The sequence below is a fragment of the Bacillus sp. XB1 genome (genome assembly GCF_053557995.1).
This window is the reverse complement of record NZ_JBNRIL010000001.1, coordinates 649-58319: the sequence shown is the minus strand read 5'-3', so window position 1 is coordinate 58319 and position 57671 is coordinate 649. Positions and strand designations below refer to the sequence as shown.

At 35.6% G+C, this 57671-nt stretch carries 66 protein-coding genes (1 of these 66 running past the window's edge); 16 read left to right on the top strand and 50 right to left on the bottom strand.

The genetic code is table 11. The annotated features are described in order from the left end of the window. From ACK1U5_RS00335 to hutP, 6 genes are all read right to left on the bottom strand, one after another. Positions 1-420, bottom strand: the 5' portion of a protein-coding gene (locus ACK1U5_RS00335) for a CarD family transcriptional regulator (protein ID WP_189644830.1). 42 nt of this gene lie to the left of the window's left edge; 420 of the gene's 462 nt are visible here — the first part of the coding sequence; its start codon is at positions 418-420; its stop codon lies off the left edge, out of view. A gap of 256 nt (positions 421-676) precedes the next feature. Beyond that, a complete protein-coding gene (hutG, locus tag ACK1U5_RS00330) occupies positions 677-1648 on the bottom strand; it encodes a formimidoylglutamase (protein WP_087875647.1) in 972 nt (323 codons plus the stop codon). Continuing rightward, positions 1627-2898, bottom strand: coding sequence for an imidazolonepropionase (gene hutI / locus ACK1U5_RS00325; protein ID WP_000887540.1), 1272 nt, complete (start codon positions 2896-2898; stop codon positions 1627-1629). The genes hutG and hutI overlap by 22 nt, the downstream gene beginning before the upstream one ends. Positions 2899-2910: 12 nt before the next feature. Further along, positions 2911-4569, bottom strand: coding sequence for a urocanate hydratase (hutU, locus tag ACK1U5_RS00320; protein ID WP_000416946.1), 1659 nt, complete (start codon positions 4567-4569; stop codon positions 2911-2913). Positions 4570-4592: 23 nt separating this feature from the next. After that, the gene (gene hutH, locus ACK1U5_RS00315) at positions 4593-6110 is read right to left on the bottom strand and encodes a histidine ammonia-lyase (protein ID WP_048568335.1); all 1518 of its coding nucleotides are present in this window, start codon (positions 6108-6110) and stop codon (positions 4593-4595) included. 103 nt (positions 6111-6213) lie between these two features. Next, the gene (hutP, locus tag ACK1U5_RS00310; protein ID WP_000926516.1) at positions 6214-6654 is read right to left on the bottom strand and encodes a hut operon transcriptional regulator HutP; all 441 of its coding nucleotides are present in this window, start codon (positions 6652-6654) and stop codon (positions 6214-6216) included. Between the two features lie 195 nt (positions 6655-6849). Here hutP and ACK1U5_RS00305 point away from each other — a divergent pair, with 195 nt between their 5' ends. Beyond that, the gene (locus tag ACK1U5_RS00305; RefSeq protein ID WP_048568336.1) at positions 6850-7797 is read left to right on the top strand and encodes a class I SAM-dependent methyltransferase; all 948 of its coding nucleotides are present in this window, start codon (positions 6850-6852) and stop codon (positions 7795-7797) included. Between the two features lie 13 nt (positions 7798-7810). Here ACK1U5_RS00305 and ACK1U5_RS00300 read toward each other — a convergent pair whose 3' ends face one another. Both ACK1U5_RS00300 and ACK1U5_RS00295 read right to left on the bottom strand, forming a co-directional pair. Further along, positions 7811-8383: a DJ-1/PfpI family protein gene (locus tag ACK1U5_RS00300; protein ID WP_000722232.1), complete on the bottom strand. Its 573-nt coding sequence runs from the start codon at positions 8381-8383 to the stop codon at positions 7811-7813. Further along, on the bottom strand, positions 8380-8967 hold the full coding sequence (locus tag ACK1U5_RS00295) for an AAA family ATPase (RefSeq protein ID WP_100240301.1): 588 nt from the start codon (positions 8965-8967) through the stop codon (positions 8380-8382). The genes ACK1U5_RS00300 and ACK1U5_RS00295 overlap by 4 nt, the downstream gene beginning before the upstream one ends. A 245-nt stretch (positions 8968-9212) precedes the next feature. Here ACK1U5_RS00295 and ACK1U5_RS00290 point away from each other — a divergent pair, with 245 nt between their 5' ends. Together ACK1U5_RS00290 and ACK1U5_RS00285 are read left to right on the top strand one after the other, a co-directional pair. Continuing rightward, positions 9213-9509, top strand: coding sequence for a hypothetical protein (locus ACK1U5_RS00290; protein WP_000262400.1), 297 nt, complete (start codon positions 9213-9215; stop codon positions 9507-9509). A gap of 103 nt (positions 9510-9612) precedes the next feature. Further along, complete coding sequence (locus ACK1U5_RS00285; protein WP_000889387.1) at positions 9613-10044, top strand: DUF2621 domain-containing protein; 432 nt, start codon at positions 9613-9615, stop codon at positions 10042-10044. A gap of 70 nt (positions 10045-10114) precedes the next feature. On the opposite strand, the gene ACK1U5_RS00280 is transcribed toward ACK1U5_RS00285, so the two are convergent. From ACK1U5_RS00280 to ACK1U5_RS00270, 3 genes are all read right to left on the bottom strand, one after another. Beyond that, the gene (locus ACK1U5_RS00280; protein WP_001028440.1) at positions 10115-10621 is read right to left on the bottom strand and encodes a CcdC family protein; all 507 of its coding nucleotides are present in this window, start codon (positions 10619-10621) and stop codon (positions 10115-10117) included. A 90-nt stretch (positions 10622-10711) separates the two neighbouring features. After that, positions 10712-11419: a cytochrome c-type biogenesis protein CcdA gene (gene ccdA, locus ACK1U5_RS00275; protein WP_001152676.1), complete on the bottom strand. Its 708-nt coding sequence runs from the start codon at positions 11417-11419 to the stop codon at positions 10712-10714. Positions 11420-11435: 16 nt separating this feature from the next. After that, the gene (locus ACK1U5_RS00270; protein ID WP_071686460.1) at positions 11436-11585 is read right to left on the bottom strand and encodes a peptidase T; all 150 of its coding nucleotides are present in this window, start codon (positions 11583-11585) and stop codon (positions 11436-11438) included. Between the two features lie 322 nt (positions 11586-11907). On the opposite strand from ACK1U5_RS00270, the gene ACK1U5_RS00265 reads away from it, so the two are divergent. Both ACK1U5_RS00265 and ACK1U5_RS00260 read left to right on the top strand, forming a co-directional pair. Then, on the top strand, positions 11908-12816 hold the full coding sequence (locus ACK1U5_RS00265; protein WP_000947046.1) for an EamA family transporter: 909 nt from the start codon (positions 11908-11910) through the stop codon (positions 12814-12816). Between the two features lie 132 nt (positions 12817-12948). Further along, positions 12949-14094, top strand: a complete 1146-nt coding sequence (locus tag ACK1U5_RS00260) for a M20 peptidase aminoacylase family protein (protein WP_000253676.1) — start codon at positions 12949-12951, stop codon at positions 14092-14094. 47 nt (positions 14095-14141) lie between these two features. Here ACK1U5_RS00260 and ACK1U5_RS00255 read toward each other — a convergent pair whose 3' ends face one another. The 3 genes from ACK1U5_RS00255 to ACK1U5_RS00245 all read right to left on the bottom strand — a co-directional run bounded on the left by ACK1U5_RS00255 (position 14142) and on the right by ACK1U5_RS00245 (position 16656). Next, complete coding sequence (locus ACK1U5_RS00255) at positions 14142-15086, bottom strand: ABC transporter permease (protein WP_000482759.1); 945 nt, start codon at positions 15084-15086, stop codon at positions 14142-14144. Continuing rightward, complete coding sequence (locus ACK1U5_RS00250; RefSeq protein ID WP_000180622.1) at positions 15079-15990, bottom strand: ABC transporter ATP-binding protein; 912 nt, start codon at positions 15988-15990, stop codon at positions 15079-15081. The genes ACK1U5_RS00255 and ACK1U5_RS00250 overlap by 8 nt, the downstream gene beginning before the upstream one ends. A gap of 90 nt (positions 15991-16080) precedes the next feature. Then, positions 16081-16656, bottom strand: a complete 576-nt coding sequence (locus ACK1U5_RS00245; protein WP_042891235.1) for an FtsX-like permease family protein — start codon at positions 16654-16656, stop codon at positions 16081-16083. A gap of 170 nt (positions 16657-16826) precedes the next feature. Here ACK1U5_RS00245 and ACK1U5_RS00240 point away from each other — a divergent pair, with 170 nt between their 5' ends. Next, on the top strand, positions 16827-17426 hold the full coding sequence (locus tag ACK1U5_RS00240; RefSeq protein WP_016111180.1) for a hypothetical protein: 600 nt from the start codon (positions 16827-16829) through the stop codon (positions 17424-17426). Between the two features lie 93 nt (positions 17427-17519). On the opposite strand, the gene alsR is transcribed toward ACK1U5_RS00240, so the two are convergent. Then, positions 17520-18419, bottom strand: a complete 900-nt coding sequence (gene alsR / locus ACK1U5_RS00235) for an acetoin biosynthesis transcriptional regulator AlsR (RefSeq protein WP_016111181.1) — start codon at positions 18417-18419, stop codon at positions 17520-17522. 153 nt (positions 18420-18572) lie between these two features. Here alsR and ACK1U5_RS00230 point away from each other — a divergent pair, with 153 nt between their 5' ends. Beyond that, positions 18573-18938, top strand: coding sequence for a CidA/LrgA family holin-like protein (locus ACK1U5_RS00230; RefSeq protein ID WP_000872365.1), 366 nt, complete (start codon positions 18573-18575; stop codon positions 18936-18938). Then, positions 18935-19612 carry an LrgB family protein gene (locus tag ACK1U5_RS00225; RefSeq protein ID WP_000578954.1) on the top strand — a complete coding sequence of 226 codons (678 nt, stop codon included), beginning with the start codon at positions 18935-18937 and terminating at the stop codon, positions 19610-19612. Before ACK1U5_RS00230 ends, ACK1U5_RS00225 begins: the two co-directional genes overlap by 4 nt. A 12-nt stretch (positions 19613-19624) precedes the next feature. Here the strand turns inward: ACK1U5_RS00225 and ACK1U5_RS00220 are convergent, their stop codons facing one another. Beyond that, entirely contained in the window at positions 19625-20038 is a 414-nt protein-coding gene (locus ACK1U5_RS00220; RefSeq protein WP_000442977.1) for an NUDIX hydrolase, read from the bottom strand. Between the two features lie 142 nt (positions 20039-20180). Between ACK1U5_RS00220 and ACK1U5_RS00215 the strand changes: the two genes are divergently transcribed. Then, positions 20181-20381 (top strand): DUF3903 domain-containing protein, encoded by a 201-nt coding sequence (locus ACK1U5_RS00215; protein WP_000625225.1) that lies wholly within the window; start codon positions 20181-20183, stop codon positions 20379-20381. A 367-nt stretch (positions 20382-20748) separates the two neighbouring features. On the opposite strand, the gene ACK1U5_RS00210 is transcribed toward ACK1U5_RS00215, so the two are convergent. From ACK1U5_RS00210 to ACK1U5_RS00145, 14 genes are all read right to left on the bottom strand, one after another. Continuing rightward, positions 20749-21504, bottom strand: a complete 756-nt coding sequence (locus tag ACK1U5_RS00210; protein ID WP_048567465.1) for a sulfite exporter TauE/SafE family protein — start codon at positions 21502-21504, stop codon at positions 20749-20751. Between the two features lie 98 nt (positions 21505-21602). Next, on the bottom strand, positions 21603-21749 hold the full coding sequence (locus ACK1U5_RS00205) for a BC1881 family protein (protein WP_000644411.1): 147 nt from the start codon (positions 21747-21749) through the stop codon (positions 21603-21605). Positions 21750-21988: 239 nt separating this feature from the next. After that, positions 21989-22537 (bottom strand): hypothetical protein, encoded by a 549-nt coding sequence (locus ACK1U5_RS00200; protein WP_113710632.1) that lies wholly within the window; start codon positions 22535-22537, stop codon positions 21989-21991. Between the two features lie 23 nt (positions 22538-22560). Continuing rightward, complete coding sequence (locus tag ACK1U5_RS00195; protein ID WP_025966567.1) at positions 22561-23580, bottom strand: NERD domain-containing protein; 1020 nt, start codon at positions 23578-23580, stop codon at positions 22561-22563. A 140-nt stretch (positions 23581-23720) separates the two neighbouring features. Further along, positions 23721-24767: a GH25 family lysozyme gene (locus ACK1U5_RS00190; protein ID WP_044584774.1), complete on the bottom strand. Its 1047-nt coding sequence runs from the start codon at positions 24765-24767 to the stop codon at positions 23721-23723. Between the two features lie 131 nt (positions 24768-24898). Then, entirely contained in the window at positions 24899-26662 is a 1764-nt protein-coding gene (locus ACK1U5_RS00185; RefSeq protein ID WP_000229522.1) for an ABC transporter ATP-binding protein, read from the bottom strand. Beyond that, positions 26662-28413: an ABC transporter ATP-binding protein gene (locus ACK1U5_RS00180; protein WP_048567463.1), complete on the bottom strand. Its 1752-nt coding sequence runs from the start codon at positions 28411-28413 to the stop codon at positions 26662-26664. The genes ACK1U5_RS00185 and ACK1U5_RS00180 overlap by 1 nt, the downstream gene beginning before the upstream one ends. A 122-nt stretch (positions 28414-28535) precedes the next feature. Then, positions 28536-28757 (bottom strand): YneF family protein, encoded by a 222-nt coding sequence (locus ACK1U5_RS00175; protein WP_001123317.1) that lies wholly within the window; start codon positions 28755-28757, stop codon positions 28536-28538. A 78-nt stretch (positions 28758-28835) separates the two neighbouring features. Then, positions 28836-29276 (bottom strand): sporulation inhibitor of replication protein SirA, encoded by a 441-nt coding sequence (gene sirA / locus ACK1U5_RS00170; protein WP_000860645.1) that lies wholly within the window; start codon positions 29274-29276, stop codon positions 28836-28838. Between the two features lie 156 nt (positions 29277-29432). Beyond that, positions 29433-31433 carry a transketolase gene (gene tkt / locus ACK1U5_RS00165; RefSeq protein ID WP_113710630.1) on the bottom strand — a complete coding sequence of 667 codons (2001 nt, stop codon included), beginning with the start codon at positions 31431-31433 and terminating at the stop codon, positions 29433-29435. A 295-nt stretch (positions 31434-31728) separates the two neighbouring features. Next, positions 31729-32532 carry a phosphonate ABC transporter, permease protein PhnE gene (gene phnE / locus ACK1U5_RS00160; RefSeq protein WP_001082389.1) on the bottom strand — a complete coding sequence of 268 codons (804 nt, stop codon included), beginning with the start codon at positions 32530-32532 and terminating at the stop codon, positions 31729-31731. Then, on the bottom strand, positions 32532-33326 hold the full coding sequence (gene phnE / locus ACK1U5_RS00155) for a phosphonate ABC transporter, permease protein PhnE (RefSeq protein ID WP_001286373.1): 795 nt from the start codon (positions 33324-33326) through the stop codon (positions 32532-32534). Before phnE (ACK1U5_RS00155) ends, phnE (ACK1U5_RS00160) begins: the two co-directional genes overlap by 1 nt. Next, positions 33323-34096 carry a phosphonate ABC transporter ATP-binding protein gene (gene phnC / locus ACK1U5_RS00150; RefSeq protein WP_000569246.1) on the bottom strand — a complete coding sequence of 258 codons (774 nt, stop codon included), beginning with the start codon at positions 34094-34096 and terminating at the stop codon, positions 33323-33325. Before phnC ends, phnE (ACK1U5_RS00155) begins: the two co-directional genes overlap by 4 nt. Before the next feature lie 83 nt (positions 34097-34179). After that, entirely contained in the window at positions 34180-35118 is a 939-nt protein-coding gene (locus tag ACK1U5_RS00145) for a phosphate/phosphite/phosphonate ABC transporter substrate-binding protein (protein ID WP_000915051.1), read from the bottom strand. A 185-nt stretch (positions 35119-35303) separates the two neighbouring features. Between ACK1U5_RS00145 and ACK1U5_RS00140 the strand changes: the two genes are divergently transcribed. Continuing rightward, entirely contained in the window at positions 35304-36887 is a 1584-nt protein-coding gene (locus ACK1U5_RS00140; protein WP_087875652.1) for a bifunctional metallophosphatase/5'-nucleotidase, read from the top strand. A gap of 39 nt (positions 36888-36926) precedes the next feature. On the opposite strand, the gene ACK1U5_RS00135 is transcribed toward ACK1U5_RS00140, so the two are convergent. Together ACK1U5_RS00135 and ACK1U5_RS00130 are read right to left on the bottom strand one after the other, a co-directional pair. Further along, on the bottom strand, positions 36927-37166 hold the full coding sequence (locus tag ACK1U5_RS00135; protein ID WP_000607015.1) for a DUF896 domain-containing protein: 240 nt from the start codon (positions 37164-37166) through the stop codon (positions 36927-36929). 45 nt (positions 37167-37211) lie between these two features. After that, complete coding sequence (locus ACK1U5_RS00130; protein WP_000991472.1) at positions 37212-37868, bottom strand: YneB family resolvase-like protein; 657 nt, start codon at positions 37866-37868, stop codon at positions 37212-37214. A 141-nt stretch (positions 37869-38009) separates the two neighbouring features. Here ACK1U5_RS00130 and lexA point away from each other — a divergent pair, with 141 nt between their 5' ends. After that, positions 38010-38630, top strand: a complete 621-nt coding sequence (gene lexA, locus ACK1U5_RS00125; protein ID WP_000413738.1) for a transcriptional repressor LexA — start codon at positions 38010-38012, stop codon at positions 38628-38630. Between the two features lie 92 nt (positions 38631-38722). On the opposite strand, the gene ACK1U5_RS00120 is transcribed toward lexA, so the two are convergent. The 13 genes from ACK1U5_RS00120 to ACK1U5_RS00060 all read right to left on the bottom strand — a co-directional run bounded on the left by ACK1U5_RS00120 (position 38723) and on the right by ACK1U5_RS00060 (position 47701). Further along, on the bottom strand, positions 38723-39526 hold the full coding sequence (locus ACK1U5_RS00120; protein ID WP_000976240.1) for a DUF4097 family beta strand repeat-containing protein: 804 nt from the start codon (positions 39524-39526) through the stop codon (positions 38723-38725). After that, entirely contained in the window at positions 39527-40069 is a 543-nt protein-coding gene (locus ACK1U5_RS00115) for a DUF1700 domain-containing protein (RefSeq protein WP_048567461.1), read from the bottom strand. Next, positions 40062-40385 carry a PadR family transcriptional regulator gene (locus ACK1U5_RS00110; protein WP_001102627.1) on the bottom strand — a complete coding sequence of 108 codons (324 nt, stop codon included), beginning with the start codon at positions 40383-40385 and terminating at the stop codon, positions 40062-40064. Before ACK1U5_RS00110 ends, ACK1U5_RS00115 begins: the two co-directional genes overlap by 8 nt. Before the next feature lie 372 nt (positions 40386-40757). Beyond that, a complete protein-coding gene (locus ACK1U5_RS00105) occupies positions 40758-40988 on the bottom strand; it encodes a BhlA/UviB family holin-like peptide (RefSeq protein WP_030027264.1) in 231 nt (76 codons plus the stop codon). A gap of 173 nt (positions 40989-41161) precedes the next feature. Further along, on the bottom strand, positions 41162-42157 hold the full coding sequence (locus ACK1U5_RS00100) for a GH25 family lysozyme (protein WP_030027266.1): 996 nt from the start codon (positions 42155-42157) through the stop codon (positions 41162-41164). Positions 42158-42225: 68 nt separating this feature from the next. After that, positions 42226-43047 (bottom strand): M23 family metallopeptidase, encoded by an 822-nt coding sequence (locus ACK1U5_RS00095; protein WP_030027267.1) that lies wholly within the window; start codon positions 43045-43047, stop codon positions 42226-42228. A gap of 247 nt (positions 43048-43294) precedes the next feature. Beyond that, positions 43295-44263, bottom strand: a complete 969-nt coding sequence (locus ACK1U5_RS00090) for a lysozyme family protein (RefSeq protein ID WP_030027273.1) — start codon at positions 44261-44263, stop codon at positions 43295-43297. Positions 44264-44501: 238 nt separating this feature from the next. After that, positions 44502-44888 carry a DUF1492 domain-containing protein gene (locus ACK1U5_RS00085; RefSeq protein ID WP_000464424.1) on the bottom strand — a complete coding sequence of 129 codons (387 nt, stop codon included), beginning with the start codon at positions 44886-44888 and terminating at the stop codon, positions 44502-44504. Then, complete coding sequence (locus ACK1U5_RS00080; RefSeq protein ID WP_000900735.1) at positions 44863-45027, bottom strand: hypothetical protein; 165 nt, start codon at positions 45025-45027, stop codon at positions 44863-44865. The genes ACK1U5_RS00085 and ACK1U5_RS00080 overlap by 26 nt, the downstream gene beginning before the upstream one ends. 269 nt (positions 45028-45296) lie before the next feature. Then, positions 45297-46169 carry a DnaD domain protein gene (locus ACK1U5_RS00075; RefSeq protein ID WP_069605450.1) on the bottom strand — a complete coding sequence of 291 codons (873 nt, stop codon included), beginning with the start codon at positions 46167-46169 and terminating at the stop codon, positions 45297-45299. Positions 46170-46321: 152 nt separating this feature from the next. Next, on the bottom strand, positions 46322-46516 hold the full coding sequence (locus tag ACK1U5_RS00070) for a hypothetical protein (protein WP_001189064.1): 195 nt from the start codon (positions 46514-46516) through the stop codon (positions 46322-46324). A gap of 11 nt (positions 46517-46527) precedes the next feature. After that, a complete protein-coding gene (locus ACK1U5_RS00065) occupies positions 46528-47286 on the bottom strand; it encodes an ORF6C domain-containing protein (protein WP_069605451.1) in 759 nt (252 codons plus the stop codon). Positions 47287-47488: 202 nt separating this feature from the next. Beyond that, a complete protein-coding gene (locus ACK1U5_RS00060; RefSeq protein ID WP_048567457.1) occupies positions 47489-47701 on the bottom strand; it encodes a hypothetical protein in 213 nt (70 codons plus the stop codon). Positions 47702-47905: 204 nt separating this feature from the next. Here ACK1U5_RS00060 and ACK1U5_RS00055 point away from each other — a divergent pair, with 204 nt between their 5' ends. Next, positions 47906-48565, top strand: coding sequence for a LexA family protein (locus tag ACK1U5_RS00055; protein ID WP_033683142.1), 660 nt, complete (start codon positions 47906-47908; stop codon positions 48563-48565). A gap of 336 nt (positions 48566-48901) precedes the next feature. Here ACK1U5_RS00055 and glnA read toward each other — a convergent pair whose 3' ends face one another. The 4 genes from glnA to hflX form a co-directional block, all read right to left on the bottom strand. After that, positions 48902-50236 carry a type I glutamate--ammonia ligase gene (gene glnA, locus ACK1U5_RS00050; RefSeq protein WP_000092763.1) on the bottom strand — a complete coding sequence of 445 codons (1335 nt, stop codon included), beginning with the start codon at positions 50234-50236 and terminating at the stop codon, positions 48902-48904. A 48-nt stretch (positions 50237-50284) separates the two neighbouring features. After that, positions 50285-50674, bottom strand: a complete 390-nt coding sequence (gene glnR / locus ACK1U5_RS00045) for a transcriptional repressor GlnR (RefSeq protein WP_000656783.1) — start codon at positions 50672-50674, stop codon at positions 50285-50287. A gap of 184 nt (positions 50675-50858) precedes the next feature. After that, positions 50859-52130: a methionine gamma-lyase family protein gene (locus ACK1U5_RS00040; RefSeq protein WP_000460289.1), complete on the bottom strand. Its 1272-nt coding sequence runs from the start codon at positions 52128-52130 to the stop codon at positions 50859-50861. Continuing rightward, on the bottom strand, positions 52123-53397 hold the full coding sequence (gene hflX, locus ACK1U5_RS00035) for a GTPase HflX (RefSeq protein WP_000391395.1): 1275 nt from the start codon (positions 53395-53397) through the stop codon (positions 52123-52125). Before hflX ends, ACK1U5_RS00040 begins: the two co-directional genes overlap by 8 nt. Before the next feature lie 92 nt (positions 53398-53489). Between hflX and ACK1U5_RS00030 the strand changes: the two genes are divergently transcribed. Both ACK1U5_RS00030 and ACK1U5_RS00025 read left to right on the top strand, forming a co-directional pair. Further along, positions 53490-54113 (top strand): trimeric intracellular cation channel family protein, encoded by a 624-nt coding sequence (locus tag ACK1U5_RS00030; RefSeq protein WP_000312267.1) that lies wholly within the window; start codon positions 53490-53492, stop codon positions 54111-54113. Positions 54114-54212: 99 nt separating this feature from the next. Beyond that, on the top strand, positions 54213-54350 hold the full coding sequence (locus ACK1U5_RS00025; protein ID WP_000181501.1) for a hypothetical protein: 138 nt from the start codon (positions 54213-54215) through the stop codon (positions 54348-54350). A 31-nt stretch (positions 54351-54381) separates the two neighbouring features. Here ACK1U5_RS00025 and spoVK read toward each other — a convergent pair whose 3' ends face one another. Then, positions 54382-55338 carry a stage V sporulation protein K gene (spoVK, locus tag ACK1U5_RS00020; RefSeq protein ID WP_000438175.1) on the bottom strand — a complete coding sequence of 319 codons (957 nt, stop codon included), beginning with the start codon at positions 55336-55338 and terminating at the stop codon, positions 54382-54384. A gap of 113 nt (positions 55339-55451) precedes the next feature. Here spoVK and ACK1U5_RS00015 point away from each other — a divergent pair, with 113 nt between their 5' ends. Together ACK1U5_RS00015 and ACK1U5_RS00010 are read left to right on the top strand one after the other, a co-directional pair. Beyond that, positions 55452-56417 carry a tyrosine-type recombinase/integrase gene (locus ACK1U5_RS00015; RefSeq protein ID WP_050309128.1) on the top strand — a complete coding sequence of 322 codons (966 nt, stop codon included), beginning with the start codon at positions 55452-55454 and terminating at the stop codon, positions 56415-56417. Positions 56418-56530: 113 nt separating this feature from the next. After that, a partial coding sequence (locus ACK1U5_RS00010) for a collagen-like repeat preface domain-containing protein (protein WP_448814827.1) occupies positions 56531-57671 on the top strand: 1141 nt, incomplete at its 3' end.

The window sequence follows — 57671 nt, the reverse complement described above, 5'->3', positions numbered from 1 at the left end:
TAATCCCAGTTCACTAATCAAAAATTCATATGCGTTATCTAACATCTTCTTTTCGCTTGCATTAAGTGCTTTTTCTTTCTGTATACGCATTAAATCACGTACAACTTCAGCACCTTCTTGCATTTTACCCGTCTTTATTTTATCAGTGTTCAATTTATACCTTTGTTTCCACGTAAGTAATCTATCTGATTCCCCATGTTGAAAAATATCCATTATGTGTGCTAATGCGGTTATATGCGTAACTGGTCGTATATTCGAATTCAATATTCTCCCTGCTGGAATCATTAGTTCCATATTACTAGCCGACATTTTTATAACATAATACTGTTGTTTTTCTCCTGAGATTTCCTTCTCTTCTATGGCTTTAATTATACCTGCTCCCTGCATTGGATAAACAATGTTATCGCCAATTTGAAACAAATAATCCACCTCCATATATGGTAACCTTCTCAAGCTTAACACACTTTTAGTTTTTTAGCAAAATTTTTATTTTATCATAAAATTATTTTACGCGTCAATACTTAAGAAGCAAGAAATTAAATTTACACAATACACTATAAAAATCGCAATTCCATTAACGGTTCCACATACATTCATTCTCCTTTAACACAAAAACACATCACTACATTTCAGTAGTGATGTGTTTTTGATAAAGCATAAATATCTACTTTTCCGTCTATATACTAACCTGTTTGCTAACCGTTTCCCTCGCTAAAAGAAAACTCATAATCACTTGCGCTGCTACTCTACTCGTCATATCTCTGAAATCAAGAGTTGGATCAATCTCTACTATATCCATCCCTTGAACGAGCAGTTCTTTACCAAGGAATTCAATCGCATCTAGTAAAGTCGTACTATCCATCCCACCAGGCCCAATTGCTGGACAACCTGGTGCAAACGCTTGGTCTAGCACATCCATATCAAGAGAAATATAAATAGAAGTCACACCTTGATTTCTTAATACTTCAATACTTTCCGTGATAATATCTTTTATTTCTCGCTCTCGTACGTCTTTCATTGTATACACTGTTACACCATGCTCTATTGCATATTCATGGTACGCACGTGCATTAGAAAAATTACGAATTCCAATTTGAACAAGTTGTTTTCCAGTAATGACATCATTTTCTAGTAAACTACGGAATGGTGTACCATTTGACGGGCCTCCATCATCTAAATTACGTAAATCATGATGAGCATCAAATTGAATAATTCCGACCTTTCCTTTACTGTTTGCAAAACCTGTTATACTCGGAAAACTAATCGAGTGGTCACCGCCAAGAACGATTGGTATCATGTTCGGGTTTACTTTCGTTACATGCCCAACTGTTTTCGCAATTCGTTTATGACTTTCTTTTATATCCGTCACATGCATCGTAATATCGCCGCAATCATATAAGACACTTTCTTTCATATCGTGTTCTTCTGTAATTGCATATGTGCTATATGCATCTAACATCGCACGAATTGTTTTTGGCGCAAAACTCGCTCCTGAATGACTAATAGACGGTTTAGAAAGGGGTGCTCCAATTAAGGCAGCACCGAATATTTCCACACCTTCCTCCCAATCTTTAATCATCTCACTCCATTTCGTCACTTCACGATCAATAAACTTTGCATTTTTCTTTAAATAGTGGCCGTGCTCCACGATTGTTCACCTCTTGTATATGCAATATTACCATTCTTCCATACTGTATTCACATGACTTACGCCGTAATGATACGGTACGTAAGCATAATTGTAAGCATCCCATAAAACTAAATCTGCCTTACGACCAACTCTAATTTTCCCAGCTACATCACCACGGTTAATGGCATATGATGAGTTAACCGTTACGGCATTCCAAACTTCTTCTGGTGTCATTTTCAATTTTAGCATCGCAATGCTCATAATAAGCTGAATATTTTCAGTTGGACAGCTACCTGGGTTAAAGTCTGTAGCTAACGCAACTGCAACACCTTCATCAATCATTTTACGTCCACGAGCAAAGCTTTCTTTATTTAAATAGAAAGTTGTTCCTGGTAATAAAGTTGCTACTGTATTAGAATTTGCAAGCATTTCAATTCCTTTATCAGAAGCACCAACTAAATGGTCCGCTGATGCTGCACCGATTTCTGCCGCTGCTTCCGCACCACCAAGAGGGTCGATTTCATCTGCATGAATTTTCACATCAAAGCCAAGCTCTTTCGCTTTTAATAAAAATTCTTTTGATTCTTCTACAGAGAACACACCTGTTTCACAGAAAATATCAACGAACTCCGCTAATTGCTTCTCTTTCATTTCTGGTAGTAGGTCTAACATCCATTGTAAAAATTCTTTCGATCTACCTTTATACTCTTTCGGAACTGCATGAGCACCTAAAAATGTTGAAACTAAATCGATCGGATGCTCTTTTTGTAATTGTGCTGTTGCCTCTAATTGTTTCCATTCCGTCTCATCATCTAATCCGTAACCACTCTTCGCTTCTACAGTAGTAACTCCGAAAGATAGCATACGGTCTAAATGGAATTTCGCTTTTTGAACAAGTTCTTCTTTCGACGCCTGTTTCGTTGCATTTACAGTTGAAAGTATGCCTCCGCCTTGTTCTAAAATTTCTAAGTACGGAACTCCTTGTAGTTTTAGTGCGATTTCATTTTCACGAGATCCACCAAATACAAGATGAGTATGCGGGTCAACAAGACCAGGAGAAACCATTTTCCCGCCGCAATCAATAACTTCTCTCGCTTGTAATCCTTTCGCTTCTTCCGCTGTTCCAACGAAAGTAATTACACCATTTTCAATTCCAACCGCACCGTTTTCGATAACAGGAAGCGTGTTCATCGCTTCCCGTCTTAACAAGCCATCTTCTTGATCCATTGTTAGTAATTGACCGATATTTATTAGTAAAGTGTCCAGCATGTTTTCTCCTCCTTATTTCATCATCGGAATGTTAACGCCTTTTTCTTTCGCAGTTTCCACAGCTAAGTCATACCCTGCATCCACGTGACGAACAACACCCATACCAGGGTCAGAAGTTAATACGCGCTCAATTCGTTTTGCTGCTGCTTCTGTTCCATCTGCAACGATAACCATTCCCGCATGAAGTGAATAACCCATACCAACGCCACCACCGTGGTGAACAGATACCCAGCTTGCACCGTTTACACTATTAATTAATGCATTTAAAATTGGCCAGTCAGCTACTGCATCACTACCATCTTTCATCGCTTCTGTTTCACGATTTGGAGATGCTACTGATCCACAATCTAAATGGTCACGACCGATAACGATTGGTGCTGATAATTCACCATTTGCAACCATTTCATTAATGATGCGACCAAATTTCGCTCGCTCACCGTAACCAAGCCAACAAATACGTGATGGAAGCCCTTGGAATTCAACTTGTTGACGTGCCATACGAATCCAGTTACATAAATGTTCATTATCAGCGAACTCACGTAAAATTACTTCGTCTGTTTTATAAATATCTTCTGGATCACCAGAAAGTGCTACCCAGCGGAATGGTCCTTTTCCTTCGCAGAATAATGGACGGATAAATGCTGGAACGAATCCTGGGAAATCGAATGCATTTTTCAAACCTTCATCGAAAGCAACTTGGCGAATGTTATTTCCGTAATCAAATGTAATTGCGCCTTTTTCTTGCATAGCAAGCATTGCTTCCACATGTTTTGTCATACTTTCTTTTGATAATTGTACGTAGCGTTCTGGATCTTCTTCACGAAGTTTCGCTGCTTCTTCTAACGTGTAGCCTACTGGAATATAACCGTTTAATGGATCATGAGCAGATGTTTGATCTGTAACTAAGTCTGGTGTAATATTGCGCTTCACTAGTTCTGGTAAAATTTCTGCCGCATTTCCTAATAAACCAATAGAAATCGGTTCTTTCTTCTCTTTATACTCGTTCGCAACCGTTAACGCTTCTTCTAATGATTCTGTATACATATCACAGTATCTCTTTTCAATACGACGATCGATGCTGCGCTTATCAACATCAATAGCAATGACAACACCGCCGTTCATCGTTACAGCAAGAGGTTGTGCACCACCCATACCACCTAAACCAGCAGTAAGTGTTAATGTACCTTTTAATGAACCATCGAAATGTTGACGAGCTGCTTCACCAAATGTTTCATATGTTCCTTGTAGAATCCCTTGCGTTCCAATGTAAATCCAGCTACCAGCTGTCATTTGTCCGTACATCATAAGACCTTTTTTCTCTAGTTCTCGGAAGTGATCCCAGTTTGCCCATTTTGGTACTAAGTTTGAGTTCGCTAACAAAACGCGAGGTGCATCTTCATGTGATTTAAAAATGGCAACTGGCTTTCCTGATTGAACAAGTAACGTTTCATCGCTTTCTAACGTTTTTAATGAATCTACAATCGCCTGATAACTTTCCCAGTTACGAGCTGCACGGCCAATTCCGCCATATACAACTAATTCTTCTGGTTTTTCAGCAACTTCAGGATCTAAATTGTTCATTAACATACGAAGTGCAGCTTCTTGCACCCACCCTTTCGTTTGTAACTCTGTACCTCTTGGCGCGCGAATTGTTTGTTGTACTTTTTCCATTTCAATCTCTCCCTTTTCTCATTTTATAGTGCTGCGTTTACATCTAATCTTTCTTTTATCGAATAATTCGTTTTTAACCAATGCGCAATATTTTCAATATCTGTTGAGAATATACGGTCATTTTTAATAGATGGCACCTGCTGACGACCTTGATGGTAGAAGCTCTTCGTCACTGTACTCATGTTTTCAATTCCGCGATATTCTGCTGCTTGCATCGCACAAATCATCTCAACAGAAAGAACACGTCTTGCATTTTGAATAATCTGATGTGCATGGCGTGAAGCAATTGTTCCCATACTTACATGATCTTCTTGGTTAGCAGAAGACGGAATTGAATCTACACTCGCCGGATGTGCCAACGTTTTATTTTCAGAAACTAGTGACGCTGCAGCATATTGCATAATCATTGCACCAGACTGAAGTCCTGGTTCTGGACTTAAAAATGGTGGTAAATCATTTAATTGCGGATTCACTAAACGCTCAATACGGCGCTCCGAAATATTTGCAAGTTCTGCCATTCCTACTTTTAAGAAGTCCATCGCAAACGCAATCGGTTGACCATGGAAATTCCCGCCCGAAATTACTTTTTCCCCACCATCAAAGATAAGCGGATTATCTGTTGCTGCATTCATTTCAATTTCTAATTTTTCTTTCACATAATTTAAAACTTGCCAAGAAGCACCGTGTACTTGCGGGATACAGCGAAGTGAATAGGCATCCTGTACACGTAGTTCTCCTTGTTTTGTTGTTAATTTACTATCGTGAAGAATGTCACGAATTCTGCTCGCTACTTCCACTTGCTCTTTATAACCACGTGCTTTATGAACATTTTCATCAAATGCATCAATAATGCCTTGTAACCCTTCAATTGTCATCGAAGCAATTAGTTCAGCTTGATACGCCGTTGCTTCTGCTTCTATATAAGAAAGAACTCCTTGTGCTGTCATTGCCTGCGTACCATTAATTAACGCAAGACCTTCTTTCGCTTCAAGTTCAATTGGCTCAAGCCCTTCTTCTGTAAGAGCAACCATTGCATGAACGCGTTTCCCCTTATAGAACACTTCACCTTCGCCTAATAATACGAGCGCAAGATGAGATAAAGGTGCTAAATCGCCACTTGCACCAAGTGAACCTTGTTGCGGAACGACTGGATGAATTTTACGGTTTACAAACTCAAGAAGCATATTTACAACAAGCGGCCTAACACCAGATACTCCTTTAAGCATCGTGTTCGCTCGTAAAATTAACATTCCACGCGATACTTCTTCCGGGAATGGATCACCAATCCCACATGCATGTGACTGAATTAAATTATGTTGAAGTGCCTTTACATCATCTTTTTGGATAAGCACATCACTAAACTTTCCAAATCCAGTTGTAATTCCGTAAACGACTTTTCCGTCCTCTACAATTTTCTCAACTACTTCGCGGCACTCCGCTACCTTTTGCATACTAGTTGGACAAGCTGTTACACCTTCTCCTTCCAGTAATAACCTCTTCATTTCTTCAACTGTCAATGTATGTCCTGTTAACGTAATCATCATTTTTCCTCCTTAAAAAGGCAAAAGGGGACCTTATCTTTTTAAGACAGACTTCTGTCCTAAAAAAGTAAGGCCCCCTTCTAACTAATAGACTATGGGCAAATCATATGTGATTAATTCCTAAACCAATCGCCTCATGCTCAGATCCTTTTACAGGTGCACCAATCGTTCCATATAATGCAACAGCAACCCATTCGCCTTCTTTTTTTCCGTCGTATGGTGTACCGCGCACAATCGCAAAACGAAGTCCTACTGTACGAAGAACGTCTGCTAACTGAATTTGACCTCTCGTCACTCCGTACAAAGCTTCCATAATTGCATGATAAAGTGCATGTGTTTCTCTGTAAACGTCTGTTTCAATAACTTGGTTGCTTTTAGCCGCTGTTTCCATTGCTGCGACAACCTTTTGCGAATTCATCGAACCCACTTTCCCCGTACAATACTTCCAACCTTTTGGAATGGATAATACAGGACTTTCATTCTCATCCGCAAGTGCCAACAGCATGGCCATACGACCAATTCGATGTGTTCCTTGAAGAAGCATGTGACTCTCTCATTTCTTTTGAATTATTTGAATATTACTTAATTTAAGAATATATGAAAACGTTTAAATCGTCAATAGTTTAAACTCACATTCAAACAATTTTTTCATCCCCTCCATTTGTGTACACAAATTATTTACACAATTTTTCCAAGCATGCTATAGTCTCATTAACAGATGCAAAGGGGCGAGATTTCAGTGACAAAACGAAAAGATATTCATTTTCGAATTGAAGAGAAATTACTTAAAAGGTTTGAATCAGCACTCCATTACGAAGGTTTAAAGAAAACAGATGTATTAACACATGCAATCCAACAATTTTGCAAAAAGGTGGAATGTGACAAAATGAATGATGTAAAACGTCAGTATAACGTTAGCAACCATTTACAAACACGCATCGACACACATACACATTACGAAGAAAAACACGTAGATTTAGATAAGATCGTCATTGAACATTTACAACTTCAAGGGGAAGAAAATATATTAGAGGTTGGGTGCGCTAGTGGAAAATTCCTTTCCCTTTTACAAACAAATGGTCATAAAGGCCCATTAACCGGGTTTGATCAATCCGAAGCTATGCTTGCTGAAGCTGCTAAAACAAATAACTTAATAGAATGGAAACGAGGGGATGCTAGTAAACTTCCTTTCGAAACAAATTGTTATGACCTAATAATTGCAAGACATATGTTATACCATGTGAAAGATGTTGAAAAAACGATTCAAGGATTCCATAAAGTAATTCGTCCTGGCGGAACACTTTTAGCTACAACAAATTCTAGCGTTACACTACCTCGTATAGTTGAAATGTGTAACCGTATGTTAGACGCATTTGATTTACCGAAAACAACATCATCAGTCACTCCATTTTGTTTAGAAAACGGTAAAGAGATATTACAATCTGTTTTTCCAACTGTTGAAGAAACAGTTATTCATAATGCTCTCGTTTTTCATCATGCTACTCCGATTGTAAACTATATTTCTAGCATGTTTCCGTCGCTAAATATACCTGATAATACATACCTTCACGCGGAAATGAAGGTATGGCTAAAAGAAGAAGTAGAAAATGAATTGTCACTTCATAACGGTATATGGCGTGACCCAAAAACGTTAGCCATTTATCGATGTCAAAAAGAAAAAAGCTAGCATTTGCTAGCTTCTACACGTTTTCTCGTAAAAGTTTCTCCATTACTACATTGCCTTTACCACAATAAAAATCTGTATTATGTTCGTCTGCCACTCCAAAATAAGAGGCAATTGCTATTCCAAATGGTACAAATGCATGCCCTTGTGCTGTAATGATATTTGAGTGTTTCACAACTTCTTCATACACGAAATTTTCTACTGGAAAACAATCAAATTTTTGATAATCTATAGTCGCAGTATAAGAAATCCCTTTAAATAACCCTGCTTTTGCTAGTGCATACGGTCCAGCACAAATTGCCGCCACTAATTTTTCTTGTTCATGAAATTGACGAATGATTGAAAAAAGAGGTTTTGCATCTTCCAACTGTCCTTCTTCTCCACCTGGAATAAGTATCCCCTCATACTCATCTACACGTACTTCACTTACTTCTATATGCGGCTGCACTTGCAATCCAGTTTCACTTATAACCAATTCTTTAGTTAAGCCCGCTGTAATGATTTCATATTTATTTTTCAGCAATGCCGTTGCTACTGTTATTTCAAACTCTGCAAATGTTGAGTATACAAATAAAAGTATTTTTTTCATAGCTCTCTCTCCTTTAACCAGTCCATAAAATATACCTCTAAATCGTCCACTGTTAATCTATTCGTGTCCACATAAGTTACAGGAAATTTTTTATACCAGTCTTTTTCAGTTTCTACTAATTTAAATTGCTCCTCAAACGTACTTCTGTTTCTTGTTCTATCATTATTTTTTCTATCATATACATTCTTTTTCGTAACATCTAAGTAAAAAATCACATCCGAACGGCATGCTCTTAATTTATATAATTCATCTTTCAATTCAGTTTCTATATCCCACTCTTCTCCTATAATCGTTGGATAAAAGAGTGTAAAAAACTCAATGTCTTCTGGTCCGCGATCAAAAATTACGACTGAATCTTTCAAATTTTGAAACTCCTTTATTTTTGCTTCCATAAACATTTTTTGATTCATAATAAACCCTACTTTTGAATTCATATCTAAATTCAATTTTTTTCGCTTCTCTACAATTGGATATGGATTTTCATATATAACTCGAAACCCTCTCTTTTCTAACCTTTTTGCTAATGTTGTTTTTCCGCTAGCCATCGGCCCTTGCAATGAAATTACGTATGCCACACCTCTCATTCCCTTACACTTTAGTACACCTATAATATACAGAATCTTGAAAACTCTCAACATTATATATATCATCTTGTTTCTTATTCATATCTAACTTATAATGAAAAATAGAGATTATGACGGACGCATCAATAATGTAAGCTTGGAAATCCAAGCTTACATTATTTTTTGCTTTCCCTTTTCTAATAAAAAGAGTATACTAGATTAGAACGTATGTTCTTAGTAATTACATACAGTAAGGAGATAGAACAATGGTATACGACACAAAAGCAATTTCTTGGAATGAATCTTTAAAACAACTTCAACGCCGCTATACAAACAAACAAGTTGACCGAAAAGAATTTGAGGATATTGAACTGATGGAATTCTTCCGCGATAACGACTACATTTCTTTACCTACACATATAAGCGGCCTATCAAAAACACGTTTTACTTCTTACTCTATTTTCACAACTGAAGATAAAGATCGTAAAGTTGGCACACTTATTATTGAGTATGTTGAAGACGATAATAATAATTTATGTGTTGAACAACTATACTTCGTTTAAACTATAACGCTTGGTCAAAATGACCAAGCGTTCTTGCTTTCTATGAATCTCACTGTATATAATATGAATAAAAGAAAACCGCTATCATTAAGGGGGGATATGCGTGCTCGAAGGATGGTTCAGTTGGTTCATTGTATTATGGACGGTTATTTTATTAGGGCTTATGTCTATCGGTGGATACTTTATGTTCAGAAAATTTTTAAAACGTTTACCAAAAGAAGACGGCATGTCCATTTTGGATTGGGAAGAACACTACATAAATAAAACGAGACATTTATGGGATGATGAACAAAAACAATTGTTAGAAGAGCTTGTAAGTCCTGTTCCAGAACTATTTCGTGATGTTGCAAAATCAAAGATTGCTGGAAAAATCGGGGAACTTGCATTACAAGAAAATGCCTCTCAAATTACACAAGACTTAATTATTAAGGGATATATCATCGCCACACCAAAGCGTGATCATAAATTTTTAATAAAAAAACTACAAGAAAAAAAGATTGATTATTCTAACTATCGATCTTTACTCGCAAAGTAACTTCATATTATTTTCGATAAAAAAGACAGCGCCTTTGACGCTGTCTTTTTATTTGGTACATATACAGTTTTTAAGTTAGCTTCATATCTTTTTCATTATAAAAACCATCTTCTTTTTCCATTTCCTTCTGTAATTTCGTAAAGGAACGATACATTGCAATTCTCCATGACACAATCATCGCAAACGCAAGTAAGAAGAACATGCCACTAAGTTGTCCTAAATCAAGAGATTGACTTAAGTAGGTTTTAAATACAATCCGCACTACAAGTAATCCAATTAATATGAAAACAAAGGCTTTTGAACGCTTCAAATAAATCTCTTGTCCTCTAATTTCAAATTTAGATGTTTTAATAAGAAAAATAGAGAAAATCAAACCGACACCAATTGCTTCTAACATTTCTGCTGGAGTTAATCGAAATTCAGGAAAAACATACATCAATGCACCCGTACTCATAAAAAATGGTGGAAGTATAATTTTTTTCAATGTTGCAGGTTTCTTAGCTGCTTTTAAACGAATAAACATCGCACCGACAGCCATACAAACAGCAACGATACTTGATAAAAGAACTATGTTCATATTTTCTCATCCTTTTTTGTGGCTATATGCAAAATATACTTTCATTATATGCTTTTCCGTTAGTATTTCCAACATTTTCGCAGAATAATACTAAAAACCAGTAAAACCACCAAATAAACTTGAGAAATATACGATAATTTTCGTCATCCAGTTAAAGTATAGGAAGACACCCATAACAATCATAATATATCCTCCGACTTTCATGAAGGCCATACTATTTCTTTTAATCCAAGACATTTTCGTAATAAAGAATGACAGTACGAAAAACGGGATTGCAAATCCAAGTATGTAAGCAATCATATATATCATTGCTGATTCTGGATTTGTTGCTGCTAATCCAATTACAGACACTAGAATTGGTCCGGTACATGGCGTCCACCCTGCTGCAAAAGCTAATCCGATTAGTACTGATCCAAAATAGCCACTTGGACGATTTTTAAATGTAAATTTACGGTCTTGCATTAAAAATTTCGGCTTAAACACCCCGACAATAATTAAGCCGAACACGATGATAAATATACCACCTAACTGTCTGATTAAATCTTTATAGTCAGTAAAGATTCCTCCAATAAAACTTGTACCAAATCCAATTGCAATAAATATAATTGAAAATCCAAGTAAGAAAAACGCTGTATGTATCATACTTCTTTTGCGAAGCATTGCATTTTCTTCTTTCAATTCAGAAACCGACATACCTGTTATGTACGATAAAAATGCCGGATAAAGCGGTAAGCAACATGGGGAAATAAATGATAAGAACCCGGCGCCAAACGCTAAAAAAATACTAATATCTTGCATCATTCCACTCCTCTCCCTAAATATTGTAACAAAAACACATAAAAATACTATGAACAATTCGTGAAATCACTTTTACAACGTGGCAATAAGAAAAACCGCACTTCCTCACAGTTTCTAATAAAACGTTTTCATTTCCTTCTATTATATAGAAAAAACCCAAATGGATTATAAAACTCCTTTAATTGTTATTACCATAACAAAGGTAACATAGTTTCTCAAATAATTAGCACGTTACTAGTACGTCTATATACATATTGGTTTAAAAAATATTTTTTTCAAATGCTATCTCTATACAATGCAAAGTTTATTTTATAATACTTCTACTATTAAAAATTTCAAGATTATGCATAAATATCATACTTTTATTATTATTCTATAAAATGTCATACTTTTCTTTCATTTGACCCTTTATTTCTAATTTTGTATACTTCCCTCTAGTTATATATTTTCGATACGGAACAACTTCATATAGATGGGAGGAATTTTTCATGCTTCGTTATTCTCTTTTAGTTTTATTAGGAGCGTGTAGTTATGGAATTTTAGCTATTTTTGTTAAGCTTGCATATGCAGAAGGATTTTCACTTGGAGAGGTAATTGGCAGCCAATATTTGTTCGGTTGGATTATTTTGCTTGCTATTACACTTCTATTTTCTAGACATCGCGTTCCTTTAAAGCAAGCATTACTTTTATTCGTTGCAGGAACATCTGCAAGTTTTACCGGAATTTTTTATTATGCTTCATTAAAAACTGTACCAGCTTCTATTGCAATTATTCTTTTATTCCAATTCGTTTGGGTCGGAATTATCATTGAAGCAGTCGCAACAAAAACATTACCTTCAAGAGAAAAAGTTATTTCTGTTATTTTCTTACTTGTAGGGACATTTTTATCAAGTGGTTTACTTGAACAATCAGTAGGTGCTTTCGATACGACTGGGGTCATTTTAGGTTTATTATCTGCTGTTACATTCGCAACATACATTTTCGTAAGCGGAAAAGTTGCTGTTGAAGTACCTTCATTACCGCGCGGTGTTCTCTTAATGACTGGTGCTTTAACTTTAGTCATGATTGTATTCCCACCAACATTTATTTTTAATGGTGCCATTTCTCAAGGTCTTTGGAAATACGGTTTAGGATTAGGAACATTTAGTATCGTTATTCCATCTATTGCCTTTACAATCGGGATTCCAAAAATCGGTTCTGGCTTAGCGACTATTCTTGGTGCAGCGGAACTACCAGTTACAACAATTATGTCAGTATTCGTTTTAAAAGAGGCTGTACTATCTTCACAATGGTTCGGTGTATCACTTATATTAATTGGGATTGCAATCCCGCAAATTGCATACGCAATGCGTGGACGTTATCGTAAACATCATACGCATAAAAAAGTCGCAGCATAAAGTGAAACTTTAATTAGTTGAACCAATCGGGCTTTTATGGGATAAACGAGAGAGGATTTTCATTTGAGAATCCTCTCTTTTATTGTTGTATACTTATGATAAATATTTTGCTGAAGAAAGAAGGCATACTACATGGTATCTATTTCAAATCAACTAAAAGAAAAACTTATTTCCATCCGTCGACATTTACATGAGTATCCAGAACTATCATATGAAGAGTTCGAAACAACAAAAGCAATAAAAAATTGGTTAGAAGAAAAAAACATTACTATCATTGATTCCAATTTAGAAACAGGAATTATCGCTGAAGTGTCTGGTAATAAAAACGGACCAATTGTAGCAGTTCGTGCTGATATTGATGCCCTTCCTATTCAAGAAGAAACACATTTGTCCTATGCATCTAAAGTACGAGGGAAAATGCATGCTTGTGGACACGATTTTCATACAGCTGCTATTTTAGGTACTGCTTTCTTATTAAAAGAAAGAGAATCTTCCCTAAATGGAACGGTTCGCTTCATATTCCAACCAGCTGAAGAAAGTAGTAATGGCGCTTGCAAAGTTATTGATGCTGGACATTTACGTAATGTGCAAGCGATTTTCGGCATGCATAATAAACCTGATTTACCAGTAGGTACAATTGGCATTAAAGATGGTCCACTGATGGCCGGAGTTGATCGATTTGAAATTGAAATTCACGGAGTTGGTACACACGCGGCTGTACCAGATGCTGGCGTAGATCCTATTGTCGCATCCTCTCAAATTGTGATGGCACTGCAAACAATTGTAAGCCGAAATATAAGTTCATCTCATAATGCAGTTGTTAGTGTTACAAATATTCATGCAGGAAATACGTGGAACGTGATTCCTGAAAAAGCTACGTTAGAAGGAACGATTCGCACATTCCAAGCTGAAACACGTGAAAAGATTCCCGCACTCATGGAGCGTATTATTAAAGGTGTATCTGATGCATTAGGTGTAAAAACGAAATTCCGTTTTTATTCAGGTCCTCCTGCTGTTCACAACGATAAAGCTCTTACAGACTTATCTACTCAAGTTGCCACAAAGATGAATCTTAATATCATCTCGCCTAGTCCGTCAATGGCTGGAGAAGATTTCTCATTTTACCAACAGGAAATACCAGGTTCATTCGTCTTTATGGGAACGAGTGGTACACATGAATGGCATCATCCTGCTTTTACAATTAATGAAGAGGCACTGCCTATAAGTGCAGAATACTTTGCTTTACTAGCCGAAAGAGCACTTAAACAATTCTCATAAAAAAAGCCGTTCAAAGTGCATCTCAGCACCCTGAACGGCTTTTCTTATTAAGTTAAATCACGTTTTAAAAACACAGTATATGAAATACATAAAAATACGAACAAATAAAGTAACAACATACATGATGCAAACGGGAATGTTACTCCATCAATAAAACTTCCATTCTTTGAAATACTATATAAATCTGTGTTTGCTGGCAATAAATATTTCGCCCAGTTATATCTAGTGGCTGCTAATAGCGCAATATTGCCTGATAAAGCAAGGAATAGTGAAATACCAATTGCACCTCCACTAGATCTTGTTAACACAGAAATCATAAATGCAAACGATGCGTACACAACCGTTGGTAACCATGATAAAACATAATATTTACTTGCTTCTACAAAAATGTTTTGTTTTATTATATTTCCATCTTGGAAAATAAACTCACTCCATGCAGGCTGTTGGAATTTATAAATAACAAGTCCACATAAAGCGGAGAAGATCATATTAAATATAAATAATAAAGCTGCAAATATAACAATTGCTAAAAATTTTGCTGTTAAAATTTTAAAGCGACTCGCTGGTCGTATCGTTAAAAATTTATATGTTCCCCAGCTATATTCATTCGCAAAAATTGTACTTGCATACACGAGGATAAATGGGAGCAAAATTGGAAATACGATAAAACCTGTATCTCTCATGAAAGAAAGTGGAGAACTGCTTGCCGGTGCTGTATCCGTATCTAAATGCTTCATCTTAAGCTGGTATTCTTTTACAAGCTCATCCCCTGATTTTTCTGCTAAAATAGCTTCTTTTTTCATGCCAAGCTTTTTCTCAATTTCTACAGTTCGTTCTGTATAATCTACTTTCCATCCTTTTGTTTCCGGTTCAAAATACTTTACCGTAACCCATCCTAATCCGATTATTAATACTGCAATAACTGCAAATGGAATAATCGTTCGCTTCCGCTTAAATATTTTATACAGTTCGTTATATACTAAATTAAACAATATCTTTTCCCCCTGTTAATTCTAAAAATTGCTCTTCTAACGTTTTTCTTTCTTCATATACACGATACACTTGAATATTTTTCTCAAGCAATGTACGAATAACATTTGGGATTTCTTCATCTTTTACATTAATAAGTAATTCATTATCTTTTACTAAAACATCATGCCCTAATATTTCTGCTGCTTTATTCGCATCATCTACACGTATACGGATCGTCTCCATCTCTTCGCTTTGGCTATGCTGAATATTTTGCGTAGCCACATATTCCCCGTGCTGAATAATGATAACTCTGTCACACATTAATTCAACTTCTGAAAGTAAGTGACTTGATACAAGTACAGCTTTTCCTTGTTCATGTGCAATTTTTTTTATGTACATTCTCATTTCATGTATTCCACTAGGGTCTAATCCATTTGTCGGTTCATCTAGTATCAACACGTCTGGATCGTGAATAAGTGCCTGAGCGATTCCTAAACGTTGTCTCATGCCGAGTGAATACGCTTTTACTTTGCGATCAATTACTTGTCCCATCCCTAACAATTTCACTACTTCATCGATACGTTCTTCGGTCACATTACCATTCATTCGTCCGAAATATGTTAAATTTTCATAGCCGCTCAAAAAAGGATAAAATTCAGGTGTCTCAATTACCGCTCCAATTTTCGCAGCTGTTTTTTCGAATTGCTGTTTCACAGATTGACCATCAATCCATACTTCACCTTCTGTCATACGGATCATACCAACCATCATTCTCATTAAAGTCGTTTTTCCAGCACCGTTTGGTCCGAGTAAACCGACAACCTCGCCTTTTTTCACTTCAAAACTAATATTTTGTACAAGTGTCTTTGATCCGATTCGCTTCGTTAACCGATCGACTTTTACAATTGATTGTTCATTTGTCATTCTATACAACCTTTCCTTCCCATTCTTTGTCAGGTCTTTTCACTGTAACATGATTATTTTTATGTGTAAAATAGAAAAAAGCATGATTTCTCATGCCCTTTCTTTAAACCGCAACGAATTTTCATCTTTTAAATTTCGAACAAATCGATAACATTGCATCATCGATATTAAAACGACAGTCATCATAATTATACTAATAATTACAACTGCATATATTGTAATTGGCGCACTATTTATTCCTTGTATCCCTGCAATTTTCATAAAGATAACCGTGAATAATTTCAAAAATAGCATCCCATTAATTAATCCAAAAACAAATGCTGCTCCATAAATGAATAATTGCTCCTGACATAATACACATATTACCTCTTTTCTTTTCATATTTTCTGCTACATAAGATATAAACTCCTCCCTCCTCACATGCAAAAGGGAGTACATCATTTTATATGTAGTAAAAATACATATGAAAATTAGTACAATAAAAAGTGTGTAAAAATACATTTGAAATACAAATGCATCCCCTACTTTCAAAATAGCTCCTTCATTAAATTGTAACGATATCATAAAAAACAAAATCATAGTACTCATAGCAATCCACATAAATTGCTTCATCCTTTTGGTAGCAAATGTTCTAATATTTTTTCTCGCTAACCGACATAAAGACATAAAATTCTTCCCCTACCTTATTACATACGCATTCTATACTACTAGTGTATAAAAATATGACATTTTAAACATCGCACTACAATCGGAATTTCTTCTAAGCCTTTAGTCCTAGAAAACGAAATGATAAAAAAATCACATTTAGAATATAATTGTAAAAAGGAGGAGGTTGCATGCGTATAAAATTACTATCAATCTTGTCTTTATTATTACTCACAAGTTGTACCCAACTAAAAAACAATGAAGTTGCCATTGTTGAGCCATACAAATTAACAAAAGAGCAAGCTTCTATTTTACAAATGACTCCTTTTCAAGAAGGAAATAGCATGTTTTATAACGTTACGCTTAAAAATGATAAAGATGAAATAAATGCTACAATTGATTATTATAACAATGGTAAGAAAACAAAAGAAATTGCTAATATAGCTACCTCACATTTTTCAAAAAAGAAAGTAAAGCTTTCTTTTTTACCACCACATTTCCAATTTGATAAAGATATACAAGAAAAAAGGCAGTGGTATCTGAATATTGAAGGTGGTTCAACACTTGTTCCTGAAGAAGCGCCACCAAGCGTAAATAGCTCTGCAACTACTACAATCCAATCTATAAAAAATTTAAAATACAATCAAAAAACAACTTTAGCTGCTGTAATCCAAACAAGTAAAGAAACTGTAAGCGTCCCTACAATTGACGAAGAAAAGGGTATTGATTTACTCTTAAAAGAAAATGAACACGTTTATCTATTTAGTATCGAGCTAAAAAAAGAACAATAAAGCGGAAATGCAACTTAAGTTGCATTTCCGCTTTATTGTTTAATAAGGTGTACTTTTATGGATTTGAATTAAATCCATTTTCTGTTACTACTATTATTCATCTTCTACTTCTATTCTTTTCTTCTCTCTTGCAATTTTTAAAAACTCTAGCAGCTCTGGATTACTATTCATTTTTTTGTAAGCCACTGACATTTCTGCAACAAAATTAGAATCATATAACTCTTTATATACAACTTCTGTTTTATATAACTTATTTGCCGACACGGGTATTACTGTAATTCCAATCCCTGCTGCTACAAGCCCCATAACTGTTTGATACTCTGTTGCTTCTTGTACAATACGCGGACTAAATCCAACTTCTCTGCAAAGAGATAAAATTGTATCATACAAAGCTGGCCATACTGGTCTCGTAATAAATACAAACGGCTCATCTCGTAAATCTTCTATATGTATTTCATCTTTATCTGCAAGTGGATGTGCCTTTGGTAAACATAAGGTGCATGATAACCTTTGAATTGGCTCTAATTCTAATAATTGCGTTGGAATTGGTGGACGTAAAAAGCCAATATCGATACGGTTATCATGAAGTGCATGAACTTGATCTGGTGTTGACAATTCATGTAATGCAACAGACACTCTCGGAAATTTTTTTCTATATTCCCTAACAATTGATGGTAAAATATCATATATCGCCGCACCTACAAAACCAATTGAAAGTGATCCTACTTCTCCCCTTTGCGCACTTTGTGCAACTTCTACTGCTTTTTCAATTTGTTCAAACGCCTTTTTTACTTCTTTTAAAAACATTTCTCCTGCTTCTGTTAGTTCAACCTTTCTTTTCGTTCTTGAAAATAATGTAACTCCCATTTCTTTTTCTAATTGCTGTATTTGTTGACTAAGTGGTGGTTGTGTCATTTGTAAACGAGCAGCCGCCCGTCCAAAGTGTAACTCTTCTGCCACAACAACAAAATATTGCAAATGCCGTAATTCCATTTTTGGACACCCTTTTCACTTTCGATTAATATGTCTAATATATTAATAACATATAATTTATATATTAGACAAATATTTTGAATGAACGTATAGTAGAAATTGTTAATTCTTTTTTACAATTTTTATGTAAAAAAAGAAAGAGGTGGTTACTGTATGAAATGGTGGAAGTTAAGCGGACAAATTTTATTACTATTTTGTTTCGCTTGGACAGGTGAATGGATTGCAAAACAGGCACACCTCCCAGTTCCAGGAAGTATAATCGGTATTTTTTTATTATTAATTTCATTAAAATTTAACCTAGTTAAAAAAGAATGGATACAGGACGGAGCAGATTTTTTATTAAAAGAACTTATTTTATTTTTCATCCCTTCTGCAGTCGCTGTCATACGTTACAGAGATACACTAACACAATATGGAATCGATCTCATTTTAATTATTATGATTAGCACTCTTTGCGTTACCTTAGTTACAGGACTTTTAACAGAATTGCTACTAAAGCGGAAAGGATCAACGCAATGATCGGATTTCTTTGTTTACTATTAACACTATTCACATATTGGATATCAAAAAAAATGTATCAACGTTGGAATTGGAGTCTACTTTCTCCTCTTCTCGTCTGTCCCATTATTTTAATTGCTTTATTGCTCGGATTAGATACACCTTATGAAACATATGAATCTGGTGGTCACTGGTTAACTGAATTATTAAAGCCCGCAACAGTTGCTTTTGCATGGCCAATCTATAAATATTTTGATTTATTAAAGAAACATGGAATGGCTATCTTACTTAATGTCATTGTCGGTTCGTTTTTATCAGTCATTACTTCAGCACTACTAGCAAATTATTTTCAAATTGATTCATCACTAGAACATAGTTTAGCGCCACATATCGTAACAACACCAATCGCAATGGCTATTTCAGAAATGATTGGTGGTATGTCACAATTAACTGCTGTATTTGTCGTTTTAACTGCCTTAACAGGAGCATTGCTCGGTCCTTCTCTCATACGTATTTGCCGTATTAAAACAGCAATCGCAAAAGGTATTATGTTAGGAACAAGCGCAAATGGAACCGGTACATCAAAAGCATTCGAAATCGGTCCTGTGGAAGGAACAATTGCAAGTTTATCCATGCTTTTAACAGCAGGCGCTAGTTTAGTTATCGTTCCGCTTTTCTTGTCTTGGATACATTAAAGAAGCAAGTATTTACATACTTGCTTCTTTATCTATATATTGGCACAGCAATTCATAATCCTCTGGAAAAGCTAAACACAATTGTTCAACTTCATGTATCCCTTTCCAAGCAATTTCATGTATTAACTCATCAGGATCTTGGATTTTCATATTACCGCCTATTTGTTTAACAAAATAATAATGGACATACACTGGAACACCGTATGTAATACCCTCTTTTTCATATATTTTATTTACAACTTCCACATTGTAACCTGTTTCTTCCCAAACTTCCCTAATACAACATTCTTCTAGTGTCTCTCCCTTTTCAAGTCCTCCACTTGGGACAGACCACCTTTTTTCTTCTCCCTCCTTGCCCTGCAGTACCATTAAAACTTCCTTTCTTTCATTTACACATACCGCTGCACTACCTATCCATCTCTCCATAAACATCCCTCCCCTACTAAAATTCGCCCTCTTTTTTATTTTCCCCTTGAAAAAAAGAGGAAAAAAATAAAACAATGACGAAAGATTACATCAACTTCATAGGCAATCCCTTCTTAGAAATTAAAACTGGAAGGATGAAAATATGATTTCTAATTATGTTGTGGAATGTGTCTTTTGTGAAGAAAATCGAAAGCCTCGCCAAGCTATTGTCACAGTTCCCGCCACTACTCAGCTACTAGCCATTGAAAAAGTGCGTGCGGAATGCAAACGTCGCTTCGGAAAAACTGTATTATTACAAACAGAAATTAAAGAAAAAATTGTTTTTGAACAAAAAGAAAGCTGACCATCAATTGGTCAGCTTTCATATCCGATCATATTTTCACATGAAGATTAGGGGCATCCTCTTTAAGGATCGGGATTTTCCCATTATGTACGTTCCATAATGGTCATCGAACAATATATTTCTATGCAATTAACTATTGAATAGAATAGGGCAAAACTTGTTCGCATTTTTAGAAAAGGGATAGGGATATAATTCAAGTAGTACTTCGAATACTCGAACTTTACACTCATAATATTAAAACAAATCCTTTTATATGGGAAATATGAATTACCTATATAATTCATTCGTAAAATATATTAATAGTTTGCTATATTAATTTTATCTCGCTATTTGTAAGCATTAACCCCCTACTGATTATAATTTCACTTTATTCCATCAATAGCATACAACCAGCTAAAACCGGTGTCATAATCATCGAAAACCTCAAAAGCATTTGCGGTGCATAATTTGTAAACTTCGCGCCAATGTATGCCCCTAACATGGTCCCAATTAATACTTGTAATAACAATATATAATCTAAATATCCTTCCGAACTATATCCTATCCCGCCTCCAATTGCAATCGGTAATATAACAAGCATTGTTGTCCCTACAGATTGCTGAATCGTAAGTCCCAATAGAACCATTAATCCAAGTTGAATAAACGGTGCAGAACCAATCCCAAATGAACCAGCCATCATTCCAGTAACTAATCCAAGGCATACACATTTCAACAAGTAGTTCACGGAAAACTCTTTATGTTTATATAAAGACGACTTTTCTTTGTTTTGGAACATAATTAATTTAATAAACATAAAAATTGCCGATAAAAATAACATCCCAGCTGTAAACCAATGAAGAAGATGTGCTGGTATAAGTGAACCAAATTTAGAACCAATATAAGAGCCAATTGCGCCAAATCCCCCAACAATCCCGCCTATAATAAGTGCAACATTGCCTTCACGGTAATGACTTACAACACCTGATAATGTCGTAAATGCCATTGCAGTTAAAGATGTTGCAAGAGCAACATGAATAGGAATATGAAATACTAAAGTGAGTATCGCGATAATAAACCCAGCTCCTCCAGCTCCAACAAATCCTAATAAAATACCCATTACTAACATTGTTATAATAATTGCCACAGACTTTCCCTCCAGTAACACAATTATCCATCATATTTATCCTTACATACAAATAAAAAGCATCCTAGACGGATGCTTTTTATTTCAAAAATATGTACTTAATCTTGATTAATCAAAATAACCGCTGGACCAGCGACCACTACTCCAGCTACTTCTATTTTTTCAAATTCCTTTACTGTAATAGATATAACTCCTTCTCTTTCCATCAATTCTTTACTCAGGACATCAGTCGGGATTGCTTTCACCGTCTTACCTCCTTTTCATTTATACAATATGATAAAGTAAAACTTTAATGAGTGGGGTTTTTGTCCGTACTTATTAATTATTACCCCTCACCAATCGGACTAATAATCACCCAATGCATATATATATATGCATCACCTCCGCTTTCATTCCTTATTCCACTCAAAAACCTTCTCCCCCTTCCGTGACATATTGAAAAATAAAAAAGAAGCTATAACATATAGCTTCCCTCTACGTTTCTTTAATCTTTATGCACCGTATATTCCATGACTTTTCCATCTCTATCAAATTGGAAAACAAGCTGTTCGCTATCTATTGGAATAAAGCCACGTTCAGTCCCAAGATAATACAAAGTGGTAACTCCTTCTTCCCCACTTCTCGTTTCCGTTGGAGCTCCTAACAATTGTATAATTTCTTCATTTGATTTCCCTATTAATTTATATTTTTGTAATAGATCATCTACCATATATACCCGCTTATCTGCATGATTTAACCATCTATTTTGATTAAACTTTGATGTATATTCATTTACACTTAGTTGTACAGTGCACACTATTAATGGTATGAGTGCTACTATTAAAACCCCCAACATTTGCTTCTTTTCTTCATTACGATTTTTAGAAACATATAAAATAGCCTTTTGAATCATGACTAATAAAACAAATGGTATGAATACTACAAAAATGCTCCTTACACTTAAGGGTATATGGACCATATCAATGACGAATATAAATAGAATGTACATTACTATATACAAACAAAAATAGATATACAAAATGCCACGTAGCATAGCGTTCAGAAAGATCTCCCCTTTTAACTCACTATATAATTCATCCGGCTAATCATTTCTCGAATCTGTTCTAATTCTTGCACTGTATATACTACTTTCCCTGTTAAGATTTCATTTCTGAAGAACGTTACAATTTGCTCCCGATCTTTTAACCTAGGTGTTTCCTCACTAGAAAGGTCTACTATTGCTTTTCCATTTTTATTATAAAAATATACAACTGGTTTTACCTTTTCTTTTATACTATTAGCCTGTATTTCATTCAAACAATTGTATAAAATTTTAGATAGTTTCTTCGCCTTATATACTGGATTCCCCTCATTTTTCACTTGTATAGTTGAGGAATCTTTACCTACTATATATTCAAATGTCTCTTCTTTATCAACTTCTTGTTGATACTTACCCATTTCATCAATCATAAATGAATATATACCAGCATTTTCTTTCGTTAAACCATGAATTAATTTCTCGTTCCATTCTTTCGTCTCCAGTAGATAAATACCAGTTTTGCACAAGATGAGATGATGGATTCTATTATCGTTTATTTCACTATTATTTTTAATAAAAACATTCGGCATGACTTGAAATTCAGCATCTAATATGATGCCTTGCTCTATGAATCCTCGCTTCATATAATGTAATGTTTCGTACGTATTCATTTCAGCACCGTTTTTAGTATATTCTCGTAAATTTGCAATTAATTTTTGAAACATATGTATTTCGTTATTATGTTTATTTTGCATTTCACTACGTTCTTTACTATGCTGCATAGCTAATTGATTTTTCATCATACGCATATTTTCAATTTCTCTATTTGCACTTACTTGTAAATCATTGTATTTTTTCTGTTCCATATTTTTTAAATTATTTTGTTGTTCTTTATGCTCTATCACCGTAGCTGCAATTTCATTTTTATACGTTTCAATTGCTTGTTTCTTTTCAAATTCTACTTGCTGACTCTCTGATTCTAACTGTTTATTTTTATAAAACAGCACAAATGCTACAGCTAATAATATTAAAATCGCACCTATTAGCACATAATTCATATTTTTACTCCTTTATTTCATTTTCGATTATTTTTTATAAATATATCTACTATAGTATACTATGGTTTCGATATAGACTTTGTAAAAGTTGTATATTTTTAATAAAAGGCACCTCTGACGGGGCACCTTTTATTTTCAATCTATTGTACACCATACTGAATATAACTCGGATCGTAGTATATCCATTGATTTGTCCCTAAGCAAAGCCATCCATCTTGCTTACTCCATACTCGATACGCTTCACCCTGATGTAACTGTCTTATAACATTTCCATTTAATGATGGAGCATCACGCAAATTTACATTATCACCAGTAATAGTCGCCACATAATGTTTATACTGAATATAACTCGGATCATTATATACCCACTGATTTGTCCCTAAACAAAGCCATCCATCTTGTTCTCCCCAAACTTCATATGTTTCGCCACGATTCAATTGGCGAATTACACTAGACTGTAAAGATGGTCCACTTCTCAAATTCACATTATCTCCATTAATTATAGCAACCCCGTACACTGGAGTTGCATTATTAGGCGGGGAAACATTACCTCCACCACTTGCTCCATTCCCTTTTAAAGCTTCTAATGAAACTGCAGCTGATACATCACAATTTCCTACGCCTGAAATTTGTCCAGAATCTGTGTACTGCCACGCTGTCCACGCTGTCCATCCACCAGCATCAGCAGGCGGTGTACTCGAGTATTTAGCAATCCAAAGCGGTATATCACTTAATCCGCTAATTCCGAACTCATTAATATACCAAACTCCTGTATATAACATTACATCTTTTCCAGTAGCCTGTTTCACATAATTTATAAAGCTTCTTGCCCAATTTGATATAGCGTTACCAGTTAAATTACTGTTGCTCGGATCTGTTGGTGATTCTAAATCCAGAACTGGCATTAAGTCTGTCTGGTTACTTTGTAATATACTCACAAAATATTTCGCCTCTGAAATTGCATCATTTTGTTCTGGACGTGCAAAATGGTATGCACCAATTAATACATTCGCACTTCGGGCTCCTTGTACATTTTTAGTAAAAGTAGGATCAATGTAGTTTACACCTTCTGTCGCTTTTGCATACGCTGCTGGAATTCCAGATGCCTTCACTGCATTCCAATCAATATTTCCTTCCCAATGAGACACATCAATAAACGTAACATTTGAACTTGATCTGTTTTGCATATAAAATCTCCTATCAATTTTTTTACTTCGTATACATACAATATGTACAAGTTTCATAAGAGGACACGACATTTATGCTATAGAAACAAAGAGTAAACATATTTTGTATACAAAATAAAAAAGACCTTGTATTACAAGGCCTTTTGCAAACTCACTTTATTTTGTAGCAAGTACATATTATAATACAAACCTTGCTCACTTAGTAATTCTTGATGTGTTCCTCTTTCTACTATCTCTCCATCATGCATCACAAAAATTTGATCTGCATCTTGAATTGTAGATAACCTATGCGCAATGGCTATCGTCGTTCTACCTTTTCGCATTTGTTGCAACGCTGTTTGAATAGCCTCTTCTGTTTCTGTATCGATATTAGCTGTTGCTTCATCTAATACTAATACTTTCGGATTCGTTGCTATCGTTCTAGCAAAAGCAATTAATTGTCGTTGACCGCTTGAAAATGCTGCACCTCTTTCTACTACTTCTGTTTCATACTGTTTTGGTAACTTTTCAATAAACGTATTCGCTTGCACAAATCGAGCAGCTTCTTTTACTTCTTCATCCGTAATTTCTTCATTATACATACGAATATTTTGCTTTACATTTCCAGCAAATAAAAATGCATCTTGCAATACGAGTCCTATTTTCTTTCTAATTTCTCGTTCTTCAAATTTTTCTAAATCTACACCGTCTATTACAATATTTCCTGACTTAATATTATAAAATCGCATTAACAAATTCATAATCGTACTTTTTCCGCTACCAGTATGCCCAACAAAAGCAACCGTTTGCCCTTGTTTCACGTGAAATGATACATTTTTTAAAACGTCACGCTTTCCATCATATGAAAAAGTAACATTTTTAAATTCAATATCCCCATCCACGACTTGAGGATTCTCATTGCCTTTTTGAACCGGTGCTAAATCTTTCTCGTCCATTAAATGAAATACACGTGATGACGAAACAAGTGCCTGTTGGAAAAAGGACAATTTCATCATCATCTCATTTACAGGTTGGAAGAAACGATGTATATAGTTAACAAAAGCATATAAAACTCCTACTTCAACAGGGCTCTTTAAAGCATCAATCCCAAATAAACCTAGTACTAACGCAATAGCTACAATATGCACTAAATCCGTAGCTGGTCGTAAAAGTAATGCGTCTAACTTCAAAGTACGTCGCCCTGCACTATAATGTTTATTATTCACTTCTTCAAACTCTTTTCTCATACGTTTTTCTTGTCTGAACACTTGAACAATATTCATTCCTTGTATGGACTCGTTCAACTTTGCATTTAACACGCTTAGTTGATTACGTACTTCTAAATAAAAAGCTGCACTTTTCCGGCGATATAATACCATAATCGCAAACATTATCGGAATTAATACGAGAGAAAATAGCGCTAATTTTACATCTAATAAAAACATCGCTACTAAAATACCTACTAAAAAGACTACATTTTTCACAAATGTTGATAATACACTAACATAAAAATCTTTAATCGCTTCCGTATCATTTGTTATACGCGATACAAGTGTACCAATCGGCGTACGATCAAAGAAACTTAATGACAGCTTTTGAACATGTTCATATACTTCAACTCGCATATCTTGAACAATCTTAAAAGCAATGTTCTGAAAGTACAATAGATTTAAATACGTAAATAATACTTTTAATAAATGAGCAACTATGTAAATTACAAATAAAGTAACGAGCGCTGATCGTTCAAAATCCCGCGGTACTAGGTGTTCATCGAGGAATTGTTTAATTAAAAAAGGACCCATCATTTCCGTTACTGTCGCACCAACTAAAAAGATAAATGCTAAAGATAGCAACCCTTTATATGGCTTCATATAGGAAAGTAATCTACTTAAATCACTTCGCTTCTTCTCTACCATCATACGCCTCCTTTCTCGACTAAAGCTTCTAATTGCTGGCTTTCATACATTTCCTTATACCAGCCGTTTTCCTTCATTAATTCCTCATGTGTACCTCTTTGTACAATTCTACCTTCATCAACAACAAGAATAAGATTGGCATGCTGAATTGCACTTAATCGGTGTGCAGTAATAATCGTCGTTTTCCCTGCTCTTTCCCTCTTTAAGGCACTTAAAATCGTCTCTTCTGTTTTTGCATCTACTGCTGATAAACAATCATCCAAAATTAAAATTTCAGCATTTGTTAATAAAGCACGAGCAATAGAGATTCGCTGTTTTTGACCACCAGATAACGAAACACCTCTTTCCCCTACTACTGTTTCATATCCTTCTGAAAATTGGAGGATGTCATTATGAATACAAGCAATCTCTGCAGCTTCGGTAATTTCATTATATGTAGCATCCGCCTTTCCAAAGGCAATATTCTCACCAATACTTGCTGAGAATAAAAAATGATCTTGCGGCACGTATGAAATGGCAGAACGGACACCATGAAGTGTTATATCTCGAATATCTCGCTCCCCAATTTTTAATTCACCATTAAAATGATCATACTCACGGATTAAACATTTTAATAAAGTTGTTTTCCCTGCGCCTGTACGTCCTACAACTCCTAGCGTTTCGCCCTTCTTCAAATCAAAGTGAATATCGTTTAAATGTAACAATTCATTTTTCTTATACGAAAATGAATCAACGGCAAACGAAACATTACCGCTCGCTATTGTCTGTACAGCATTTTCGCTATTTACTACATCTGATTTTTGTAAAAGAATTTTTTCTACACGGTCATACGAAGCACGCCCACGCTCCATAATATTGAATAACCATCCAAACGCTAACATTGGCCAAACAAGGGTACCTAAATATGTCGTAAATGTAACGAGATCACCTACTGTTAATTCACCTCTTACAACTAATACCGATCCATAACATACTGCGATTAAAAAAGAAAATCCAACGATAAGAGAGATTGTCGGATCAAATAACGAATCAATACGTGCAACTAACACATTTTTATGTACAACATCTTCTGATTTTCTTCGAAACGCCTGCAAATCTTCTTTCTCTTGTCCAAGCGAGCGAATCACTTTCATTCCACTCATACTCTCTTGCACTTTATCATTGATTTCCGAAAACGATTGCTGTGCTTTATGAAACCTTTTATGTAATAAAGTTCCATAATAATTTGTCGAAATAGCTACAATCGGCATTGGAATTAAACTTAATAATGTTAACTTCCAGCTAATTGTAAAACCCATCGCTACGAGTACACATCCTCCGACAGCTAATGAGTCAACAAGCGTCAAAACACCTGCTCCAGCAGTTTGCTGGATCGCTTGAATATCATTGGTCGCATGTGCCATTAAATCACCTGTTCGATTTGACTGATAGAAAGATGGACTCATCTTTGTAAAATGTTCATATAAATTTTTTCGTAATTGGCGAGCTAATTTTAATGAAGACCCGAAAATCATAATACGCCATATGTAACGTAATATGTACATCGTAATGCCTACAATTACTAATAGTACAACCCATTTTAGTAACTTATCGGTCGTCAATGTTCCATCATTAATTTCATCTACAACGATTCCAATTACTTTTGGTGCTACAAGTTCTAAAAGTGCAACGCCAAACAATAAAATAATTCCAGTTATGTACGCTCGTTTTTCTTGTTTAAAAAACCACGCTAAATTCATAAACACTTTCATTTTTTTCCTCCTCCCTTAAAATGAGCGATGTTTTCAGTTTACCAAAAATACAGAATTTTTAAAAGTTTTAAAAACTATAACTAACAAAAAGAAAGACACTCTTAGCGAGTGTCTTTTAGCGCTTATTTCATTTGTTGCTTGTTCATTGCGCTCATCATTTGATTGATTTTCTTTTGGGAAGGTTTTTGTCCCATTTGCATCATCATCATTTTTAACATTTGTTCGTTAATTGGTGGATTTTTTTGTAAGTAATTCATCATATATTTGCGGGCAATGAAAAATCCTAACGCCACGCCTGCTACTAGTGCTACTACGCCCACTAGAATACCTAACCAAATTGGCATATATTTTCCTCCTTCATGTTGTCTACCTTACAGTGTACTAAAACCTTTTCAATAAGACAAGATACAATTCGACATTTTTTACACATATGTTCGTACTTGTTTTAGAGGATTCAGCCATCCGTACTTTGTATTTTCATAATCCATAGCTAAAAATGTTAATTCACACTTTCTTAACACCTCAAAGAATGTTGTTTCCATAGAGACATTTCCAGAGGTATTCATACGAATATAGTGCGGTTTCACCATTATTTCGCCGTACTCCGCTCCCGTATAAAGTGTATGTGTATGATGTGTTCTATCATATTTACCAAGAACGCGCAAAGCTTGTTCTAATTTATGATGAATTTTCATTACTTGCAATGGCATCGTTATATACATCATTTGCTTATATAACACTTTTTTCTCCGAAAGGGACCCAGATTCTGAAAATCGAGCAAATAAATCAAAAAACAAATATTCACGACCAAAATAAGCTTTCGCAATATCCTCTTGAATTAAATACAATTCATACGTTTTCATTTTTCCACTCCCAATCTGGACAACCTTTTCTCTTCATTATATATAAGAAAATTTGCAATGATTGTCTGACTGCGGAGAGATAAAAAACTTTTTCTGTCGAAAAAACTCATTTACATAGAAAAACCTCTCCATGCCGGAGAGATTTTTCTGAAATCATTAAAGCATTTCTTTTACTTTACGAACAACGTTCTCTACAGTAAATCCATACTCTTCCATAATCTTCTCACCAGGAGCAGAAGCACCGAACGTATCGATACCTAACACATCTCCTTCAAGACCTACGTAACGGTGCCATCCGAATGTAGCACCCATTTCGATTGCGAAACGTTTTGTTACTGCTTTTGGTAATACAGATTCTTTGTACTCTGCAGTTTGAGCTTCGAAGCGATCCATAGATGGCATGCTGACAACAGCTGCGTCAACGCCGTCTACTGCTAATGCTTTTTGAGCTTCAACAGCTAGGCTTACTTCAGATCCAGTTGCAAGTAAGATTACATCAGCCATTTCTTTCTTGCTTGCAGAAACTACATATGCACCTTTTGCTACTTTTTCATACGTATCATCTTTTGCACCTTCTAATGTTGGAAGGTCTTGACGAGTTAATACTAAAGCAGTTGGTTTGTTTGTAGATTCTAAAGCAAGTCTCCAAGCTGCAACAGATTCGTTACCATCAGCAGGACGGATAACAGAAACGTTTGGCATTGCACGAAGCGCTGCTAATTGCTCGATTGGTTCATGTGTTGGACCATCTTCACCAACAGCGATACTGTCATGTGTGAATACATACGTTACTGGCAATTGCATTAATGCTGCAAGGCGAATTGCTGGACGTAAGTAATCAGAGAATACGAAGAACGTACCACCATAAGTTTTTAAACCACCATGTAGTGCAATACCGTTCATTGCTGCACCCATTGCGAACTCACGTACACCGTACCAAATGTTTTTACCGCTGTAATCATCTCTTGTAAAGTCTTTTTCGTTATTCATGTATGTTTTGTTAGAACCAGCAAGGTCAGCAGATCCACCGAAGAATGATGGTACAGACTCTGCAATTGCATTAATTACAGCACCAGAAGAATTACGAGTTGCTGCTTTTGATCCTAATTCATAAGTTGGTAGGTTTTGCTCCCAACCTTCTGGAAGTTGACCGTTCATTGCTGCTTGGAATTCGTTTGCTAATTCTGGGTATGCTTGTGCATATTCACCTAGCATCGTGTTCCACTCAGCTTGCGCAGTTTCACCAACATCTTGTACTGTTTTACGGAAGTTGTCATATACTTCTTCTGCTACGTGGAAGTCTTGCTCAGCAGTCCAAGCATATGCTTCTTTCGTTAATTTCGTTTCTTCTACACCAAGTGGAGAACCATGTGAAGCTGATTTTCCTGATTTGTTTGGAGAACCGAAACCAATTGTCGTTCTTACTTCAATTAGCGTTGGGCGTTTTTCGTCAGCTTTCGCTTCTTCAATTGCTTTCGCGATTGCTTCAATATCGTTTCCATCCTCAACACGGATTACTTGCCATCCGTATGCTTTGTAACGATCTTCTACACTTTCAGAGAATGAACGATTTAAATCGCCATCTAATGAAATATCGTTTGAATCATAAAGCACAACAAGACGACCTAATTGTAAATGAGCAGCTAATGAAGATGCTTCAGCAGAAACGCCCTCCATTAAATCTCCATCACCACAAATAGCGTATGTATAATGATCTACTACACTATACGCATCACGGTTATATTTAGCAGCTAAATGTCTTTCAGCCATTGCCATACCTACAGCAGTTGCAATACCTTGTCCAAGTGGACCAGTCGTTGCATCTACACCAGCTGTATGACCGTACTCAGGATGTCCTGGAGTTTTGCTTCCCCATTGACGGAAGTTCTTTAAGTCATCCATTGTTACATCATAACCAGATAGGTGAAGTAGGCTGTATAATAACATTGAACCATGACCTGCAGATAATACGAAACGATCACGGTTAAACCACGTTGGGTTATTTGGATTGTGTTTCATAAATTGAGTCCATAATGTATAAGCCATTGGTGCTGCACCCATTGGCATTCCTGGGTGACCAGAGTTTGCTTTTTCAATCGCATCGATGGATAATGTGCGAATCGTGTTGATAGAAAGTTGTTCGATTGAATGTGACATGCTATTCTTCCCTTCGCTTATATTAGTAAACGTTTTATACATTTATATGATAGCTTCCCACGCAAGATTATACAACATGTATCGACAAATATGTTGATATTTTTTTGATTTTTTATAAAAAATTCAATGTTTCCGTGAATGTATGGGCATTCAATATGACATACTTTTTCATTATTTTTATTTTGAAAAGAAAGGGAATTATCTGCATATTTATACAAACTTCTTCTATACTTACTTTTTTTAATACGTTTTTAAAAACACAAAAAGCATCTAACTTCGGTGCTTTTCAAATAAGTTAAACAATCCGTTTCCGAATCGAACTTGAAATCCAATCAATTATAATTACCATTAAAATGATACCTAATAAAATAATACCAACACGAGACCAATTCCGTGAACTCAGCGCAAAAATTAAAGGTGTACCAATCCCTCCTGCTCCAATAACCCCTAAAATCGCAGCGGATCGTACATTAATTTCAAATCTGTATAACGTATACGATAGAAAATCCGGTAACACTTGTGGTAACACTGCATACCAAAGTATTTGAAAACGGTTTGCTCCTGTTGCTAGTAACGCTTCCGTCGGTCCTTTATCTATGTTTTCAATTCCTTCTGAATATAGTTTCCCTAACATTCCAATAGAATGTAATCCTAAGGCCAATACTCCTGCAAAAGAGCCTGGACCAACAGCTTTTATAAATAAAAGAGCCATAACTAATTCAGGAAACGTACGAACAAAACTAAGTACAAATTTCCCAGATCCTGAAGTTAATTTTCCACTACTCATATTCGTTGCCGCCCAAAAGGCAAACGGAACAGATAAAAATGCAGAAATAAATGTACCTAATATTGCAATTGCCAACGTATCAATTAATCCATGTAATAAATCTTCACCATCTGGCAAAGATACATACGACCAGTCTGGATTCAATATCCCTGTCATAATTGCTTTCGTGATTTCACCTGCTGTGTCCTTTATCCCCTCTAATGGTACTCCTGAAAAGGCCCATACATATACAACTGTAAGTGCTATTAAAATAATCCAGCGATATATACTCGGTTTCTTCGGTTTTGGCACAATCATCGTCGTTCTATTCATTATAGTTTCTCCCGTAACAATGTACTAATGTAGTCAATTAACAAAACAACAATAAGGGTATAAATAATTATAGAAGCAGTTTGTTTATATTGTAAAAATCCAAGTGTACGATCATAATATAGTCCAATACCACCTGCTCCTACTAAACCTAAAACAGCTGCTGCACGTACGTTCACCTCAAATGTATAAAGAACATAGGAGACAAAATGTGCTTTCACTTGCGGAATTACCCCATAAACAATCCATTGCACCTTATTAGCTCCTACCGCTGTCATCGCCTCTAACGGACCTGGATCAATTGATTCAATTGACTCATACAACAATTTCGCTACAAGTCCAATTGAAAAAAAAGTAAGAGCCAAAATACCTGGAAGTGGCCCAATTCCAAAAATCGCTACGAAAATTGCCGCTAATAATAAATCTGGTATCGTTCGTATCAAATTTAAAATCATTCGAGCTAGACTGTATAAAAATGTGTTAGTAAACACATTACTTGCTGCAAACAGTGCAAGTGGAATAGCTAAAATCGCTCCTAAGGTCGTCCCAATAATCGCCATACGTATTGTATCTAACATCGCTGTTGTAATAACTTGAAAATAACTCCAATCTGGCGGCACCATTTCTTTTAACAAATCCATCATATTAGGAAAACCAACTACTAGCTTTGAAAATGATGCGTCGACCTGTATACTACTTCCCCACAACAGTAAAATGACTAGAATAAACGTTAACATATGTTTTAACTTACTCGGCGGCTTCGGTATCGATTTCGAATATATCGTTACGTCACTCATTTAACTGCCACCTCTAACAATTCATTTTTCTGTGCTACATCTCCATAAATTTCAGCAAATTTTTCATCTGTCGCCTCTTCTACTGAACCATCAAAAACAATTTCTCCTGCATGTAATCCAATAATACGTGTCGCATATTGCCTAGCTAAATCAATAGAATGCAAATTCACAATTGTTGTAATTCCAAAATCTTCATTGATTTTTTTCAAATCATTTAATACTTGCTTTGTCGTAAGTGGATCTAACGATGCAACAGGCTCATCTGCCAATATGATTTTTGCTTCTTGTGCCAATGCTCTAGCTATTGATACACGTTGCTGTTGTCCTCCTGATAATTCATCAGCACGTGCATATGCTTTTTCTAAAATATTCACTCTTTTTAACGCTTGAAATGCGAGCTCCACATCTTCTTTCGGAAACAAACCTAACGTTGTACGTAATGTGGAATGATATCCAATACGACCAGCTAATACATTTTTTAATACTGTTGATCGCTTTACAAGATTAAAACTTTGGAAGATCATACCGATATCCCGGCGCATACGCCTTAATTCTTTTCCTTTCGCAGCAGTAATAGACTCACCTTCAATAATGATTTCTCCTTCGGTAATCTCATGAAGACGATTTACGGATCTGAGAAGTGTAGATTTTCCAGCTCCAGACAGCCCTACCATTACAACAAACTCACCTTTTTGAATTTTCAAGTTTATATTATTCAATCCTTTTGTACCATTTGGATACACTTTGGAGACATTTCGAAACTCTATCACACATCTTACCTACCTTCTATGTATTCAAAACGGCAAACTAACTGAAAACATCCCCTTTCAGCTAGCTGCCATTTCCATATGTATTATTGCGTTTTTACTTTCTTCCCATATTCACGAACGATATCAAATTTACTATCATCAGATTTAACATATCCTTCATGTGAATATACTTCTTTAATGATTTTGTGACCTTCCTCATTCTTTCCAATTTCAATGAAAGCATCTTGTAATTTCTTGCTCCACTCTGCTTCTAAATCAGATCGTACAGAAATTGTATCGTTCGGAATTTTCTCAGTAAATTTCACTATTTTCGTTTGATCAAATATATTCGGATAATCTTTTTTTACAATATTACGAGCATCTTGGAATACAACAGCCGCATCTACGTCACCATTTAAAAGAGCAATAAGCGACTGATCGTGACCTTTTAATGTAACAGGTTTCACATCTTTTAACGGATCAATTCCCTCTTTTAATAGAACAGCTGCAGGCCATACATACCCTGCTGATGATGTTACATCTTGATAACCAATCTTTTTACCTTTTAAATCTTTTACACTATTTATATTAGAGTCTTTTTTAACAACAAACTCAGATTTATAAAAGTCTACTAAATCCTTTGTAGGGGCTCCCGTTTCATCATCTACTCCAAAACGTTGTGCTTGTAAAATTACATTTGCAGCCTTCTTTTCATGTGCTAATACGTACGCTGTTGGCGGTAAAAATCCTACATCTACTTGTTTAGATGCCATCGCTTCTACAATTGTATTGTAGTTCGTTGAAATACTAACTTTTACTGGAATATTTAACTTATCACTTAATAGCTTCTCAAGCGGTTTTGCCTTCGCCTCTAACGTATCCGCATTTTGAGAAGGAACAAATTGAACATTTAAAGTCTTCGGTACATATCCTTTTTTCGTATCTTCATTTTTACTTGCACTTGACTCTTTCGTCCCGCAGCCACTTAATAATCCCGCTGCTAGTACAACTGTTGTGCTCATTGCAAAAACTTTTTTCAACATATTAATGCCTCCATTTTTCATTGTTATAAAATAACCTTTCATAAACATGAAGAAATATATCACATATTTTTACAAATAATTGATTATTTACAGAATCTTTACACATTCTATACACTCACATTAAAATTCTCTTCACATATTTGATATGATGAATTGGAAGATAACAATAGAAAAGGTGAGTCATATTGGAACAAAATCAAACTGTAACTTTAAACATCTTATTAACAAGCGATATACATGGCACTGTTTATCCTATTCACTACCAAGATAACTCCCCAGCAGAACTTGGTTTAGCTAAAATTTCTACTCTTATAAAAAAAGAACGTTCCAAAAATAGAAACGTTCTTTTAATTGATAATGGCGACTTTATTCAAGGCACACCATTTACTTATCATTATGTTACATACGAAAAAAACAAAAAAAACCCAATGTCCTTATTAGCGAATTACTTACAGTATGACGCTGCAATTATCGGCAATCATGAATTTAATTACGGGATGGATATATTAAATAATGCTGTGACTACTGCGAACTTCCCGTACCTATCAGCAAACATTTTAGATAAAAACAGTAAAAAACCTTATTTCGGGAAACCATATGTAATAAAACATATTGAATCAAATATAAAAATTGCTATTTTAGGGGTGACAACGCATTACATTCCCAATTGGGAACAACCCCATCACATTAAAGATTTACTATTTGAAGATGCATTAAAGACTACAAAAGAATGGGTTTCTTATATTCGCGAACATGAGAAACCAGATTTACTAGTCGTAGCGTATCACGGGGGAGTTGAACGAGATTTACAAACCGGGGTACCGACTGAAGTGTTAACAGGAGAAAACCAAGGATATGCAATGTGCCATGAAATTGAAGGCATAGATATCTTATTAACAGGCCACCAACACCGGGAAATTTCTCACACAATGGCTAACGGTGTAACAATTTTACAGACCGGATGCAATGGACACTCATTTGGAAAAGTAAAAGTAACATTCGAAAAAACGAAACATAAATGGGTGAAAAAAGAGAGTTCTTCTGAATTATTATCTGTACAAGGATTTGAGGCGGACCAAGATGTACTTTCATTGGTAGCCGATTACGAAGAGAAAACACAAAAGTGGCTTGATCAACCTATTGGAATCATTCAAGGGGGCATGCAAATTTCAGATGCTATGCAAACTCGTTTGCATGATCATCCTTTTATAGAATTCATAAATAAAATACAGATGAATATAGCTAATGTATCAATTTCTTGTACAAGTTTGTTCCATAATACATCTCCAGGTTTCCCGGAACATGTAACAATGCGCGATATCGTTTCTAATTATATTTATCCAAACACATTAAAAGTAATTAAAATAACTGGAGCAGATATAAAAAATGCTCTTGAACTCTCTGCTTCTTATTTCACATTAAAAACAGATGGATCAATCACCGTAAGTCCTACCTACATAGAACCAAAGCCACAACATTATAATTATGATATGTGGGAAGGGATTTCATACGTATTAAACATTTCAAAACCAATTGGTGAAAGAGTAGAATCTTTACAGCATAACAGTGCTCCTCTTAATATGAATGAAGAATATGACGTTGTAATGAATAATTATCGTGCAAGTGGCGGGGGAAATTTCTTTATGTTTCAAAACAAACCAGTAGTAAAAGATATACCCACAGATATGTCTGAACTTATCGCTAATTATATATTGGAACATAAAACGATAGAAGCAACAGTTAATAACAACTGGAAAGTTATTAAATAACGATTTTTACAAATAAAAAAGATGGGCTTCGCCCATCTTTTAATTTAATTTTGCATTATCTTGCTTTTTTAAAGCTTTTAATTTCGTCGGTGTAACATCTGTACCTTCTTCGTTAACAACTTTAATACCTTTAAGTTCGTTTAACATATTTTGACGAAACCCTTTTAAATATTGTTCACGTAGCGATTGACGCTCACGTTGCTCTTCTTCAGTTAAACCTTCAGCTTTTGCTTTTTTCGCTAAGAAGTTAATGCGTTCAACGAGTTCGTGATTAATCATCTCGAATCCCCCTTCTAATCAAAACTGATTATTATCATACAATAGTTACTCTTCTTTATCAAGCAATTGCTTCGTATACTCTACATATCTACGATGTACAGTCGCCTTTGAAACATTATGACCAAATCCACGTAATGTTGCTGCAATTTCTTCAAACGTGAGTTCACTTTTTCGCAAACGTACAATTTCCTCAATTGGCACTTCTTTTTTCTCTCTTCCTACACTTAAATGACGATTTTTTAAATTTTTTTCTGGACGATAACCTTTTTCTACTGCACGTTGCATACCTCGTTTAATTTTCATATTATGAATCTTTCTTTGATATTCTTCAACAATACCAATAATATCTAATACCATCGAATCAGAATCCGACAATTGTAATTCACCGTTATGTGTATGCGTATATACTTTTATGCCTTCTTTATGTAAACAATGCATTAACGCGATCTTCGCATTTCCTCTACCAAGACGCGTTTCATCTTGTATAAGTAACACATCAATTTGTTCGTCTCGAATTGTATCCAACACCTCTAATATACCGTCACGTTCAATTGTATATCCACTAGCCTGCTCTTCAATCACCTTAGTAACATTCATTTGATAGCGCTCAGCTAAATGCAATAATTCATCTTTTTGACGTAATAATGATGTTTCTTGCGCTTCTTTCGTTGTACTCACACGTGCATAAATAATTGCATTCATTTTGAACCCCTCTTTCTCCCTATTATTTCCCTATAGTGTAACATAAATCCGCCATTTGTTCGAACTTATGTTTGTAGAATGTTTTTTCACATGTTATACTTATTAATAAGAAAAATGAAAGAAAACGAGGTGTTAGAAAACATGGAAAAGTTAACGAAACGCCAGCAAGACATTCTCGACTTTATTAAGCTAAAAGTACAAGAAAAAGGATATCCACCTTCCGTACGTGAAATTGGTCAAGCAGTCGGCCTCGCTTCTAGTTCTACAGTGCACGGACATTTATCACGATTAGAAGAAAAAGGATACATTCGACGCGATCCAACAAAACCACGTGCCATTGAAATTTTAGGTGAAGACCGAATGGATACGGAAACACAATCTGTTATTCAAGTTCCAATTGTCGGAAAAGTTACTGCTGGTTTACCAATTACAGCGGTCGAAAGCGTAGAGGAACATTTCCCACTTCCAGCTAGTATTGTTGCTGGAGCAGACCAAGTGTTCATGTTACGTATTTCTGGAGATAGTATGATTGAAGCTGGTATTTTCGATGGAGATTTAGTTGTTGTTCGCCAACAACAGTCTGCATATAATGGTGAAATTGTAGTCGCTTTAACAGAAGATAATGAAGCAACTGTTAAACGTTTCTATAAAGAAAAAGACCATTTCCGTTTACAACCAGAAAATTCTTCATTAGAACCTATCATTTTAAAACAAGTGTCAGTTATCGGGAAAGTAATTGGCGTATATCGTGATTTACATTAAAAAATAATAAAAAGAAGATAATTACCTTATTTATATACGGTAATTATCTTCTTTTTTGTATTTTGATAGATTTCCATGCATTCTATTTCTTATTAACGAGTTTTAATCGTCACATCTCCAGCAGCCGTTTTACCACTAATCTTTTTACTACCATTTCCAATTGTTACGTTTTTATTTTCTTCATTAAAAATTGTTACATCTCCGGCAGCACTTTGCCCAGTAATTACCGCATCTTGTGGTTTTTCCGATAAAGTAATATCTATATCTCCCGCAGTTGAACTTGCTTCTAGATTATACTTAGAATCATGATCTTGAATATTTATTTCCCCACTTGTTGTTTTTGCGGTCACTTTCCCTAATACCTTCTTAAAATTCACCTCACCAGCTTTTGTCGATCCCTCCACATTCTTAGCCGTTATTTGTTTCAACTCTACTTCTCCAGCAAGTGTTCTAACACTTACGCTATCACTTTTCACATCACTCATTTCGATTTGTCCAGCAGATGAATTTACTTTTACATCTTGGTAAGAGCGTTCGGGCACAAGGAGAGTCAATTTAGACGTTTGAAACCTAAAATCGTAAAAAGAAAAATCAAATGAAGCACCTTTTTCTCTTTCCCCAATAACTTTTAATGTGTCACCATCTTCTGCGATACGAATCTCTTGTTTACGTACATCTCCTGATTGCTTGATATAAAAAGAAGAGTCAGGAGATTTTTGGACAATAATATCCCCGGCATCTAACTTAACTTCTATATTTTTTAATGTTTCGTTTTTAATTACATTTTCTTTATCGCCTTTTTTAGCAGTTTGTACTGCTTTTTCATATGTTTGGGAAATTCCTATTACTCCAATAATGATACAAGCAATAGCGATTAAAAATAGTTTTTTCATCATTTACTCTCCTTTTATCATTTTGAAGTTCCATATTACATATCGTACACACAATCTCTTAAACCACTTTGTACTATAAAAAGCGATAATACATAACAATAAACCTACTCCAACAAACGTTATACTAACGAAAAGATCCAACCATATAAAAGTACCCATAAATACTTTTCCAATAACGAAAAATGGTGTTACTACACTAGCAATACCACCGATCCAAAAAGAAAATATAAAAGCAATAATTGCGACTAACGGTCCTAACACAATAATAAAATTAAACAAACTAAGTCCAATCGCTGCCATAACAGCTCTTGTCACATTTGAAGTCGATGGATTTTTTTTCATTTCATCGAAGCGATACATCGCAAGTAATTCTTTCGCTATTACTTTCGGAGAACCAAGGCCTTGTATTATTTCTGATTCAGTTTTCCCCTCTTCTAGTCCAAACTGAAAGTGCTCTTCATAATCCAATAAAATATCTTGCCTCTCTGCCTCTGGTAACTTTCTAAGATAACTTGATAATTCTTTAAGAAACCCTTCTTTACTCATCCCATTCCACCCCTTCAATAATTTCTTGTACCCCTTTCGCAAAATCACACCATTCTGTTACTAACAAATGAAATTGCGTCTCCCCTTGCTCTGTTAATTGATAATATTTACGAGGTGGCCCTTCCGTAGATTCCTTTAAATACGTTTGAAAATACCCTTCTTTCGTCAAACGACGTAATAAAGGGTATACTGACCCTTCCGATATTAAAAATTTATTAGAAATTTGCTGAACAAGTTCATAACCGTAACTATCTTTACGTTTTACAAGTGCTAATACACAAAGTTCAAGCACACCTTTTTTAAACTGAACGTTCAAGTGCCATCCTCCTTTCCTATCTTAGTACTGTTCAATGCACAGTACCTATCTTATCCATAATATACCACTCGGTATTGTTTATTGCAAGGTACTAAGCTATATTTATTGCCTAAATTTAGAAAATGAATAAACGAACTCCTGAATAAGAACGTATTATCACTAAACATCATTCAAGGTTTCATTTTATTTACATTAATATTGGAATTCATTCACTCTTTCCTCTTGAAGAATCAAACATAACCGTATTCACTATAGATTAATGAGAAAAAGCCCCAATACTTAGCGGTATTAGGGCTTTTTCTCATTAGTATATATTAGTCGAATTTTTACTGGGAAACCTGCATACGCGACAAATAATTTAATATTATATTTTTATTTCTCATCCCCGTTTCCCAAGATTTTTTGTTTAACATCCGATAAATCTCTCGACAACGAACTAAATGCTTTTGCTTGTTCTTCAATGACCTGTTGATTTTTTTCAATAACTTTTTGATATTGTTCTTCACGCTGTTCATTCTTTTTTTGCGTAGTAAACAGCATCCACACAAATAAAGCTGCGAATGCTCCTTGTTGAATCATTGAATTTAAGATCTGCTCTTCTATTATTCTCACTCCTTTTCTAATCTAAATAATTACTCATTCGAGTGACTCTAATCTTTTATCATCTTTTAACACCAATATGTCCTTATCGCTATCTCTCTGTCTTATAATTCTTACTAAAGCTATCTTTTATGTCATAACTTTATAGAATACAAAAACAGTTACTACTGAAGTTTTTATCGCATATCTACAATGTCAAAGTGTTTCTCTGGTGCCCAACGATTCCCACCAATATCAATCCAGCCTTCTTTACGGAAGAATACTGTAAGTGGTTCTTTTGAGTTAATACTGCCTTTGTATGCGCCATTAATTCCATCACAATAGCTTACTTCATATCCTTCTGGGAATTTTGATATTGCTTTGAAAGTTCTCCAATAATAATGCTCTGCTTTTACCCAACGGCTTCTACCTAAATCTAACCATACATCATTATCTTCTCCCCAGTACGCATCCCAATATAATACTTCTGCTGCTGTCGTAAAGTCCCCCAGATAATTACCGTGTGGTCCATCGTAATAGTTAATGCCATATCCTTCCCAGTATATTGATTTTGCGAACCCAATCCCTTCTGGTTGCGGTGCACCAACAACGCCACCCTTACCTGTAAACCATTCAAGAGATTTTTTACTGTTTAAATAATTTAAATCTACATTACCAGTTACGCCTGCAAGACTACCTGTTTCTGTATACTGCCATAAATCACAACTATAAGCTGGTTTATTTCCATAACGTGGAATCCAAAGGAAATCCGCATTCACAGTATTAAGTCCATAGCTTGTATACATGTGGTGTGATACATATAGACCCACTTTCCAACCTGCTGCACGGCACGTATCAATAAATGCCTGCGAAGCTTTTGCTAAGTTAGCCGCTCCACAACTTGCTAAGGTATCATCTTCTACATCTAATACTAAAAATTTTGCTTCTTTATCAGCGCGCGCCATAAAATCATTTGCTTCTACAATAGCATCCTGAACACTTACATAACATCCATAAGCATAGTGCCCAAATGGGACACCATATTCTTTACAACCTTGTACATACTCTTTATAACGTGTATCAATTGTCCTTGATCCATATTGTACACGTATAATAGCAAGTTCAAGCTCTTTACTAGCTGCCGCCCAATTTATTGAACCATTGTGATGAGATAAATCTGCAATTTTCTTCATTTCCATTCGCCTTCTTTCTCCTATAAAAATTTTAGACTAAAAAAACAACTCTTAGCAGAGCTGTTTTTTTATCGAATATCTACAATGTCAAAGTGTTTCTCTGGTGTCCAACGATTCCCACCAATATCAATCCAGCCTTCTTTACGGAAGAATACTGTAAGTGGTTCTTTTGAGTTAATACTGCCTTTGTATGCGCCGTCAATTCCATCACAATAGCTTACTTCATATCCTTCTGGGAATTTTGATATTGCTTTGAAGGGTCTCCAATAATAATGCTCTGCTTTTACCCAACGGCTTCTACCTAAATCTAACCATACATCATTATCTTCTCCCCAGTACGCATCCCAATATAATACTTCTGCTGCTGTTGTAAAGTCCCCAAGATAGTTACCGTGTGGTCCATCGTAATAGTTAATGCCATATCCTTCCCAGTATATTGATTTTGCGAACCCAATCCCCTCTGGTTGCGGCGTACCACCAATGCCACCTTTTCCCAAGTAGTCTAACGGATTCACAGCATTACTCTTATTCATATTCCAGCTGCCTTTATGCATTTCAAAATGTAAATGCTGACCATAGGCTTGTCCTGTTTCTCCCATAACCCCGATTGTTTGTCCTTGTGTAACATAATCACCTTGTTTAACTGTACGAGAACCACTTCGCATATGAGCATATACGGTTTCCCATGTAACTCCATTAATATTATGGACAATCATAATACACTCACCGTAACTAGTTGAAAAATACGAACGACTAACTTGCCCTCCTGCTGCTGCATAAATTGGATGATAGCCTGCTTCGGCAAGGTCTATCCCATGATGATCTGGTCTGTCACCCCTAAAACCACTCGTTACTCTCGTTGTATCTGTTGGATAAATAAATGTTGCCATATAAATCTTCCTTTCTATTTCTATATTTATTATTTTTAAATATATTGTAGGTTTTCCAACCTTAAAATGAACAAGACAGAACATTTCCCTATTGTTATCTACTATTAAAATACCTATCTTGTAACCATAAGTTAAATGTCACTGAAATTAGTCAAAAATATCGAAAGCTATTATTCTATATAACTAACTTTTCTTGCCTAAAACACCGTTTAAAGATAAAAAAACAACTCTTAACAGAGCTGTTTTTTTATCGAATATCTACAATGTCAAAGTGTTTCTCTGGTGCCCAACTATTCCCACCAATATCGATCCAGCCTTCTTTACGGAAGAATACTGTAAGAGGTTTTTTTGAGTTAATACTGCCTTTGTATGCACCGTCAATTCCATCACAATAGCTTACTTCATATCCTTCTGGGAATTTTGATATTGCTTTGAAGGGTCTCCAATAATAATGCTCTGCCTTTACCCAACGACTTCTACCTAAATCTAACCAAACATCATTATCTTCTCCCCAGTACGCATCCCAGTATAATACTTCTGCTGCTGTCGTAAAGTCCCCCAGATAGTTACCGTGTGGTCCATCGTAATAGTTAATACCATATCCTTCCCAGTATATTGATTTTGCGAACCCAATTCCTTCTGGTTGCGGAACACCGCCTGCGGTAAAATCTACATATTGTTTTACAATTTCAGCGTAGAAAAAATTCCCGCCATTTTTATATCGATAACCGCCATTGTACGCCACTGCGATAGGATGACTATATCGAACCATTGTACCATTTGTATTACCAAGAGATGGTGCAACGACGGTTTTAGAATACAAGTCCGCCACAGATAATGAATGCTGTTTATTATTATTTGCTAACCATCGAATGTACGCACGTCCAAAATTATACGATTGCACAATAGCACTTAAATCAGTAATGCCGTAATTCTTTGCATCTGCAAACGCTCCTTTTAGATGCATTACTCCGTAGTGAATGGATTCCTTCGGATTGTTAATTGAATTCGCAGGTCTCCCTTGGGATTCACTTGACTGCATAATATCGGGAGTCGTTTCAGAATCCCCACCACTCTCCACCATAATAATTCCAAGAACATAAGGCACTAACTCTGATACACCTTGTGCATTACATTCTTCTTCTACCATTGTCTTCCATCTCAAAACCTTTTGCGGCAGATTCACTGTTGTAGCTAAAGCGACTAATTGATCCATTACTAAACATCTCCTTATTTTTCTATTATTTTCATCTAAAAAAGTACTACTTTACGAAATATGACTATCAGCCAAATACCAATTAATCTATAAAATCACTACATGTTGCTCACCTTCTTTCACAACAAAAAGAGCAACCATAAAAATAGTTGCCCTTTCGTCGAAATCTTATATTACTACTATAAATCACTTTTTCAATACTTTCTGTACACTGCATGTATCCTACAAAAAAGTAACACTAAAATCCATCTAAAAACTTGACAATCTTCCTTATTTCAGCATGTTTTCGGCGTATATAGCCTGTACTATAATGTAATTCAAACGCAATTTGCTCTAAAGTCATTCCATCAACATATTTCATTTTAAGTATTTGATGATCCAGTCCTGTAAACTTATTAATCAAAAGCTTTAAATCACACTCTTCATTCATTTTATGAGCTAATTCATATTCAATTGCTTCAATACGCCCTTCTACCTTAGCCCCTTCCGATTCAGCGGTTAATCTTACATTTTGCAAATCACCGCTAATCCAACGCTTCAATTCGGCTTTTGATTTATCTAAGTTGTATTCTAAATAAGCAATTTCTTCTTCTAACTTCTTATAATCTTTGAGCCATTCGAACACTTACTGATTCACCCACTTCCATTCTTTTTACAAAGTCTCTTAATACTAATTTAATAGAATGAATATGCTTATTAGCCTTTTCAATCTTTATTACCTGTAAATTATCTTTCATTTTATAAACACAACCCTTTCCTAACATTTTTGACCCTCTATTGATAAGTTCATTACATCTTTAGAATTCCGATATCGTAATTAATTCCTGAATCCTTTTGAAAAAACTTCTAACAGTCCCCATAGAACCTTAAGAAAGAAAATGAAATTACAAATGGTTCATACTTGATCCAAACATTCACTACTACCTTTATAATACTGTTCACTATGCATTGGGAATCTTTAAAGAATATAATTGTATTATTATTTTATTAACATAATATATTTTAAAATAACAAAATCACCTAACATTTTTTCTTATGACTTATATTTATTTAACACTTCTTGTAATCTCTCACGCTCTTCATCAATAGACTGCACGGTTTTTCTTTCCCCTTCTGGATTTGTTGATTCATCATCTTTATATAACCAATCGGGTACAATCTCTTTTCTATTTGAATACTTCCTACCTGTCCCGTTATATTTCTTTTTCTTGCTCATTTCGAAACGTCTATCTAGTGTAGCCACATCAACTAATGTTTTAACTTCTTGCTCCTTCCAATTCCTCAATATAGCCTTAATGTAGTTCCATCTTGGTGCATTCTCATCAACGGCTTTATTAATTGCATGCTGAATTAACTCATCACTAAACAAATTACAAAAATCCCCCAACTCTGCAATTGCAATTTCACTTAACGGAATGCCCATCCCCTTAATAAAGTTACAACTTACTTTAACCCTCTCATTGATGAATACACGAGATTCTAATTTATCCATATCATCATAATGATTAGTATTTCGTTTATTAGTAGTTAGTCTATTAGTATTTAGTAGTTTCTGATTTTCCTCATATGGCTTTACCACATCTTGGTTTTCCACTTGTGGCATGTTCCTTTGTGGCGTTTCGTAAATTTCCGTATCCCACCTTGTAATTTTTTTCGTATTCCCATCACGAACAGGATAACGTTTTACATAACCTAATTCTTTTAATTCCTTAAAACCTGTACGGAGTGAATCTTCTCCATCCTTAGCATGTCGAGCTAACTCGCTAATATGAAAAGTCCAATCGTCTGGTAATGTAAGCGCATAGGCTAAGATCCCCTTCGCTTTCCATGACAACCTTTCATCTTTTAAACCAGTATTATTTATAACGGAATAATTACTATCTTTTTTCACTCGAATAATCCCCATACTAGCCACCTCATAAATTCTCAAAAACGGTATTCAATGTTATACTTATCTAGAGATATTTTTTCTTATAGAATCCGCTGCAACGGATTCTTTTCTTATGCATTCATTCAAAACAATCATGCTATCCATATCTATTTTCTTCTAAACCTCTCTTATTCCTCAAATTCAACATCCACTTGAATTTCGATATTCATTGGAATTTCTTGTGTTATACGAATCACATTTTGACTCATTCCTTTTTGAATAAGCTTTCTAACCTGCTCTTTTGCATCTTCTTTTGTTTTAAATTCACTGACAGTTGGTAACCCTGCTAAACTGCTAGTAATCACTAAAATCTTTCTTTGCATGTTCTTTCCTCCTACTGAATGTCTGCCATATTTATTTGTGAGTTTTTAACTGTAATTTCTTCATTTAAAACAGTTGGAATTGAATATTCTTCATTAATAATTTGTATTGCTCTATCCAAATGATGACGCTTAATAGCTTTATAACTATTCACACCAAATTCCCGATGTAACTGACTGTAAATGTCTCTATATAACTTCCTTCTAAGGCCGATATCCTGATAAGAATTTGAATTTTTACCTCCCAATAATATAACGCCTAACCTTTTTACAGCCCTTGTTATTTCTTCACACTCGATAGCATAAAGCGGCATATTTTCTCGCAATCCCTTCACCTCAGACTTAATCTCTTGTATCTCCTGAGTATGTCCTTCTAACGCAGCAAATGTTAACTTTAAAACCCCCATTGGATCCTTTGGCACATTTTGTTGATTTTGTATATACTGCTTCATTCGTTTGAACTCTTTCATAAATTTAATTTTCATTCCAACCGCTTCTCTACTGGTATATCCCATAACAAGTAACGTGAATGCTTCTTCTGTTAAATCATATTTAGAGATTCGCCTGTTCTTTGAATTAACATAAGTGGACTCGTGAAAATTTTCTCCTCCAAACTCTTCACCTACATATACAATTTGTTTTCGAACTTCCTTCAAAACGTCCAAGTGATTTTTTTTGAGTATCTTCGCAATTACCAAACTATCCGTTACTACTTTGCCATTAACTTCAAATACTAATGAACTATGTACTGATGAGTCAGTTAATTGCCTCATCCTCATCTCCTCCTCACTACTAATTTTGGGCTATCTTTATTGCATTGAGATAATTTCGCACTACCCATAATTCGTTACTTTCTTTTTACAAATTAACTAGTTATCGGAATTTAAATTAAATACTTTGATATGAACCCTCTTATTAAATCATCATTTAATAATTCGATTATAGCGTTACATTTTAAGTAAATCTCCTCCGATTTCAACTCGCTTCATTTTCTTCAAATTCAAAAAGATATTCCAAACTATGTTCTGGAAAAAAAGTTTTCTTAATTTCAAAAGCTTCATCATAATAAAAACGAAATTTACCATTTATTTTGTCGCTCACTGTTGCGTGGCGAAGTTTCAGATGCGAAGAAATTTGTGTAATCATAATTCTTTTTCTCGCCATCTCTGCACGCAAATTCGGATACATTGACTCACCACCTGTTCCCCTTGTACGATATTGCGTTCATTTCCATTTAAATATAAACTCAATTCCGTATTTAGTCAACAAAAAAACGTATTTAAATACTCAATTTCGTATATATTTCTATTTACTAACAATTTTAGTTAGGTTATGATATATACAGAAATACGCAATATCGTATACATTTTAATAAGAAAGATGGTGAAAGTAATGAAAAAAGCAGAGGTTGTAACACGCTTAATAAAAGAAGCTGGCTATAGCAAAAGAGCCTTCGCCGAAAAAATAGGTCTCCCCCCCACAACACTGCAATCCATGTTATCAAGAGGGATTGGTAAAGCGTCTGTTGATAATGTCATAAAAGTTTGTAAGGGATTAGGAATCACTACTGATGATTTAGAAAGACTCGCAACTCAAGAGGACAATACTGTTAAAGAAGAAGTTTCTATTTATGAAACCATCCAAAACGATCAATCAAACATTATTCATATTCCTATCATTGGTTCTGTAGCAGCTGGTACACCTATATTCGCCGAAGAAAATATTGAAGGCTATTTACCCATGCTGAGTACATTTTTAAACAAGCGTAAAAAGTATTTTTATCTTACTGTAAAAGGCACTAGCATGAATCTCGAATTCCCTGATGGTTCTTATGTTTTAGTAGAGGAAACTCCTTATGTTGAAAACGGACAAATTGCTGTTGTAAAAGTCAATGGTTATGATGCTACCGTGAAAAAGATTTCAAAATCCGGAAGCATCATTACTTTAATACCATTGAGTAATGACCCTATCCACGAACCAAAAACTTACGACCTTTCAGCTGAAGATGTAAAAATAATTGGTCGCGTTGTACAGGCAGTAAAGAATTATTAAGTTATAGCACAAGTGATTTAAAAAAAGATAAAATCAATTCTTTTGAAAAGATTTTCTTAGTAACATGATTCAAAATAACCAAAAATAATCCATTACCTAGTAGTTAATATATCCAATAACTTCACTAAAAAAGCCCTGATACCGTAGTATCAAGGCTTTTTCATTTCACAAATTATATAAAACTTACGTTTATCTGATAATGTTTTTCTATGATATCACTACTTGTTATTAATTCGTGGCTTTTATGTGGCTTTTTTCATTTTGCAACCACATAAAAGTGTAATAATTGGGAATTAAAAAACCCTTGATACGAGTTGTATCAAGGGTTCAAGCCTCTTAGTATAGAGACATATATTGATCGCGTTCCCATTGGTGAACTTGTGTTCTAAATATATCCCACTCAATCTCTTTCGCTTCGATGAAGTGCTCAAGTAAGTGTTCTCCTAGTGCACCGCATACTACTTCATTAGATTGTAATGTAACTAATGCTTGCGCTAATGTTGCTGGTAAGTCAACGATACCTGCTTCTTCGCGCTCTTCTTTTGTCATTACATAGATGTTACGATCTACTGCTGCTGGTGGAGTTAATTTGTTTTTAATTCCATCAAGACCTGCAGCTAATAATGTAGCCATTACTAAATATGGGTTTGCAGCTGGGTCAACACTACGTACTTCTACGCGTGTACTAATACCACGAGATGCAGGGATACGTACTAACGGACTACGGTTTTGTGCAGACCATGCTACGTAACAAGGCGCTTCATATCCAGGCACTAGACGTTTGTATGAGTTTACAGTTGGGTTTGCTATCGCTGTAAATGCTGGTGCATGTTTTAAAATACCTGCGATGAAGTGACGAGCATCATCACTTAATTGTAAGTCACCGTTTGCATCAAAGAATACGTTCTCACCATTTTTAAATAATGATAAGTTACAGTGCATACCTGAACCGTTCACACCGTATAGTGGTTTTGGCATAAACGTTGCGTGTAAACCATGTTTACGAGCAATTGTTTTTACAACAAGTTTGAATGTTTGAATGTCATCACATGAGCGAATTGCATTTGCATATTTAAAGTCAATTTCGTGCTGCCCTGGAGCAACCTCATGGTGAGATGCTTCAATTTCAAATCCCATTTCTTCAAGTTCAAGAACGATATCACGACGACAGTTTTCCCCTAGATCCATCGGCGCAAGGTCGAAGTATCCACCGTTATCGTTTAGTTCTAATGTTGGATTTCCTTTTTCATCAACCTTAAATAGGAAGAATTCTGGCTCTGGTCCAAGATTGAAGTCTGAAAATCCTAAAGCTTCCATTTCTTTTAACACACGTTTTAAGTTGTTACGTGGGTCTCCATCAAATGGAGTGCCATCTGCATTGTAAATATCACAGATTAGTCGAGCTACTTTACCTTTTTCAGCTGTCCAAGGGAAAATTACCCAAGTGTCTAAATCAGGATATAAATACATATCAGATTCTTCAATACGTACGAAACCTTCAATCGAAGATCCATCAAACATCATTTTGTTATCAAGAGCTTTCGTTAATTGTCTCACTGGAATCTCTACGTTTTTAATTACCCCTAAAAGGTCCGTAAATTGTAAACGGATATACTTTACATTCTCTTCTTTCGCCAAACGGAAAATATCTTCTTTTGTGTATCTAGACATTATAAATTCCTCCTTAGTCCCTCTAATCGCCTTCAGAATCAGTTATCTTTAGTGAAAAAATCTTGAAATGTCACCTTGTCGCAATGAAGTTCGATTGAATCTACCTGTATGTTGTAGTTCATCTCGAAGTATTTTGCGAAGCTCAGTTTTTGAAATTTCTTTCGTTTCTTCTTTTACTTTCACTGCTTCTGTTTGATTTTCTTTCATTAGTAACACTTGTTTAATACCAGCCATATTCAAGCCTTGATCTAACAAATCTTTAATTTCTAACAACTTATCTACATCGTTAAATGAAAATAATCTACGATTCCCCTTTGTACGGGTTGGAGAAACAAGATTATGCTCTTCATAGTAGCGAATTTGACGTGCAGACAATTGTGTTAAATCCATAACAATACCAATAGGAAACAGCGGGGCAGAACGTCTATCTTCTTTCATTTTTCAGTTCCTCCTTCGCCTTAACTGCTTCTCATTTTATACTATGTTATGTTTAGTGTCAATAGATGTTAGCTTTTCTTACATGATTTTTTATAATTTTTTTTATGAATTTTTTCATTCTTTTTTCTAATCGCATAAATCATTACTTTTATACGAAAAAAGCTGCCGAAATCGACAGCTTCCCTTAAGAAATTGTTAATAATTCTTTTTCAATTAATGCATCAATTGCAGAACAAATCGCAATCTTCACATGTGAATAAGTTAACCCACCTTGGACGTAAGCAACATAAGGCGGACGAATTGGACCATCAGCAGACAATTCAATACTTGCACCTTGAATAAATGTTCCCGCAGCCATAATTACATCATCTTCATAGCCTGGCATATAGTTTGCATACGGAGTAAAATGCGAATTAATTGGAGATGCATATTGAATCGCTTGGCAGAAGGCAATCATACGGTCTTTATCATCAAATTGAACAGATTGAATTAAGTCTGTTCTTGGTGCATTCCACGCTGGTGACGTGTTCATTCCTAACTTTTCTAAAAACGCAGCTGTAAAAATTGCACCTTTCAGCGCTTGTCCTGCAACATGTGGCGCTAAGAAGAACCCTTGATACATTTCTTGCAGACTGTATAAAGACGCTCCAGCTTCCGCGCCAATTCCCGGAGATGTTAAACGATATGCACACGCTTCAACATACTGTTCTTTCCCGACAATATAACCACCAGTTTTAACAATTCCACCGCCCGGGTTTTTAATAAGCGAACCCGCCATTAAATCTGCACCAACATGACATGGCTCTTGCTCTTCAATAAACTCGCCATAACAGTTATCTACAAACACAACAACATCAGGTTTAATTTCTTTAACAAACGCGATCATCTCTTTAATTTGAGAAATAGTAAACGATGGACGAGTAGCATAACCTTTCGAGCGCTGAATACCGATCATTTTCGTATTATTATGAATCGCTGCTGCAACAGCCTCAAAATCAACAAGCCCAGCTTCAGTTAGCGGAACTGCATTGTAACCTATATTATATTCTTTAAATGAACCTACACCTTTCCCACGCACACCAACAATTTCCTCTAACGTATCATACGGTTTCCCAGTAATATACAATAACTCATCTCCCGGGCGTAAAATACCAAATAACGCTGTAGAGATAGCGTGAGTACCTGAAATAATTTGCGGACGAACAAGTCCAGCTTCCGCCCCAAATACATCAGCATACACTTTTTCTAACGTATCACGGCCAATATCATCATAACCATAACCTGTTGTCGGGATAAAATGCGAGTCACTAATTTTATGTTTACGAAAACTTTCTAATACACGAAACTGATTGCTTTCAATTACTTCATCCGCACGTTTATGTACTTCTGTAATCTGACTCTCTACTTCTTTTACGATTGGAGCAATTTTTTCTCCATTTTTCAAACGATCAAACATTTTTATTTTCTCCTTCTTCCACTAAAAATCTCTTTAATTGCACATTAAGCGATGAATGAGTAAAAATATACCCTGCACAATCATATACAAATTTATCTTCTAGAAACTCCATCTTTGCTAATAGAGTTTCCGTCTTTAAAAGCGTTAACAACTTACCTTCACTCGGAGGGATTTCCACTCGATAACGATCCATTTCTTTCTTCATCTTCGTTTCTATCGCTTCTTTTATACGCAATAAATCACTTTCTTCAAAAGCACTAGTCATTAAGAAATCACTTTTCGGAAACGGAATAAAGTTTTGATGTAATTCATCTTTTTTATTATATAACGTAATAACAGGAATATGGTTAATTTCAAGTTCTGATAATAATCTTTTTACTGTTTTTTCATGCCCTATGTAGTTAGGATCCGCGGAATCAACTACATGTAAAATGACATCTGCTTCCCCCGCTTCTTCCAGTGTTGAACGAAAAGCAGCGATTAATGAAGTAGGTAAATCTTGTATAAAACCAACAGTATCAGTTAGTAATACTGTATAACCAGAAGGTAACGGCATCTTCCTTGTCGTTGGGTCTAATGTTGCAAACAGAAGGTTTTCTTCAAACGTATCAGCTTCCGTTAATCTATTAAACAGTGTCGATTTCCCTGCATTTGTATACCCTATTAATGACACTTGAAATACTTTATTATCTTTTCTTCTCTCACGATATCTTTTTCGATGTTCCACAACAACTGCAAGTTGTTTCTTTATTTCATCAATACGCGATCGAATATGACGACGATCCGTCTCTAATTTCGTCTCACCCGGTCCTCTTGTTCCAATACCACCACCAAGACGCGATAAGGACAATCCTTGCCCCATAAGACGCGGCATTGTATATTGCAACTGAGCTAATTCTACTTGAAGCTTACCTTCCCTCGACTTCGCACGTTGCGCAAAAATATCCAGTATTAGTTGCGTTCGATCAATTACTCTTGCATCTAATACTGAGGATAAATTCCGAATTTGACTCGGCGTTAATTCATTATTAAATACAATAACATCCGGCTCTAACTCTTCAGTTAACATTGTAAGCTCTTCTAATTTCCCTTTACCTATGTAAGTTGCCGGATGAAACTTTGGTCGTTTTTGCGTTGTTGACACTAACAATTCTGCTCGTGCAGTCTTCGCTAGTGATGCAAGCTCTTTCATGGAATGCATAAATTTTTCATCATCATCTTGTGGCAATTGACAGCCTACTAATATGACTTTTTCTTTTTCTTCCATCAAATATGTTCACTCATCCTTTTCGAAATTTAAACCTTCTAATATAATAGCAGAGGAAGCACATTTCATCTAGTTAGCGGGGGAGAAAATTCATGGCATGGGAGATTTTTAGCATCATAGGCACAATCGCTTTCGCACTAAGCGGAGCCATTGTTGCAATGGAAGAGGATTATGATATTTTCGGGGTGTATATTTTAGGAATGGCAACCGCATTTGGGGGAGGTGCCCTTCGTAATTTATTAATCGGTTATCCGATTGTCGCGTTTTGGCAACAAGACATGTTATTCCAAATCGCACTTTTATCAATGACTATTATTTTTCTTTTTCCAAATAAGTTAATTAGACATTGGAAAAAGTGGGAAAATATCACTGACGCTATCGGCTTATCGGCATTTGCTGTACAAGGAGCATTATATGCCCAAAAATTAAATTTACCAATTAGCGCCACAATTGTAGCAGCTGTTTTAACTGGTATCGGCGGCGGTATCATTCGCGATCTTTTAGCCCGCAGAAAACCTCTCGTTCTTCGAGCTGAAGTATATGCCTTTTGGACAATTTTAGCAGGTTTCTTAATTGGAGCTCAAATTATTGTTAGCGATTGGGCTCTTTACATTCTATTCATTTTAATTGTTTGCTTCCGCATGGTTTCTATTCATTACAAATGGCATTTACCGCACAGACGTATCGAAACGAAAGAACGTTCAATGCATAAATAGCAATCTAACCTCTTTACATATCGTAAAGAGGTTTTTCTTTTCTAACGATTTTTTCTTTATATAATGTTTATACTAATTTTTAAAGTGAGGTGAATACAAATGACAAACCACGTTAATAAAGGAGCTCAAAAAAGCTCAGTAAATCAATTTGGACACGATCCTAATTCAGCACACGAAAAGAGCGCTAAAATGGAACACTTCCATAAAACACACCAAGAAAAAGCAAAAAAAGAGTAAACGAACTTATACACAAAAATTGACGCACAGTTTATGTACTGTGCGTCTCCTCTTCGAGCATCAAATCCATACTCGATATTCCAATTAAATCATTTTTATCATACGCATCTTCTTGCAACAACCGCATCGCCTGTGTACGAATTGATTTTTCAACAATATTCCGTACATATCGCCCATTACTAAACGATGTAATTTGCGACGAATACTTCACCGCATGTAAATGATCCCTAAATTTCCATTCAGCTTCTTTTGATAACTGATATTCACGATCTTCATACATTCTCTTCCCAATTTCCAATAGCTGATTTACCGAGTAATCCGCAAACTCAATAATAAATGGAAAACGAGATTGAAGCCCTGGATTTAATGAAAGAAAGTGATTCATCTCTCTTGAATATCCAGCTAAAATCAATACAAAACCATGTTGTTTATCTTCCATATGTTTTACAAGCGTATCAATTGCTTCTTTTCCAAAGTCCTTCTCTCCTCCTCGAGCTAAAGAATACGCCTCATCAATAAACAAAATACCTCCCATTGCTTTTTTTATTAAATCTCTTGTTTTTTGGGCTGTATGGCCGATGTACTCTCCTACAAGATCAGCACGTTCAGCTTCAACCAAGTGACCTTTCGATAGAATATTCATCTCAAACAGCAATTTTCCTATCATTCTAGCAACAGTTGTCTTCCCTGTACCTGGATTCCCTTTAAACAGCATATGAAGTACTTGCTTCTCTGACTTCAATCCCTTTTCTTGTCTTTTTTTATTCACATAAATCCAAGCATATATTTCTTTTATTATCTTTTTTATATCCTCCATCCCAACAAGCTTCCCCATCTCTTCTTCAATTCTCTGCAGCATTTCATGTTTAATTGCAGTTTCATTTGAAATTACCGTTTTATTTTCTGCGGCTGGCAAAGAAATTTTCTTTCGATGGTTTAACACAATATTAATTTGATTGTTGTTTTTCTTTCGCATCGATTGTTCCATACAATCACCTCATTTTATCCACTCACCAAATATTATTATTCCTGTCCCCCTTGTAAATGCCTATTTTCAGAAAAGTTTGCTATAATATAAGAAATAATTAAGGTGGTGGGACTATGGAGACAACGGAATTCCATGATACAATACAAGCCTTTTCTATTTTTTTATTGAATAAAGGCCGAAAACCCTCAACTATTAAACGTTATGTTTATGACATTGAAGACTTCGGACATTGGTTAGAAAAAAACAAAAAGCTCCCTTCCAGTAATATATGGGCTACACTTTGTACAAAAGACTACGAAGATTACTTTTCCGATTTAAAAACGAATCGACATTACTCAGAAAAAACGATGCATCGTGTATTTATTGTACTAAATAGAATGCATCATTTTCTAAACATTCCTAATCCATTGAAGAATATGGAAATATCTATTCAACCAGACCGTACACTTCGTAACGAAGATTTCATTTCACCTGATGAAGAAAAAAGGTTAAAGTATATAGTCACTTCATTAGAAGGACTTTCAGAAAAACAACTTCCTGTGCGCCCTTTATTAACGGATCGCAATATTGCTATTTTAAATCTATTGATTGACTACGGTTTATCCTTACAGGAACTTACAGCATTAACAATGCATCACGTTCACTTTGAAACTAATACATTATCAATCCCAGCAACCGCAGGTGTAGAAAGAACAATTACATTAGCAAAAGAAGACAAAAAACAACTATATAATTATTACAAAAGCATCCCAGAACCAGTTCGTCCTAAATACCATAGTGATGATCCATTATTTGTCGCATTCGATTTTAACCGTGGAACATACAGGTGGGTATATGAAAATGATGCACCAAAGGCATTAACGGAAATTGCTATACAAAAAATGATTCGCCTCGAAGTGGCTAGAGCCAATTTACGTAAAGGAATTTCCGGACAACATTTTCGTAACACCTATATTTTAAACTTAATAAAAAAAGAAACTCCTGAATCAGAAATTATAAAACTCGCTGGATTCAAATCAAAAATTTCCTTAAAGCGATATTATCAATACGCAGAAAATAGAAAAAACGCCTTATTGTAAGGCGTTTTTTCTATTTTTTCTTTAAACAAACGATTTTACTATGACCATTTAACTAATTTCTGCATCTACTATGATGAGTTTCGTTCACATTTTCGTGAGAAAGGAGAGATTTAATGTCTCGTTATAACGACAATCAAAACAAATTCTCCAAACCATGCTTTCCAAGTAGCGCCGGACGAATCCCGAATACTCCATCAATCCCAATTACTAAAGCTCAACTTAGAACATTTCGTGCGATTATTATTGATTTAACAAAAATAATCCCAAAACTTTTCGCAAATCCATCTCCCCAAAATATTGAAGACTTAATCGATACATTGAACCTACTGAGTAAATTTATTTGTTCACTAGACGCTACTTCCTCCCTGAAAGCACAAGGGTTAGCTATTATTAAAAACTTAATAACTATATTAAGAAATCCAACCTTTGTAGCAAGCGCTGTATTTATTGAGCTTCAAAATCTCATTAACTATTTACTATACATTACAAAATTATTCCGAATTGACCCTTGCACACTTCAAGAGCTCCTTAAATTAATAGCAGCATTACAAACTGCTCTAGTTAATTCTGCTTCGTTCATTCAAGGACCTACCGGACCTACTGGACCAGCAGGCGCTACTGGTGCCACTGGGCCTCGAGGTAACACGGGCGCTACCGGCGCTACTGGGCCTCGAGGTAACACGGGCGCTACCGGCGCTACTGGACCTCGAGGTAACACGGGCGCTACTGGCGCTACCGGTGCCACTGGACCTCGAGGTAACACGGGCGCTACTGGCGCTACTGGACCTCAAGGTAACACGGGCGCTACTGGCGCTACTGGACCTCAAGGTAACACGGGCGCTACTGGCGCTACCGGTGCCACTGGACCTCGAGGTAACACGGGCGCTACTGGTGCCACTGGACCTCAAGGTAACACGGGCGCTACTGGTGCCACTGGGCCTCGAGGTAACACGGGCGCTACTGGCGCTACTGGACCTCAAGGTAACACGGGCGCTACTGGTGCCACTGGACCTCAAGGTAACACGGGCGCTACTGGCGCTACCGGTGCCACTGGGCCTCGAGGTAACACGGGCGCTACTGGCGCTACCGGTGCCACTGGGCCTCGAGGTAACACGGGCGCTACCGGTGCCACTGGGCCTCGAGGTAACACGGGTGCTACGGGCGCTACCGGTGCCACTGGGCCTCAAGGTAACACGGGTGCTACTGGTATAGGAGTTACCGGACCTACTGGACCTCAGGGACCTCAAGGTAACA

Excerpts from the sequence above, each read along its gene's own strand:
- ACK1U5_RS00100 (WP_030027266.1), bottom strand. The coding sequence starts at position 42,157 with ATGAAGAAAATTGCAGATTTATCTCATCACAATGGTTCAATAAATTGG.
- ACK1U5_RS00075 (WP_069605450.1), bottom strand. The coding sequence starts at position 46,169 with ATGGGGATTATTCGAGTGAAAAAAGATAGTAATTATTCCGTTATAAAT.
- ACK1U5_RS00055 (WP_033683142.1), top strand. The coding sequence starts at position 47,906 with ATGAAAAAAGCAGAGGTTGTAACACGCTTAATAAAAGAAGCTGGCTAT.
- ACK1U5_RS00180 (WP_048567463.1), bottom strand. The coding sequence starts at position 28,413 with ATGAAAGTGTTTATGAATTTAGCGTGGTTTTTTAAACAAGAAAAACGA.
- ccdA (WP_001152676.1), bottom strand. The coding sequence starts at position 11,419 with ATGCAAGATATTAGTATTTTTTTAGCGTTTGGCGCCGGGTTCTTATCA.
- ACK1U5_RS00115 (WP_048567461.1), bottom strand. The coding sequence starts at position 40,069 with ATGAGTAAAGAAGGGTTTCTTAAAGAATTATCAAGTTATCTTAGAAAG.
- hutH (WP_048568335.1), bottom strand. The coding sequence starts at position 6,110 with ATGATTACGTTAACAGGACATACATTGACAGTTGAAGAAATGAAGAGG.
- hutP (WP_000926516.1), bottom strand. The coding sequence starts at position 6,654 with ATGCTTCTTCAAGGAACACATCGAATTGGTCGTATGGCCATGCTGTTG.
- ACK1U5_RS00230 (WP_000872365.1), top strand. The coding sequence starts at position 18,573 with ATGAAATGGTGGAAGTTAAGCGGACAAATTTTATTACTATTTTGTTTC.
- ACK1U5_RS00250 (WP_000180622.1), bottom strand. The coding sequence starts at position 15,990 with ATGACAAATGAACAATCAATTGTAAAAGTCGATCGGTTAACGAAGCGA.
- ACK1U5_RS00015 (WP_050309128.1), top strand. The coding sequence starts at position 55,452 with ATGGAGACAACGGAATTCCATGATACAATACAAGCCTTTTCTATTTTT.
- ACK1U5_RS00065 (WP_069605451.1), bottom strand. The coding sequence starts at position 47,286 with ATGAGGCAATTAACTGACTCATCAGTACATAGTTCATTAGTATTTGAA.
- hutI (WP_000887540.1), bottom strand. The coding sequence starts at position 2,898 with ATGCTGGACACTTTACTAATAAATATCGGTCAATTACTAACAATGGAT.
- ACK1U5_RS00185 (WP_000229522.1), bottom strand. The coding sequence starts at position 26,662 with ATGGTAGAGAAGAAGCGAAGTGATTTAAGTAGATTACTTTCCTATATG.
- ACK1U5_RS00245 (WP_042891235.1), bottom strand. The coding sequence starts at position 16,656 with ATGTCTTTATGTCGGTTAGCGAGAAAAAATATTAGAACATTTGCTACC.
- ACK1U5_RS00280 (WP_001028440.1), bottom strand. The coding sequence starts at position 10,621 with ATGAACATAGTTCTTTTATCAAGTATCGTTGCTGTTTGTATGGCTGTC.
- ACK1U5_RS00265 (WP_000947046.1), top strand. The coding sequence starts at position 11,908 with ATGCTTCGTTATTCTCTTTTAGTTTTATTAGGAGCGTGTAGTTATGGA.
- sirA (WP_000860645.1), bottom strand. The coding sequence starts at position 29,276 with ATGAAAACGTATGAATTGTATTTAATTCAAGAGGATATTGCGAAAGCT.
- ACK1U5_RS00200 (WP_113710632.1), bottom strand. The coding sequence starts at position 22,537 with ATGCTACGTGGCATTTTGTATATCTATTTTTGTTTGTATATAGTAATG.
- tkt (WP_113710630.1), bottom strand. The coding sequence starts at position 31,433 with ATGTCACATTCAATCGAACAACTTTCTATCAACACGATTCGCACATTA.
- ACK1U5_RS00135 (WP_000607015.1), bottom strand. The coding sequence starts at position 37,166 with ATGATTAATCACGAACTCGTTGAACGCATTAACTTCTTAGCGAAAAAA.
- ACK1U5_RS00195 (WP_025966567.1), bottom strand. The coding sequence starts at position 23,580 with ATGAATTATGTGCTAATAGGTGCGATTTTAATATTATTAGCTGTAGCA.
- ACK1U5_RS00220 (WP_000442977.1), bottom strand. The coding sequence starts at position 20,038 with ATGGAGAGATGGATAGGTAGTGCAGCGGTATGTGTAAATGAAAGAAAG.
- ACK1U5_RS00190 (WP_044584774.1), bottom strand. The coding sequence starts at position 24,767 with ATGCAAAACAGATCAAGTTCAAATGTTACGTTTATTGATGTGTCTCAT.
- phnE (WP_001286373.1), bottom strand. The coding sequence starts at position 33,326 with ATGAGTGACGTAACGATATATTCGAAATCGATACCGAAGCCGCCGAGT.
- ACK1U5_RS00145 (WP_000915051.1), bottom strand. The coding sequence starts at position 35,118 with ATGTTGAAAAAAGTTTTTGCAATGAGCACAACAGTTGTACTAGCAGCG.
- ACK1U5_RS00295 (WP_100240301.1), bottom strand. The coding sequence starts at position 8,967 with ATGAGAGGTGTGGCATACGTAATTTCATTGCAAGGGCCGATGGCTAGC.
- hflX (WP_000391395.1), bottom strand. The coding sequence starts at position 53,397 with ATGGAAGAAAAAGAAAAAGTCATATTAGTAGGCTGTCAATTGCCACAA.
- lexA (WP_000413738.1), top strand. The coding sequence starts at position 38,010 with ATGGAAAAGTTAACGAAACGCCAGCAAGACATTCTCGACTTTATTAAG.
- ACK1U5_RS00130 (WP_000991472.1), bottom strand. The coding sequence starts at position 37,868 with ATGAATGCAATTATTTATGCACGTGTGAGTACAACGAAAGAAGCGCAA.
- ACK1U5_RS00060 (WP_048567457.1), bottom strand. The coding sequence starts at position 47,701 with ATGTATCCGAATTTGCGTGCAGAGATGGCGAGAAAAAGAATTATGATT.
- glnA (WP_000092763.1), bottom strand. The coding sequence starts at position 50,236 with ATGTCTAGATACACAAAAGAAGATATTTTCCGTTTGGCGAAAGAAGAG.
- ACK1U5_RS00260 (WP_000253676.1), top strand. The coding sequence starts at position 12,949 with ATGGTATCTATTTCAAATCAACTAAAAGAAAAACTTATTTCCATCCGT.
- ACK1U5_RS00080 (WP_000900735.1), bottom strand. The coding sequence starts at position 45,027 with ATGTTAGGAAAGGGTTGTGTTTATAAAATGAAAGATAATTTACAGGTA.
- ACK1U5_RS00175 (WP_001123317.1), bottom strand. The coding sequence starts at position 28,757 with ATGCCAATTTGGTTAGGTATTCTAGTGGGCGTAGTAGCACTAGTAGCA.
- ACK1U5_RS00240 (WP_016111180.1), top strand. The coding sequence starts at position 16,827 with ATGCGTATAAAATTACTATCAATCTTGTCTTTATTATTACTCACAAGT.
- ACK1U5_RS00300 (WP_000722232.1), bottom strand. The coding sequence starts at position 8,383 with ATGAAAAAAATACTTTTATTTGTATACTCAACATTTGCAGAGTTTGAA.
- ACK1U5_RS00095 (WP_030027267.1), bottom strand. The coding sequence starts at position 43,047 with ATGGCAACATTTATTTATCCAACAGATACAACGAGAGTAACGAGTGGT.
- ACK1U5_RS00120 (WP_000976240.1), bottom strand. The coding sequence starts at position 39,526 with ATGATGAAAAAACTATTTTTAATCGCTATTGCTTGTATCATTATTGGA.
- ACK1U5_RS00090 (WP_030027273.1), bottom strand. The coding sequence starts at position 44,263 with ATGGATCAATTAGTCGCTTTAGCTACAACAGTGAATCTGCCGCAAAAG.
- ACK1U5_RS00030 (WP_000312267.1), top strand. The coding sequence starts at position 53,490 with ATGGCATGGGAGATTTTTAGCATCATAGGCACAATCGCTTTCGCACTA.
- ACK1U5_RS00225 (WP_000578954.1), top strand. The coding sequence starts at position 18,935 with ATGATCGGATTTCTTTGTTTACTATTAACACTATTCACATATTGGATA.
- ACK1U5_RS00070 (WP_001189064.1), bottom strand. The coding sequence starts at position 46,516 with ATGCAAAGAAAGATTTTAGTGATTACTAGCAGTTTAGCAGGGTTACCA.
- spoVK (WP_000438175.1), bottom strand. The coding sequence starts at position 55,338 with ATGGAACAATCGATGCGAAAGAAAAACAACAATCAAATTAATATTGTG.
- glnR (WP_000656783.1), bottom strand. The coding sequence starts at position 50,674 with ATGAAAGAAGATAGACGTTCTGCCCCGCTGTTTCCTATTGGTATTGTT.
- ACK1U5_RS00215 (WP_000625225.1), top strand. The coding sequence starts at position 20,181 with ATGATTTCTAATTATGTTGTGGAATGTGTCTTTTGTGAAGAAAATCGA.
- ACK1U5_RS00290 (WP_000262400.1), top strand. The coding sequence starts at position 9,213 with ATGGTATACGACACAAAAGCAATTTCTTGGAATGAATCTTTAAAACAA.
- phnE (WP_001082389.1), bottom strand. The coding sequence starts at position 32,532 with ATGAATAGAACGACGATGATTGTGCCAAAACCGAAGAAACCGAGTATA.
- ACK1U5_RS00025 (WP_000181501.1), top strand. The coding sequence starts at position 54,213 with ATGACAAACCACGTTAATAAAGGAGCTCAAAAAAGCTCAGTAAATCAA.
- hutU (WP_000416946.1), bottom strand. The coding sequence starts at position 4,569 with ATGGAAAAAGTACAACAAACAATTCGCGCGCCAAGAGGTACAGAGTTA.
- alsR (WP_016111181.1), bottom strand. The coding sequence starts at position 18,419 with ATGGAATTACGGCATTTGCAATATTTTGTTGTTGTGGCAGAAGAGTTA.
- ACK1U5_RS00040 (WP_000460289.1), bottom strand. The coding sequence starts at position 52,130 with ATGTTTGATCGTTTGAAAAATGGAGAAAAAATTGCTCCAATCGTAAAA.